At 70.6% G+C, this 55846-nt stretch carries 53 protein-coding genes (2 of these 53 only partly in view); 25 read left to right on the forward strand and 28 right to left on the reverse strand.

Going from position 1 to position 55846, the window contains the following annotated elements:
- Positions 1 to 31 carry the end of a thioredoxin-dependent thiol peroxidase gene (gene bcp / locus QM568_RS13475; protein WP_415139687.1) on the forward strand. It extends 443 nt beyond the left edge of the window, so 31 of the gene's 474 nt are visible here — the last part of the coding sequence; its start codon lies beyond the left edge, outside the window; its stop codon occupies positions 29 to 31.
- An 8-nt stretch (positions 32 to 39) separates the two neighbouring features.
- Here the strand turns inward: bcp and QM568_RS13480 are convergent, their stop codons facing one another.
- Positions 40 to 426, reverse strand: coding sequence for a hypothetical protein (locus QM568_RS13480; RefSeq protein ID WP_415139688.1), 387 nt, complete (start codon positions 424 to 426; stop codon positions 40 to 42).
- A 231-nt stretch (positions 427 to 657) separates the two neighbouring features.
- Here QM568_RS13480 and QM568_RS13485 point away from each other — a divergent pair, with 231 nt between their 5' ends.
- On the forward strand, positions 658 to 906 hold the full coding sequence (locus tag QM568_RS13485; protein ID WP_017203224.1) for a WhiB family transcriptional regulator: 249 nt from the start codon (positions 658 to 660) through the stop codon (positions 904 to 906).
- Positions 907 to 976: 70 nt separating this feature from the next.
- Here QM568_RS13485 and QM568_RS13490 read toward each other — a convergent pair whose 3' ends face one another.
- Both QM568_RS13490 and QM568_RS13495 read right to left on the reverse strand, forming a co-directional pair.
- Positions 977 to 2461, reverse strand: a complete 1485-nt coding sequence (locus QM568_RS13490) for a sensor histidine kinase (protein WP_415139689.1) — start codon at positions 2459 to 2461, stop codon at positions 977 to 979.
- Between the two features lie 25 nt (positions 2462 to 2486).
- Entirely contained in the window at positions 2487 to 2873 is a 387-nt protein-coding gene (locus QM568_RS13495) for an Rv3235 family protein (protein ID WP_415139690.1), read from the reverse strand.
- A gap of 125 nt (positions 2874 to 2998) precedes the next feature.
- On the opposite strand from QM568_RS13495, the gene QM568_RS13500 reads away from it, so the two are divergent.
- Positions 2999 to 3610 (forward strand): hypothetical protein, encoded by a 612-nt coding sequence (locus QM568_RS13500; RefSeq protein WP_415139691.1) that lies wholly within the window; start codon positions 2999 to 3001, stop codon positions 3608 to 3610.
- Here QM568_RS13500 and QM568_RS13505 read toward each other — a convergent pair.
- Positions 3598 to 3873: a helix-turn-helix domain-containing protein gene (locus tag QM568_RS13505; RefSeq protein WP_415139692.1), complete on the reverse strand. Its 276-nt coding sequence runs from the start codon at positions 3871 to 3873 to the stop codon at positions 3598 to 3600. The genes QM568_RS13500 and QM568_RS13505 overlap by 13 nt on opposite strands.
- 97 nt (positions 3874 to 3970) lie before the next feature.
- Between QM568_RS13505 and QM568_RS13510 the strand changes: the two genes are divergently transcribed.
- Positions 3971 to 4591 carry an SAF domain-containing protein gene (locus QM568_RS13510; protein ID WP_415139693.1) on the forward strand — a complete coding sequence of 207 codons (621 nt, stop codon included), beginning with the start codon at positions 3971 to 3973 and terminating at the stop codon, positions 4589 to 4591.
- The gene (locus QM568_RS13515; RefSeq protein WP_415139694.1) at positions 4588 to 5814 is read left to right on the forward strand and encodes an AAA family ATPase; all 1227 of its coding nucleotides are present in this window, start codon (positions 4588 to 4590) and stop codon (positions 5812 to 5814) included. The genes QM568_RS13510 and QM568_RS13515 overlap by 4 nt, the downstream gene beginning before the upstream one ends.
- On the opposite strand, the gene QM568_RS13520 is transcribed toward QM568_RS13515, so the two are convergent.
- Both QM568_RS13520 and secA read right to left on the reverse strand, forming a co-directional pair.
- The gene (locus QM568_RS13520) at positions 5738 to 6964 is read right to left on the reverse strand and encodes a pyridoxal phosphate-dependent aminotransferase (RefSeq protein WP_415139695.1); all 1227 of its coding nucleotides are present in this window, start codon (positions 6962 to 6964) and stop codon (positions 5738 to 5740) included. The genes QM568_RS13515 and QM568_RS13520 overlap by 77 nt on opposite strands.
- A 62-nt stretch (positions 6965 to 7026) precedes the next feature.
- A complete protein-coding gene (gene secA / locus QM568_RS13525; RefSeq protein WP_415139696.1) occupies positions 7027 to 9822 on the reverse strand; it encodes a preprotein translocase subunit SecA in 2796 nt (931 codons plus the stop codon).
- Positions 9823 to 9978: 156 nt separating this feature from the next.
- Between secA and QM568_RS13530 the strand changes: the two genes are divergently transcribed.
- From QM568_RS13530 to QM568_RS13545, 4 genes are all read left to right on the forward strand, one after another.
- Positions 9979 to 10593 (forward strand): PadR family transcriptional regulator, encoded by a 615-nt coding sequence (locus QM568_RS13530; protein ID WP_415139697.1) that lies wholly within the window; start codon positions 9979 to 9981, stop codon positions 10591 to 10593.
- Positions 10590 to 11318, forward strand: a complete 729-nt coding sequence (locus QM568_RS13535; protein WP_415139698.1) for an ABC transporter ATP-binding protein — start codon at positions 10590 to 10592, stop codon at positions 11316 to 11318. Before QM568_RS13530 ends, QM568_RS13535 begins: the two co-directional genes overlap by 4 nt.
- Entirely contained in the window at positions 11315 to 14167 is a 2853-nt protein-coding gene (locus tag QM568_RS13540) for an FtsX-like permease family protein (protein WP_415139699.1), read from the forward strand. The genes QM568_RS13535 and QM568_RS13540 overlap by 4 nt, the downstream gene beginning before the upstream one ends.
- A gap of 97 nt (positions 14168 to 14264) precedes the next feature.
- Positions 14265 to 15587 carry a hypothetical protein gene (locus tag QM568_RS13545; protein WP_415139701.1) on the forward strand — a complete coding sequence of 441 codons (1323 nt, stop codon included), beginning with the start codon at positions 14265 to 14267 and terminating at the stop codon, positions 15585 to 15587.
- Between the two features lie 58 nt (positions 15588 to 15645).
- Here QM568_RS13545 and hpf read toward each other — a convergent pair whose 3' ends face one another.
- From hpf to mtrA, 5 genes are all read right to left on the reverse strand, one after another.
- Positions 15646 to 16302 carry a ribosome hibernation-promoting factor, HPF/YfiA family gene (gene hpf, locus QM568_RS13550; protein ID WP_415139702.1) on the reverse strand — a complete coding sequence of 219 codons (657 nt, stop codon included), beginning with the start codon at positions 16300 to 16302 and terminating at the stop codon, positions 15646 to 15648.
- Between the two features lie 94 nt (positions 16303 to 16396).
- Positions 16397 to 17098, reverse strand: coding sequence for a ComF family protein (locus tag QM568_RS13555; RefSeq protein WP_415139703.1), 702 nt, complete (start codon positions 17096 to 17098; stop codon positions 16397 to 16399).
- A 79-nt stretch (positions 17099 to 17177) separates the two neighbouring features.
- Positions 17178 to 18899 carry an LpqB family beta-propeller domain-containing protein gene (locus tag QM568_RS13560; protein WP_415139704.1) on the reverse strand — a complete coding sequence of 574 codons (1722 nt, stop codon included), beginning with the start codon at positions 18897 to 18899 and terminating at the stop codon, positions 17178 to 17180.
- Complete coding sequence (mtrB, locus tag QM568_RS13565) at positions 18899 to 20590, reverse strand: MtrAB system histidine kinase MtrB (protein ID WP_415139705.1); 1692 nt, start codon at positions 20588 to 20590, stop codon at positions 18899 to 18901. Before mtrB ends, QM568_RS13560 begins: the two co-directional genes overlap by 1 nt.
- A 9-nt stretch (positions 20591 to 20599) precedes the next feature.
- Positions 20600 to 21280: an MtrAB system response regulator MtrA gene (gene mtrA, locus QM568_RS13570; protein ID WP_415139706.1), complete on the reverse strand. Its 681-nt coding sequence runs from the start codon at positions 21278 to 21280 to the stop codon at positions 20600 to 20602.
- A 95-nt stretch (positions 21281 to 21375) separates the two neighbouring features.
- Between mtrA and QM568_RS13575 the strand changes: the two genes are divergently transcribed.
- Genes QM568_RS13575 through QM568_RS13595 form a run of 5 tightly spaced genes read left to right on the forward strand, consistent with a single transcriptional unit; the run spans position 21376 to position 26949 of the window.
- Positions 21376 to 22833 (forward strand): hypothetical protein, encoded by a 1458-nt coding sequence (locus QM568_RS13575; protein ID WP_415139707.1) that lies wholly within the window; start codon positions 21376 to 21378, stop codon positions 22831 to 22833.
- The gene (locus tag QM568_RS13580; RefSeq protein ID WP_415139708.1) at positions 22830 to 23468 is read left to right on the forward strand and encodes a DUF4129 domain-containing protein; all 639 of its coding nucleotides are present in this window, start codon (positions 22830 to 22832) and stop codon (positions 23466 to 23468) included. Before QM568_RS13575 ends, QM568_RS13580 begins: the two co-directional genes overlap by 4 nt.
- Positions 23465 to 24685 (forward strand): DUF4350 domain-containing protein, encoded by a 1221-nt coding sequence (locus tag QM568_RS13585; protein ID WP_415139709.1) that lies wholly within the window; start codon positions 23465 to 23467, stop codon positions 24683 to 24685. Before QM568_RS13580 ends, QM568_RS13585 begins: the two co-directional genes overlap by 4 nt.
- A gap of 31 nt (positions 24686 to 24716) precedes the next feature.
- The gene (locus QM568_RS13590) at positions 24717 to 25640 is read left to right on the forward strand and encodes an AAA family ATPase (protein WP_415139767.1); all 924 of its coding nucleotides are present in this window, start codon (positions 24717 to 24719) and stop codon (positions 25638 to 25640) included.
- Position 25641: 1 nt separating this feature from the next.
- On the forward strand, positions 25642 to 26949 hold the full coding sequence (locus QM568_RS13595) for a DUF58 domain-containing protein (protein WP_415139710.1): 1308 nt from the start codon (positions 25642 to 25644) through the stop codon (positions 26947 to 26949).
- 197 nt (positions 26950 to 27146) lie between these two features.
- Here QM568_RS13595 and QM568_RS13600 read toward each other — a convergent pair whose 3' ends face one another.
- Complete coding sequence (locus tag QM568_RS13600; protein WP_415139768.1) at positions 27147 to 28139, reverse strand: stage II sporulation protein M; 993 nt, start codon at positions 28137 to 28139, stop codon at positions 27147 to 27149.
- Positions 28140 to 28155: 16 nt separating this feature from the next.
- On the opposite strand from QM568_RS13600, the gene QM568_RS13605 reads away from it, so the two are divergent.
- Positions 28156 to 28965 carry an RDD family protein gene (locus tag QM568_RS13605; RefSeq protein WP_415139711.1) on the forward strand — a complete coding sequence of 270 codons (810 nt, stop codon included), beginning with the start codon at positions 28156 to 28158 and terminating at the stop codon, positions 28963 to 28965.
- An 18-nt stretch (positions 28966 to 28983) separates the two neighbouring features.
- On the opposite strand, the gene ahcY is transcribed toward QM568_RS13605, so the two are convergent.
- The 5 genes from ahcY to QM568_RS13630 all read right to left on the reverse strand — a co-directional run bounded on the left by ahcY (position 28984) and on the right by QM568_RS13630 (position 33765).
- Positions 28984 to 30429, reverse strand: a complete 1446-nt coding sequence (ahcY, locus tag QM568_RS13610) for an adenosylhomocysteinase (protein ID WP_415139712.1) — start codon at positions 30427 to 30429, stop codon at positions 28984 to 28986.
- A gap of 21 nt (positions 30430 to 30450) precedes the next feature.
- Positions 30451 to 31665, reverse strand: a complete 1215-nt coding sequence (locus QM568_RS13615) for an ABC transporter permease (protein WP_415139713.1) — start codon at positions 31663 to 31665, stop codon at positions 30451 to 30453.
- Positions 31662 to 32561 (reverse strand): ABC transporter ATP-binding protein, encoded by a 900-nt coding sequence (locus QM568_RS13620; RefSeq protein ID WP_415139714.1) that lies wholly within the window; start codon positions 32559 to 32561, stop codon positions 31662 to 31664. The genes QM568_RS13615 and QM568_RS13620 overlap by 4 nt, the downstream gene beginning before the upstream one ends.
- Positions 32537 to 33496, reverse strand: coding sequence for an efflux RND transporter periplasmic adaptor subunit (locus tag QM568_RS13625; protein WP_415139715.1), 960 nt, complete (start codon positions 33494 to 33496; stop codon positions 32537 to 32539). The genes QM568_RS13620 and QM568_RS13625 overlap by 25 nt, the downstream gene beginning before the upstream one ends.
- A 62-nt stretch (positions 33497 to 33558) precedes the next feature.
- Positions 33559 to 33765, reverse strand: coding sequence for a DUF3499 family protein (locus QM568_RS13630; protein WP_415139716.1), 207 nt, complete (start codon positions 33763 to 33765; stop codon positions 33559 to 33561).
- Positions 33766 to 33827: 62 nt separating this feature from the next.
- Here QM568_RS13630 and QM568_RS13635 point away from each other — a divergent pair, with 62 nt between their 5' ends.
- Entirely contained in the window at positions 33828 to 34253 is a 426-nt protein-coding gene (locus QM568_RS13635) for a hypothetical protein (RefSeq protein WP_415139717.1), read from the forward strand.
- Here the strand turns inward: QM568_RS13635 and QM568_RS13640 are convergent.
- From QM568_RS13640 to manA, 4 genes are all read right to left on the reverse strand, one after another.
- A complete protein-coding gene (locus QM568_RS13640; RefSeq protein WP_415139718.1) occupies positions 34250 to 35632 on the reverse strand; it encodes a DUF5719 family protein in 1383 nt (460 codons plus the stop codon). The two genes, QM568_RS13635 and QM568_RS13640, sit on opposite strands and share 4 nt — an antisense overlap.
- Positions 35629 to 38601 (reverse strand): glycosyltransferase family 2 protein, encoded by a 2973-nt coding sequence (locus QM568_RS13645; RefSeq protein ID WP_415139719.1) that lies wholly within the window; start codon positions 38599 to 38601, stop codon positions 35629 to 35631. Before QM568_RS13645 ends, QM568_RS13640 begins: the two co-directional genes overlap by 4 nt.
- A 65-nt stretch (positions 38602 to 38666) precedes the next feature.
- Positions 38667 to 38984, reverse strand: a complete 318-nt coding sequence (locus tag QM568_RS13650) for a WhiB family transcriptional regulator (RefSeq protein ID WP_415139720.1) — start codon at positions 38982 to 38984, stop codon at positions 38667 to 38669.
- Positions 38985 to 39278: 294 nt separating this feature from the next.
- Positions 39279 to 40397, reverse strand: coding sequence for a mannose-6-phosphate isomerase, class I (gene manA / locus QM568_RS13655; protein WP_415139721.1), 1119 nt, complete (start codon positions 40395 to 40397; stop codon positions 39279 to 39281).
- Positions 40398 to 40454: 57 nt separating this feature from the next.
- Between manA and QM568_RS13660 the strand changes: the two genes are divergently transcribed.
- The 4 genes from QM568_RS13660 (at position 40455) to QM568_RS13675 (ending at position 44825) form a co-directional block, all read left to right on the forward strand.
- Positions 40455 to 41870, forward strand: coding sequence for an O-antigen ligase family protein (locus QM568_RS13660; RefSeq protein ID WP_415139722.1), 1416 nt, complete (start codon positions 40455 to 40457; stop codon positions 41868 to 41870).
- Between the two features lie 5 nt (positions 41871 to 41875).
- Positions 41876 to 43165, forward strand: a complete 1290-nt coding sequence (locus QM568_RS13665; protein ID WP_415139723.1) for an O-antigen ligase family protein — start codon at positions 41876 to 41878, stop codon at positions 43163 to 43165.
- Between the two features lie 89 nt (positions 43166 to 43254).
- Positions 43255 to 44211, forward strand: a complete 957-nt coding sequence (locus QM568_RS13670) for a glycosyltransferase family 2 protein (protein WP_415139724.1) — start codon at positions 43255 to 43257, stop codon at positions 44209 to 44211.
- Positions 44208 to 44825 carry a hypothetical protein gene (locus tag QM568_RS13675; protein ID WP_415139725.1) on the forward strand — a complete coding sequence of 206 codons (618 nt, stop codon included), beginning with the start codon at positions 44208 to 44210 and terminating at the stop codon, positions 44823 to 44825. Before QM568_RS13670 ends, QM568_RS13675 begins: the two co-directional genes overlap by 4 nt.
- A 43-nt stretch (positions 44826 to 44868) precedes the next feature.
- Here the strand turns inward: QM568_RS13675 and QM568_RS13680 are convergent, their stop codons facing one another.
- The 4 genes from QM568_RS13680 to glf form a co-directional block, all read right to left on the reverse strand.
- Positions 44869 to 45813 carry a hypothetical protein gene (locus tag QM568_RS13680; protein WP_415139726.1) on the reverse strand — a complete coding sequence of 315 codons (945 nt, stop codon included), beginning with the start codon at positions 45811 to 45813 and terminating at the stop codon, positions 44869 to 44871.
- A gap of 79 nt (positions 45814 to 45892) precedes the next feature.
- Positions 45893 to 46627 (reverse strand): ABC transporter ATP-binding protein, encoded by a 735-nt coding sequence (locus QM568_RS13685; RefSeq protein ID WP_415139727.1) that lies wholly within the window; start codon positions 46625 to 46627, stop codon positions 45893 to 45895.
- Positions 46627 to 47445 carry an ABC transporter permease gene (locus tag QM568_RS13690; protein ID WP_415139728.1) on the reverse strand — a complete coding sequence of 273 codons (819 nt, stop codon included), beginning with the start codon at positions 47443 to 47445 and terminating at the stop codon, positions 46627 to 46629. The genes QM568_RS13685 and QM568_RS13690 overlap by 1 nt, the downstream gene beginning before the upstream one ends.
- A gap of 10 nt (positions 47446 to 47455) precedes the next feature.
- Positions 47456 to 48592 carry a UDP-galactopyranose mutase gene (glf, locus tag QM568_RS13695; RefSeq protein ID WP_415139729.1) on the reverse strand — a complete coding sequence of 379 codons (1137 nt, stop codon included), beginning with the start codon at positions 48590 to 48592 and terminating at the stop codon, positions 47456 to 47458.
- A 48-nt stretch (positions 48593 to 48640) separates the two neighbouring features.
- Between glf and QM568_RS13700 the strand changes: the two genes are divergently transcribed.
- Positions 48641 to 49525 (forward strand): glycosyltransferase, encoded by an 885-nt coding sequence (locus QM568_RS13700; RefSeq protein ID WP_415139730.1) that lies wholly within the window; start codon positions 48641 to 48643, stop codon positions 49523 to 49525.
- 17 nt (positions 49526 to 49542) lie between these two features.
- On the opposite strand, the gene QM568_RS13705 is transcribed toward QM568_RS13700, so the two are convergent.
- From QM568_RS13705 to QM568_RS13715, 3 genes are read right to left on the reverse strand one after another with little or no spacing between them, the layout of a single operon-like run.
- Entirely contained in the window at positions 49543 to 50274 is a 732-nt protein-coding gene (locus QM568_RS13705) for a glycosyltransferase (RefSeq protein ID WP_415139731.1), read from the reverse strand.
- Complete coding sequence (locus QM568_RS13710; protein WP_415139732.1) at positions 50271 to 51521, reverse strand: lipopolysaccharide biosynthesis protein; 1251 nt, start codon at positions 51519 to 51521, stop codon at positions 50271 to 50273. The genes QM568_RS13705 and QM568_RS13710 overlap by 4 nt, the downstream gene beginning before the upstream one ends.
- On the reverse strand, positions 51518 to 52498 hold the full coding sequence (locus QM568_RS13715) for a glycosyltransferase (RefSeq protein ID WP_415139733.1): 981 nt from the start codon (positions 52496 to 52498) through the stop codon (positions 51518 to 51520). The genes QM568_RS13710 and QM568_RS13715 overlap by 4 nt, the downstream gene beginning before the upstream one ends.
- A gap of 57 nt (positions 52499 to 52555) precedes the next feature.
- Here QM568_RS13715 and QM568_RS13720 point away from each other — a divergent pair, with 57 nt between their 5' ends.
- The 4 genes in view from QM568_RS13720 to QM568_RS13735 are tightly spaced (at most 35 nt apart) and all read left to right on the forward strand, a layout consistent with a single transcriptional unit that may run on beyond the window.
- Positions 52556 to 53584: a glycosyltransferase gene (locus QM568_RS13720; RefSeq protein WP_415139734.1), complete on the forward strand. Its 1029-nt coding sequence runs from the start codon at positions 52556 to 52558 to the stop codon at positions 53582 to 53584.
- 16 nt (positions 53585 to 53600) lie between these two features.
- Positions 53601 to 54311 (forward strand): glycosyltransferase family 2 protein, encoded by a 711-nt coding sequence (locus QM568_RS13725; protein WP_415139735.1) that lies wholly within the window; start codon positions 53601 to 53603, stop codon positions 54309 to 54311.
- On the forward strand, positions 54308 to 54712 hold the full coding sequence (locus QM568_RS13730) for a DUF2304 domain-containing protein (RefSeq protein WP_415139736.1): 405 nt from the start codon (positions 54308 to 54310) through the stop codon (positions 54710 to 54712). Before QM568_RS13725 ends, QM568_RS13730 begins: the two co-directional genes overlap by 4 nt.
- Before the next feature lie 35 nt (positions 54713 to 54747).
- Positions 54748 to 55846, forward strand: partial view of a DUF2142 domain-containing protein gene (locus tag QM568_RS13735; protein ID WP_415139737.1) — the 5' portion only. 398 nt of this gene lie beyond the right edge of the window; the window shows 1099 of its 1497 coding nt (coding positions 1-1099); it begins with the start codon at positions 54748 to 54750; its stop codon lies beyond the right edge, outside the window.

The following is a 55846-nucleotide window of genomic DNA, read 5'->3' on the forward strand; positions in this document are numbered from 1 at the left end:
CCTGCGCAAGCTGCTCAGCATCGACGCCTGAGCGCCGGGTCACTCCTCGACGCGGGGCTGCCCCTCGGCGCGGGCGCTCGAGACGAGCAGCGCGAAGCCGACGATCCCCGGGATGCCGACGCCGAAGACGAACGGCCAGAGGACCGGCTGCACCGTCAGCGCGGCGAAGGCGAGCGCGACGGCGATCACCTGGAGCATCACGCCCCCTGAGCGCGCCCAGGAGCGCCCTGAGCGCGTGCCGACGGCGAACGCGATCATCGCCGCCGCGCCGATGAGGGTCAGCACGATGAGGGCGATCGCCGTCGGCACGACGATCGCCTGCCCCGCCCCCAGCCCGAACAGCTCGATCAGCGCGAACACGAGCAGTGCGACGCCTTCCAGAGCGAGGACGGCCGCCGCGGCGAGAGCGATTCGTGGTGCGCGCACGTCAACTCCTGAGAATCGTATAAGAAGGAGGAAAACCCTTGATCTCGAAGGTTTCATGTAACAGAATAGACAGAGTCATGTGCTCCCACAGCGGCGTGGGGTGAGCATCCTGCTCGCATCACGATCTTCGGGCAACCGCCCGCAACCACCAGGGTAGCTGAACCCGACCTGCCGCCCGCACGCACGGCGCCGCATCGCGGCGCCGATCGAAAATCCACACGAGGAGCCCCCATGGACTGGCGCGACAAAGCCGCCTGCCTGACTGTCGACCCCGAACTCTTCTTCCCCGTCGGGAACACGGGACCCGCCGTCGACCAGATCGAGAAGGCGAAGACGGTCTGCGCCACCTGCACGGTGACCGAGATCTGCCTGCAGTACGCCCTCGAGACCAGCCAGGACTCGGGCGTCTGGGGCGGCCTCTCCGAGGACGAGCGCCGCGCGCTCAAGCGCCGCGCCGCCCGCGCACGCCGCGCCTCCTGACACGACACCGAAGCGGCCCTGGATCCTCGGATCCCGGGCCGCTTCTGGTTGCCGGTGCGGGTCGGCGCCGCTACTTCGTCAGCCAGCGCAGGGGAATGTCGATGACGACCTCTGTCCCCTCGCCCTCGTTCCCGCGCCACTCGATCGTGCCGCCGAGCTCACCCTGGATCAGGGTGCGGATGATCTGCGTGCCCAGCCCCTGCCCGACCCGCCCCTCCGGCAGCCCGTGACCCGTGTCGCGCACGCTCACCCGCAGGTTCTCCTCGGTGCGGCTGGCATCGATGGTGACCAGCCCCTCCTGTCCAGCGAGCCCGTGCTCGACGGCGTTCGTGACGACCTCGGTGAGGGCGAGCGCGAGCGGCGTCGCGTACTCGCTGGGCAGCACCCCGAAGCGGCCCGTGTACTGCGTGCGGGCGCGGGTGCTCGGCGCGGATGCGACCTCGGCCACGAGCTTGAGCACTCGGTGGAAGACCTCGTCGAAGTCTACCTTCTGCGTGAGCCCCTGCGCGAGCGTGTCGTGCACCACGGCGATGGCGTCCACACGCCGCATCGCCTGGGTCAGCGCATCGCGCGCCTCGTCGGAGTGCGTGCGCCGCGCCTGGATGCGAAGGAGCGAAGCGACGGTCTGCAGATTGTTCTTGACCCGGTGATGGATCTCGCGGATCGTCGCGTCCTTGGTGATGAGCTCCTGCTCCTGGTGGCGCAGCTCCGACACGTCGCGGCAGAGCACGATCGCCCCGATCCGGGTCCCCCGCTCCTTCAGCGGGATCGCCCGCAACGACACCGTCACGCCGCGCGCCTCGATGTCGGTGCGCCACGGAGCGCGGCCGGTGACGACCACCGGCAGCGACTCGTCGACCTGACGCGACGGCGGCACCAGACGCGTCGTCACCTCGGCGAGCGATTCGCCCTCGAGCTCGTCATCGAAACCCATCCGGTTGAACGCGGAGAGCGCGTTGGGACTCGCGAACGTCGTGATGCCGTCGACGTCGATGCGGATCAGTCCGTCCGAGGCGCGCGGAGCGCCCCGGCGCGGCGACGTGGGCGCTGCGGGGTCGGGGAAGCTGCCGTCGGCGATCATGCGGAAGAGGTCGTTCGCGCATTCGTCGAAGGTGATCTGCTGCCGCGACGGCGTGCGGGTCTCGCCGAGGTTGGTGTGCCGGGTGACGACGCCGATCACGAAGGTGGCCGGCTCGGAGCCCCTGCGCTCGGTGACGATGGGGACGGCGCGCACGCGGGTCGGGGTCTCCTCGAACCAGTCCGGCGAGGAGGAGTCGACGATCGCGCCCGACTCGAAGGCGCCCTGCACCTGCGTGCGCCACTGCGGGCGCACGCGCTCGCCGACGATGTCGCGGTAGAAGAGCGTCGCCGCGCCGCTCGGTCGGGCGTGGGCGACGGCGACGAAGGAGGAATCCTCGGTCCGGATCCAAATGACGATGTCTGCGGAGGAGAGGTCGGCCAGCAGCTGGCCGTCGCTCGCGAGCCGGTGCAGCCATTCGACGTCGCCGTCGGTCAGGCACCCCTGGGCATGGGCGATATCGCTGAGTGTTGACACCGCTCCAGCCTACTGGCGGCACGTGTCAGAGCACGGCGAGCGAAGCCGCCCGCCAGCGGTGGTCGATGCCCTCCAGGCGGATCGCCACGGCACGGGTGCGTCCGGGACCCGCCACCACGACCACGGCCTCCACGGCGCCGTCCGCAGGCTCCGCAGTGCGGATCGAGCGGATCTCGAAGATCGGACGCGCAGGCGAGACCCCCCTCGCACTGCGCGCCCTCGCCGACAGGTTCGCCCGCGTCACCAAGGTGCGAAACGCCTCCTCGCTGAACCAGCGGGCGAGCTGATCGACTTCTCTCACCCCCGCGAGCACTTCGAGCACACCCTGGGTGAGGCTGCGCAGCAGCGGCACCGGATCCGGCAGTTCAGCGCGGGGCGTGGGCTGCGGGGCGAAGTACTCGTGAATGGTCATCGGGGGCACCCTCCATCGGACGACTGCCGCCAAGTACAGCACGCTCCGCGCCGTCGATGCGGATCCGGAACGAGCATTGTGGATAACTCGTACATGCACCCCGCGCTTCCCCTACGCTCTATCGAATGCGATGGGATCGACTGTTCGAAGACCTCGAGGGTCAGCTCGCCTCGGAGTGGGAGGCCGAGCGCGCGGCTCTCGACGCGGAGTCGGAGCGGCTGCGCATCTCACGCGTTGAGCTGCGGGGACGGTTGCGGATGCTGTGCGCGGCAGAGGCCCGCGCTGTGCTCACGATCGCCGGCGTCGGGCGACTGCCGGTGCGCATGCTCGCCCTCGGCGCCGACTGGACCGCGGCATCCGATCTGCCCCCGGAGGGCGCCCGCGCGGCGCGATCGATGCGGATCGTCCCGCTGGCCGCGATCCGCGGCATCGATCTCGATCACGGTCTGCTGCTGGACGCCCTGGCGGCGCAAGACGACGACGCAGGGAGCCTTCGCGAGCGGATGACGCTGGGGTTCGTGCTGCGCGACCTCGCCCGGCGGCGCCTGGCGGTGCGGCTGCACACGGTCGACGGGGAGGATCTGCACGGAACGATCGACCGCGCCGGCGCCGATCACCTCGACCTCGCCCAGCACGACCAGGGCGTGCCGCGGCTCGCCCGGGCCGTGTCCGCGTTCCGCATCGTGCCGTTCGGGGCGATCGCCGCCGTGCAGACGCTCGGGGATCAGCTGCCCTGACGCCGCGTGGACCCCCAGACCTCGGGGAAGCTCGCCTCGTTCGACTGCCGCCACAGGGCCATGCGCCGCGCCTCTTCAGACTGCGCCGCGAGGTATTCGCTCAGACTCGACTCCTCGATGCGCCAGCGCGGCGGCGTCCCGAGCTGCGATCCTCGCAGCCGACCCTCGAAGACGAGCTCGATCACCTCGTCGACTTCGATGCTCAGCAACTCCGCCACCTGGGCGGGCGCGAGGAAACGCGGGGTTGCAGAAGGCAGGGCCATGCCACCATTGTGCACCGCGCGCGCGGGTATAACCGCGTCGGACGCGACCTGTGGATAACTTTCGAGGCCGATTCGTGATTTCTGTGACGATGAGGCCATGACATTCCACTCGCGGTCCGGCAGGGCCTTCTGGAGCGACATCCGGTTCGTCATCGGACTCATCCTGGTCGCCGCCTCCATCGCCGGCGTATGGCTGATCGTCTCCTCCGCCGGCCGGACCACCCCGATGCTCCAGGCGACCCGCACGATCGTGCAGGGCGAGGCCGTGGCGGCGGCGGACTTCCAGGTCGTCGAGGTCGCCCTCGGCGCGCTGAGCGACGACTACCTCGCGCCGCAAGATCTGCGCACCGGTCAGATCGCCGCGAGGACCCTCGCCGACGGGGAGCTCGTGCCCGTCGCCGCCCTCGCCGACGCCGACGACAGCCGCACCACGACGATCGTGATCGAGAGCAGCACGGGGATCCCGGCGGGCGTCGAGGCGGGGACCGTCGTCGAGCTCTGGCAGGCGCCGCTGCTCGAAGACGGCCGCACGGCCGGCGCGCCGAGGATCCTCGTCGCCGACGTCTCCGTCAGTGCCGTCGTCGAGCCGGAGGGGATGCTGGCGGCGGCGGCGACCACGGTCGAGATCGTGATCCCGCGCGACGACGTCGCCGACGTGCTCGCCGCGATCACCTCGGGGGCGCTGCTCTCGGTGGTGCCGATGGGGGCGTCGTCGTGACGCACGTCGTCATCGCGATACCAGAGCCCCGGGCCACCGCCCTCGCCGAGGAGCTCGCCCTCGAGGGCGTCGACGCCGTCGCGGTGGTACCCCTCGCCGAGCTCATCCCCGTGCCGGCCCTCGCCGACGCCGTGATCGTGCCGGCGACGCGGGTCGCGCTCTCCCCCGACCTCGTCGCCGCCTGCGACCGCGTCGGGGCGCGCATCATCGCCCTCGGCGAGGCCGACGTCCGCCTCACCGAGCGCTACGGGCTGCGCCCGGCGCTGCGCGCCGATGCCAGCGGCTGGGAGGTGGCCGCGTGCCTGGCAGACGACCGCTCGGCGCCCAGGGAGACGCCGGCCACCCCGCACCGCGTGATCGCGGTCTGGGGGCCGCAGGGCGCACCGGGGCGCTCGACGCTCGCCGTGCAGCTCGCGGTGGAGCTGGCCCGCACAGGACGACGCACGGCGCTCGTCGACGCCGACACCGTCGCCCCCGCCCTCGCGCTCCTGCTCGGTCTCAGCGACGACGCCCCGGGCATCGCCGCGGCCTGCCGCCGCGGCGAACTGGGCGCGCTCGACGACGCGGAGCTGACACGGCTCGCCTCGGTCGTCGACACCAGTGCGGGGCCCCTCGAGGTGCTCGGCGGCATCAATCGGCCCTCGCGCTGGCCGGAGCTGTCCGCCGCACGGCTGGCCACGGCGCTGCAGGCCTGCCGCCACTGGGCCCAGGACACGGTCGTCGACGTCGCGGCCGCCTTCGACGCCGACGACGAGGCGACCTACGATCTGTCGGGCCCCCGGCGGCACGCCGCCACGACGACGGCCCTCGCCGAGGCCGACCGCATCATCGCGGTCACCGCGTGCGACCCGTTGAGCATCAGCCGGTTCCTCCGCGATCACGCCGAGCTGCGCCGGCTCGCCGCACCCACGCCGATCAGCGTGGTGGTCAACCGGCTGCGCCCGGGTCCGCTCGGTCTCGATGCGCGAGGGCAGGTGCGGCGCACGCTCGAGCGCTTCGCGGGCATCGCCGATCCGGTCTTCCTGCCCGACGAGCCGCGCACGGCCGACGCGGCACTGCTGCATGCCCGTCCGATGTCCGACGTCGTCCCCCGGTCGGCTCTCGTCGCCGGCATCCGGGGCCTCGCGACGGCGCTCGCCCCGGAGGCTACTGCCGATAGCTCGAGAGGAAGTTCCCGAGCCTCTCGACGGCTTCGGCGAGCACCCGCGGCTCGGCAAGCGTGACCACCCGGAAATGATCGGGCGTCGGCCAATTGAAGCCGGTCCCCTGCACGAGCAGAATGTGCTCGGCGACGAGCAGGTCATAGACGAACTTCGCGTCGTCGCGGATCTCGTGCACATCCGGGTCGAGCCGGGGGAAGGCGTACAGGGCGCCCTGAGGCTTCACGCACGAGACACCGGGAATCGACTCCAGCCCGGCCCAAGCGATGTCCCGCTGCTCGTGCAGCCGACCGGTGGGGGCGATCAGCGCATCGATCGACTGCACGCCGGACAGCGCCGCCTGCAGCGCGTGCTGCGCGGGGACGTTCGGGCACAGGCGTGTGGAGGCGAGGAGAGTGATGCCCTCGATGAAGCCCTTGGCGTGCGACTTCGGGCCTGTGACGACCATCCAACCAGAGCGGTACCCGGCCACGCGGTAGGTCTTGGACAGCCCGTTGAAAGTCAAGCACAGCAGGTCGGGAGCGAGCGTCGCCGTGGGGATGTGCACGGCGTCGTCGAAGAGGATGCGGTCGTAGATCTCGTCCGACAGCAGCAGCAGCTCGTGCTCACGAGCGATCTGCACCATGCCTTCGAGGATCTCCCTCGAGTACACGACTCCCGTCGGATTGTTCGGGTTGATGATGACCATGGCCTTGGTGCGCGGGGTGATCTTCGAGCGGATGTCCTCGAGGGACGGCTGCCACTGGTCGTCCTCGTCGCAGAGGTAGTGCACCGGCGTACCGCCGGCAAGGCTCGTCATGGCCGTCCACAACGGGTAGTCCGGCGCCGGGATCAGCACCTCGTCACCCTCGTCCAACAAGGCCTGCATCGTCATCGTGATGAGCTCGGAGACGCCGTTGCCCAGGTACACATCGTCCGGGTCGAACCGGGGGAAATCCTCGATCTCCTCGTACCGGCTGACGACCGCTCGGCGGGCCGAGATGATGCCCTTGCTGTCGCTGTAGCCGTGCGCGGTGGGGAGCGCCGCGAGCATGTCGCGGACGATCTGGTGCGGCGCCTCGAAGTCGAAGGACGCAGGATTGCCGATGTTGAGCTTGAGGATGCGGTGCCCCTCCGCCTCGAGCCGCGCCGCCTCGACGAGCGCGTTTCCGCGGATCTCGTACAGGACGTTCTTGAGCTTCGACGACTGGTCGAAGTGGCGCAAAGGAGTCATCTCGCCAGCCTACAGCGACGAAGAGAGGGCCAGTCCTTGCGGATTGGCCCTCTCTTCGGCTTTCAGCGCTTCTTCTTGGCCTGCGCCCGGCGCTCCTCGCGGTTGCCCGCAGGGGCGGCATCCGTCCTCTGCCCGAAGGCGCCGCGCGGCGCCTCGGCCTCCGGCTGTGCAGGCGCTCCCTGCTGGGCGGCGGCCCGGCGGATGCGGTCGGTGGTCGCCTGCTGCACCTGGCCGCGGTCGTTGCGCACCTCGACCTCTCCGGCGTCGTTCGCCGCGGAGTACTCCAGCTTCTGGTCTCCGGCGCCGTCGGCGAGGCCCTTCGCCTCGACCTGGGCCTGGTCGGTGTCGCCGGCACGGCGCACCTCGACCTCGAGGTTGTAGAGGTAGCCGACGGACTCCTCCTTGATCTGCCCCATCATGGACTGGAACATCGCGTAGCCCTCGCGCTGGTACTCGATGAGCGGGTCGCGCTGGGCCATCGCCCGAAGGCCGATGCCGTCCTTGAGGTAGTCCATCTCGTAGAGGTGGTCGCGCCAGCGGCGGTCGAGCACCTGCAGCACGACGCGGCGCTCGAGCTCGCGCGTCGCCGCCTCGCCGAGCGACTGCTCGCGCTTCTCGTAGGCGATCTTCGCGTCGGAGAGCAGCTCCCGGGTGAGGCCGTCCGCGGTGATGCCGCCCTTGCGGCCCTGCGCCTCGGCCACGACCTCGTCGATCGTGACGCCGACGGGGTAGAGCGTCTTCAGCTCCGTCCACAGCGCGTCGAAGTCCCAGCTCTCGTTGTGCCCCTCGCCGATGTGGTCGTTCACGACCCCGGTGATCGCGTCCTCGATGAAATGCTGCACGCGGTCGGCGATGTCGTCGCCCTGCAGGATGTGGCGGCGGTCGGCGTAGATCGCCTCGCGCTGGCGGTTGAGGACGTCGTCGTACTTGAGCACGTTCTTGCGCATCTCGGCGTTGCGCGCCTCGACCTGCGACTGGGCGCTGCGGATCGCGCGCGAGACGAGACCCGACTCGATCGGCACGTCGTCGGGGAAGTTGGTGCGGTTGAGGATCGCCTCGGCGGCACCCGCCTGGAACAGGCGCATGAGGTCGTCGGTGAGACTGAGATAGAAGCGGCTCTCGCCAGGGTCTCCCTGGCGGCCGGAGCGTCCGCGGAGCTGGTTGTCGATGCGGCGCGATTCATGCCGCTCGGTGCCGAGCACGTAGAGGCCACCGGCCTCGGCGACCTTCGCGCCCTCCTCGGCGACCGTCGCCTTCATGGCCTCGTACGTGTCTTCCCAGGCGGCCTCGTACTCCTCCGGGGTCTCCACGGGGTCGAGCCCCCTGCCCTTGAGCTCCTGGACGGCGAGGAACTCCGCGTTCCCGCCGAGCATGATGTCGGTGCCTCGCCCGGCCATGTTGGTGGCAACGGTGACGGCGCCCAGGCGCCCGGCGCGAGCGACGATCTCGGCCTCGCGCGCGTGGTTCTTCGCGTTGAGGACCTCGTGCTTGACGCCTCTCTTGGCGAGCAGGCGCGAGAGGTACTCGCTCTTCTCGACGCTCACCGTGCCCACCAGCACCGGCTGGCCCGCGGCGTGGCGCTCGGCGATGTCCTCGACGACCTGGGCGAACTTGGCGGTCTCGTTCTTGTAGACGAGGTCGGCCTGATCCTTGCGGATCATCGGCCGGTTCGTCGGGATCGGGATGACGCCGAGCTTGTAGGTCGACATGAACTCGGCCGCCTCGGTCTCGGCGGTTCCGGTCATGCCGGCGAGCTTGTCGTAGAGGCGGAAGTAGTTCTGCAGCGTGACGGTCGCGAGCGTCTGGTTCTCGGCCTTGACCGGCACGCCCTCCTTGGCCTCGATGGCCTGGTGGATGCCCTCGTTGTAGCGGCGGCCGACGAGGATGCGGCCGGTGTGCTCGTCGACGATCATGACTTCGTCGTTCATGACGACGTAGTCGGTGTCGCGCTTGAAGAGGGCGAGCGCCTTGATGGAGTTGTTGAGGAACGAGATCAGCGGCGTGTTCGCCGACTCGTAGAGGTTGTCGATGCCGAGGTAGTCCTCGACCTTCTCGATGCCGGGCTCGAGCACGCCGACGGTGCGCTTCTTCTCGTCGACCTCGTAGTCGACGCCCGCCTCGAGCGTGCGGGCGATCTTCGCGAACTCGCCGAACCAGCGGTTGGCCTCGCCGGAGGAGGGTCCGGAGATGATGAGCGGGGTGCGGGCCTCGTCGATGAGGATCGAGTCGACCTCGTCGACGATGGCGAAGAAGTGCTCGCGCTGGACGAGGTCCTCCTTGCGCCAGGCCATGTTGTCGCGCAGGTAGTCGAAGCCGAACTCGTTGTTCGTGCCGTAGGTGATGTCTGCGGCGTACTGCTCGCGGCGCACCGCCGGGGTCTGGCCGGAGACGATGATGCCGGTCGTCATGCCGAGGGCGCGGTAGACGCGGCCCATGAGCTCGGCCTGGTAGGAGGCGAGGAAGTCATTGACGGTGATGACGTGGACGCCCTTGCCGGCGATCGCGTTGAGGTAGGCGGGGAAGGTGGCGACGAGCGTCTTGCCCTCACCGGTCTTCATCTCGGCGATGTTGCCGAGGTGGAGGGCGGCGCCGCCCATGATCTGCACGTCGTAGGCTCGCATGCCGAGGGTGCGCTTGGCCGCTTCGCGGACAGCAGCGAAGGCCTCCGGCATGAGCTGGTCGAGCGTCTCGCCCTTGTCGAAGCGCGAGCGCAGCTCGGTGGTCTCGTTGCGCAGCTCCTCATCGGTGAGCTTCGAGATGTCGTCCTCGAGCGCGTTCACCGCCTTGACCACCTGATTCAGGCGACGGATGACCCGCCCTTCGCCGGCGCGCAGCAGCTTCTCAAGAGGATTGGCCACAGATGTCTCCCTGTTGGATGCGAACCGCCCGGTCGCCGTGCGACGGCGGGCATACTCGCCCATGTTACCGGCCTGTGACCTGCAGAGCGTCTGGATACGGGTTCCCCGATTGTTTCCGAGTATCTATATACTCGGAAATGACTTCGGGAGGTCATCATGTCGGTTCGTCAGAGTCTGCTCGCCATCCTCGATCAGGGCCCGTGCTACGGCTACCAGCTACGCCATGAGTTCGACCGCCGCACCGGGTCGACCTGGCCGCTGAACGTCGGCCAGATCTACAACACGCTCGAGCGCCTCGAACGCGACGGGCTCGTCGCCCGCGGAGAGGCCGACGAGCAGGGGCACGTGTACTGGGAGATCACGGATGCCGGTTCCGCCGAGGTCGCGCAATGGCTCTCCTCTCCCGTCGAGCGCACGCCCGCGACACGGGACGAGGTCGCCATCAAGCTCGCCGTCGCCGCGACCCTCCCTGGCGTCGACGTCGCCGCGGTGATCCAGACCCAGCGCACCGCGTCTCTGCGCCAGTTGCAGTCTCTCCAACGCGCCAAGTACGCCGGCGCCGACCCCGAGGGGCCGGAGGAGCTCGCCTGGGCGCTCGTCGTCGATTCGATGATCTTCGCCGCCGAGGCCGAGGTGCGCTGGCTCGATCACACCGAGCAGCGCCTGCGGCTGCATCCGCACCCGGCGATGGGTCTCGATCTGCGGACCGAGCGCCCCAAGCGCGGGCGCCCGGCGAAGACCGAAGGTCAGGAAGCGGCACTGCGAGCATGAGCATCGTCGACGCCGAGCCGATCCTGCGACTGGACGGCGTGACCCAGGAGTACGGCGAGGGGGATCTGCTGGTGCGCGCCCTGCAGGACGTCGCGTTGACCGTGCATCGACGTGAGCTCGTCGCGATCATGGGCCCATCGGGGTCCGGCAAGTCGACGCTGCTGTCGATCGCCGGCGGGCTCCAGACGCCCGCCGCGGGCGGCGTCTACATCGAGGGGCGACGGCTGGGCGGAATGAGCGCCGGAGAGCTGGCGCGGCTGCGCCGGCGCTCACTCGGATATGTCTTCCAGGACTTCAACCTCATTCCGACCCTCACCGCGCTCGAGAACGTGACTCTTCCCCTCGAGCTCGACGGCTTCCGCCAGCGGGTGGCGCGCCGGGCCGGGCGCGAGGCACTGGAGTCCGTCGAGCTCGGCGACCGACTCGACTCCTACCCGGATGACCTGTCAGGAGGCCAGCAGCAGCGCGTGGCGATCGCCCGCGCGGTCGTGGGCGGACGCTCGCTCATCCTCGCAGACGAACCCACCGGCGCTCTCGACTCGACGACGGGCGAGCACGTGCTGCGGATGCTGCGCGCCCGCGTGGATGCCGGCACCGCCGCCATCCTGGTCACCCACGAGGCGCGTCATGCCGCGTGGGCAGACCGCATCGTGTTCCTGCGGGACGGGCGCATCGTCGACGAGTCGCGCCGCGACACCGCCGATAGCCTGCTGACCCGATCATGACCTCGACACTGGAACGCAGGGGCGACGTCGCGCCGGCAGAGCGCACCCGTGCTGAGGGCGCCGCGCACTCGCGTCGCGGAGGCTGGGCACGGCGCCGGATCGAACTGCTCCTCGCCGCACGCCAGGCGCGCCGCGCCTGGCCCACCAGCCTGCTCGTGATCGCCCTCATCGCTCTCCCTATGACGCTGATCGCCGGAACGGGCACGTTCATGGCCAGCCGGACATCCACGACCGCGCAGAGGATCGCCTCGGAGCTCGGCGGCGCACAAGCCTGGCTCATGATCGTCGGCGGAGCGGACCCCTCGCGGGTCCAAGCGCCGGACGATCCCTTCTGGCACGACGTCGACCGCGACGAGGACGGCACCCCTGTGAACCCGGAGCTCCCGCCGCCCCGCGATCCGGCCGCTCTCCTGCCCGGTGTCGAGCTGCTGCAGGTGGCGCGCATCTCTGTGACGGCGAAGACACCCGGCGGCTCAGGCATCCTCGACGGGATAGCGGGAGACGCCGCCGATCCGATCCTGGACGGGCGGTACGAGCTCCTCGACGGCCGCCGTCCCACCTCCGAGGAAGAGACCGCTGTCTCTCCCGGCACGCTCTCCCGGCTCGACGCGAAGATCGGCGATACGCTGACCCTCGCCGAGCCGTCCGCGACCCTGAAGATCGTCGGCATCATGAAGGAGGCGACGCAACGCGACGCCGATCAGACGGTGTTCCTGCCGGGATCGATCGTGGCCGACGACGCGATCGATCCGCTGCAGACGCTCTGGTTCGCCCCCGGGTGGCAGCCGACCGGTCAGGAGCTCGAAACGCTCAACCGCGCAGGGGTCGTCGTCTACGCCAAGGACGCCGTCGCCGCTTCGAGCTCCGCCGACTACGTCGACGCGTCCACCGCGTGGGCGATCGCCACGGTCTGCCTGATCGCGGGCGGATTCTCCGCCTATCTCGTGATCCTGCTCGCCGGCGCCGGCTTCGCCGTGAGCGCACGACGCCAGCAGCGCTCGCTGGCCGTCGCCGCGAGCGTCGGCGCCGATCGCGGCGCGCTGTTGCGCGTCGTGCTGCTGCAGGGCACCGTGCTCGGGTTGATCGGCGGCGCGCTCGGCGGCGGCCTCGGCATCGCGCTCGCGTATCCCGCTCTCCGCATCGCCGACGACGGCGCGGTCTCGAGCTTCTGGGGCTTCCACGTCCCGTGGTGGGGCATCATCGGCGTCATCGCCTTCGCGACCGCGGTCGGCACGGCATCCGCCCTCGCCCCGGCACGCGCCGCGACGAAGGGCGACGTCCTCTCCTCGCTGCGCGGGTCGCACAAGCCGGCACGGGTGCGCGCCGACCGGCCGTTCTGGGGCACGCTGATCGGAGCCGCGGGCATCGGGCTGACGATCGCGGGCGGCGTCGGCCTCGCCGCCCTGAACGCGGCGGAGCCCGTCGACTATGCCAACCCGTTCCGCACCCTCTGCGTCATCGGGATCGTCGCCGGTCCCATCCTGTTCCAGATCGGCGCCATCGTCGCGGGACACTGGATCCTGACCAGGATCGCTCGTGCTGCGACGCATCTCGGCCTTGCGCCGCGCATCGCCGCGCGCGATGCCGCCGCGAATCCGGCGCGCATCGTCCCGGCCTTCGCGGCGATCGCCGCGTGCGTCTTCATCGCCTCCTTCGGACTCACCGCCACCGGCGTGTACAACGCGCTGTCGGCGAGGAACTGGTACTACCAGGCTCCGGTGGGCTCGATCGTGGTCGGGCTCTGGGCGGAAGACGCCGAGGGGTCGCCCGTCTTCGACATCGCGATGGCGGCCCTGGAGCAGACCGAGCCGGATGCGATCGGCATCGTCTCGCTCGACGTCGACATGCACCTCGGCGGCGACGAGCAGGGCGATCCGCTGCAGGACATGGTGTACCCCGAGCTGCGGGGATACACGGACTGCGACGACCTTGTCACCGGACCCTGCAGCACCCGCGAGATGGCGCGCTTCGGCGGATTCACTCCGGCCGTCGTCGAGCCCGCTGACCTCGATGCGGTGCTCGGGGTCAGTATCGACGCCGCCGTCCGCGCGGCGTTCGCCGACGGGGGCGCGATCGTGACGACGCCGTACGACACGGCATCCGGGGGCGGCTCCTACCTCGACGACGGCACGGTGATCCTCAATCGCTGGGATCGGGAGCAGCTCAACGCGTACTGGGTCACTAGCCAGCCCCATGACGAGCCGTCCCCGCTGGAGACGTCGCGGGTTCCCGCCATCTCGGTACGCGTGGCTCACCAGCTGCCGTGGCCCGTGATCCTCTCCCCCGCCGCCGCGGCCGACATCGGCTACCGCACAGCGCCCAGCCAGTTGATCGGCTCGTTCGCCGTGCCGCCGACGCAGCAGGCGCTGGACCGGCTGGCCCAGGTCGCGGGGCAGCCCTGGTCTGCGAAGGGCGGCTTCAGCTATTACCACGAGACGGGAGCCCCCTCACCGGAACCCTGGCTGTGGCTCATCCTCGGCGCGGCCGGGGTTCTCGTGCTCGGCGCGAGCGGGGTGGCGCTCGGCCTCGCCCGCGTCGAGCGGCGACCCGACGACGCGACGCTGACCGCGGTCGGAGCGAGCCCCGTGCTGCGTCGCGGGATCGCGTTCTGGCAGGCGATCGTGATCGTCGGGATCGGATCGGTCACCGGGACCGTCGCGGGCGTCATCCCGATGTGGGGCATCGTGATGCAGTCCCAGGGGGACCCCCACTGGGCGCCGAGCATGGCCGACACGCCCTGGCCATGGCTCGCGCTGCTCGCCCTCGGCCTCCCGCTCGCGATCGCGGCGGCGAGCTGGCTGGTGCCTCCGCGCCGGCCCGGCCTCACCCGCCGCACCGTGATCGCGTGACCACGACGACACCCTCCCCGCAAGCCCTCAGCGAACAGCGCCTGTGAGCTCGCCGATGCTCGGCAAACGCATGAACGGGGATAAGTAGGATCGACTCATGGCTGGTTTTTGGGGCAAGCGCAAGCGCGAGCAGGAGCAGTTGGCGGCACAGGACGCGGATCTCGCGCGCCGCGCGGAGCAGGCACTGGTGCAGACCGATGAGCGCATCCGCACCACCGCCGACGAGCTCGAGTTCGCCGAGGCCGAGCTCGGCGCCTCGCTGACCGCCGACCTGCGCACCGCCCTCGCCTCGGTGCGCACGCACATGCGCGAGGCCTTCCAGCTCCACCAGCTCAACCACGACGAGATCCCGGACACCCCCGAAGAGCTGCGCACGCGCAACGCGCGCATCGCCCAGCTCTGCGACTGGGCGCAGGACCTGCTCGACGAGAAGACGTCGGTGCTCGCCGCGTCGGTCGCGAAGGTCCGTCGCGCCCCCGAGGTCGTCGCGCAGGTGCGCGCGGATGCCGCGGCGCTCAGCGCCCGGATTCCGCAGACCACCGACACCATCGCCCGCCTCTCCGCGCGCTACGCCCCCTCGGCGATGCACCAGATCGAGGCCTCCGCCGCCGAGGCCGAGCAGCTCATCGCGTTCGCCATCCACGGCGCCGACGTCTCGGAGCGGCGCCGTGCGGCCAAGCAGAACGAGGAGGCGAACCTCGCCCTCGAGACGGCGACCGAGGCCACCCGCCGCGCGGCCGCCCTCCTCGATGCCGTGGAGGACTTCGAGATCGAGGCGCTGCGTGCCGAGTCCACCCTCGCCGAGGTCGTCGCCGACTCCCGCTCCGACCTCATCGCCGCACGCACCGCTCCGCAGGTGCCGGCGGTCACCGCGGCCGTCGCGGAGCTCCAGCGTGCGCTGGCCGCCCTCACCCCCAGCGGCTCCCCCAGCGACCCGTTCGCGGAGCTGTCGGTGCTGCGCACCGCGAACTCCGCCCTCGACGACGCGATCGCGAAAGCGCGGCACCGCGCAGAGAACCCGCTGCCGAGCGTCGCTCAGGTGCAGCACGCCATCGACGACGCCGATCGCCAGCTCGGCGTCGCGCGCGGCCTCATCGCCGGACATCGGGGCTGGATCGGCGCCGACGCCCGCACGCGCCTCGCGGAGGCCGAGCGTCTGCGCATCGACCTGCCGACGCTGCTCCCCGCGGAGGACACCCGCGAACAGGCCCTCGCCGGAGCCCGCCGTGTCGCCCAGCTCGCCGCGGAGGCCCTACAGCTCGCGCAGCGCGACATCGACTCGTCGCGCCCTCAGGATCCGGACTGGGGCGGCGGCTGGGGCTCCCCAGGACCCCGCCGCGGCGGCGGAGGCGGCGACATCGCCTCCGGCATCCTCGGCGGGCTCGTCATCGGCAGCATCCTCGACGGCATCTTCGACTGACGGCCCGGCATGCGCAACGGCCCGCCCCGCGAGGGGACGGGCCGTTGCGGTCACGCGGTCAGGAGGCGAGAGCCTCCGACGGCGGCGCCTGGGTCTCCAGCGCGATCACGCCGTAGTCCCAGCCCTTGCGGCGGTAGACGACGCTGGGGTGGTCGGTGCGCACGTCGACGAAGAGGAAGAAGTCGTGTCCGACCAGCTCCATCCGGTCGACGGCCTCCTCCACCGTCATCCACTCGGCGTCGAAGCTCTTGGTGCGGATGACGACGGGAGAGTAGACCTCTTCCTCGTCATTCTGCACGGGCACGCTGCCCGTCGCGACGGCGTGCAGCACGTCGACGGACGCCGGCTGCACATCGATGCCTTCGAGGGCTCCGCTGCCCTTCTCGAAGTGAGCGCCGCGCGGGTGATGACGGCCGTCGACCCTCTTCTCCTTCGCCCGGCGCAGCTGCTCGGACATCTTGTCGATGGCGAGGTCGAGGGCGACGAACTTGTCGCCGTCCGTGGCCTCGGCGCGGACGACGGGCCCCTTGCCGACCAGCGTCAGCTCGACCGTCTCGTCTGGCACGTGCCCGTTGCGGTAGACGCGATGGGTGACCTTGACATCCAGCCGCTGCGCACGTGCTGCGAGCGCCTGGATCCGGGCGATCTTCTCCTCGACAACGGTTCGGAAGCGATCGGTGATACCCACTCCGACGCCGACGATGCTCGTTTCCATTGCTGTCTCCTTGTCCCGGTCCTCCCGGCCAAGGGCGGACCGTTGTCGCCTTGTTCTGCCCCACCGTAGTCGGCTCGCCCGCGGTTGTCACCACTCATTTTCTTCGTGTCGTCGATGTATCGTCCCTCGGTTCGCTATGCCGCGCCGTCGCTGCGAGGGCGACAGCACCGACGACCTCGAATCCGTTCGCCGACAACGCACGCGCGGCCTCGTCGAAAGTCGCCCCCGTCGTCACCACATCGTCGACGAGGAGCACCCTGGCGCCTCGTCCGCGCGCGCGGACGCGCATGCTCCCTCGGGCGTTCTCGACCCGCTCTCGCACACCGAGGCCCCGCTGATCGGTGTGTCTGCCGTGGTGGCGCAGCAGCCGCCACGGCTCGGCTCCGGCGCGCGAGACCAGCAGGTCGGGCACGCGGTAGCCGCGGCGGCGGAAGGCCGAGCGCGACGTCGGGATCGGCACGGGATGCACCCGGTCGCCGAGCGCCGGGAGCAGGACCGAGGCCAGTGCCGCCCCGAGCGGCCGCGCCAGCAGGGTGTCGCCCTCGCCCTTGAGCCGGCGGAGGCAGCGCGCGGCGACGCCGTCGAACGGCAGCGCAGCCGTGACGGAGAGCCCTGCCGGGGTGCGCAGCGCGACGGGCGCCGCGACGAGCTCGCCGCGGCAGGCGTCGCACAGCAGCGTTCCTGGCAGGTCGCAGCCCGCGCAGGTCGCGGCGAGCAGGAACGCACCCGTCTCGGCGACCAGCGCCCGGAGAGCTGCGGATGCCGGCATCCGTCGATCATCGCGCAGGCGGCTCACCCGCCTGCGTCCGCTTCGGCACAAACCTTCGGATGCTGTGCACAACCCGTCTCCGCTCCCCGTTGTGGAGTACGGGTGGTCAGTGTCCGCTGCGCGTGGCCAGCAGCGTCACACCGGTGGCGATCTCGCGCCAGGCCGAACCGCTGCGCGAGAACAGCGAGCCGTTGGACGACAGCACCCGCACCGACGACGCGTTGCTCGCCCCGGCGAGGCTCACGGCGTCCACCGGGGCGACCTCGGTGCTCCCAGGGCCGCCGACGATCTGCGTCAGGAACTTCGGGCCGTCCTCCTCCACGAGCACTCCCAGCCGGTCAGGCCCCAGCCAGACGAGGTCCGTGGCGCGCGTGGAGATCTCGGCGAGCAGCCGCGGCTCCCCGAGCGCCGTGGGGGCTCCGGAGTCGTCGCGGATCACCGCGGCGACGGCCACCCAGATCTGCCCGCCGTCATCCACCACCGCGGCGACGCGGACGCCGTCGGCGGAGACCCTCATCGCCGTGATCGCGCTCATCCCCTTCCACGCATCGGCGACCTGGTGCGCAGTGGAGGCATCCTGCCAGGCGGTGGTCTGCGCCGGCGCATTCGAGGGGACCGTCCAGATGAATCCGTGGACATCGACCGACGGGCTGATGAGGCCGACGGCGGCGTCCAGCTCGTCGACCTGTCCGCTGGCCGCCCGGTAGACCCGGCCGTCGGCGAGATGCACGGCGGCGAAGGAATCGTCGACCGCGACATCCACCGCCGCTATCGGCTCGGCGATGCCCTCGATCTCCCCGCTGATATCGCCGATCGCGGTGACGGTGCTGCCGGCCAGCGTGCCGAACGCGCCCTCCTTCATGGCGATCGTCGCCGAGTCGGCCTCGTCGGCCTCGACCTTCACGACGCCGGCGTCGAGCGCACGTCCGTCGACGAGGAAGCGCACCTGGCTGACCTGCACGCCGGCAGCATCCAGGGTCTCCTGCAGCTGGGTGCGCATCCGGGCGAGCGTCACGGGGTCCAGCTGCTGCGCGGATCTGCTGAGCGCGACCTCGGCGACCTGGTCTGAATCGATCGGCACAGCATCGCGGGCGAGCGTCACATCCGAGGGGAAGGCGCTCTGCACCGCGGGATCCAGCCACGGGCTCGGGGCCCCCTCGATGAGCGACTGGGTGATCGTCGTCGCGATCGTCGCGCGGCGCGGGAGCCAGCGGACGTCGGGGATGAGGCGGGTCCAGCTCTGATCGAAGTACTGCAGCGGATAGTCGTCGTAGACGCGGGGGAAGCGCGCCTGGTCGAGCACGATGCCGTGGGGCGCCTGCGCGATGCGCCACTGTCCGTCCGTCTTCTCCACGACGAAGGGCAGGGTGACGCCGCCGATCGCCTCCGAATAGGCGCCGGTCTCGTCGATGACCGCGACCTGGTCGAAGGCGATGTCGATCTCGACGGTGTCGCCGTCAGCGGCGTCCGTCACGACGTCGTCACCCGGCGCGGTGTAGATGCGCGACTCCTTGCCCTCGTCGATCAGCACGCCGGCCGCAGGGCGCCAGAGCGAGCGGAACGCCGGCGTGAGGAAGCTCTGCGCCACCTGCCAGTTGTCGGTCGGGGTGATCGCCGCCTCGATGAAGTCCTCGACGATGCGCTGAGGGCCTGCCCCGTCGATCGGGCCGGATGCCTGCGGCAGGATGTCCGGGTCGTCGGGCGAGGTGCCCAGCGCCAGCCCGGAGCGCACATCCCCCGATGTCGGCAGGCCGCTGCAGGCGGCGAGCACGACGAGCATCGCTGCGGCGAAGAACCCGGCGAGCGCGCGGACGAGCGTACGGGCCATCACAGGCTCCCCTCGTCGATGAGGTGCGGCGGAATGTCGGCGAGCTCGATGGGCTGCGTGGCGGTATCGACCTCGAGCAGGGGCTGCACGGGCTCGAGCGCCACCGGCGATGGCCCCTCGAGCGATCCGCCCTGGCGCGGCAGGGTCAGCACGAAGTTCGTGCCGACGCCGAGCTGCGACCACACCGCCAGGGTGCCGCCGTGCAGCGCCGCGTCGCCGAGCGCGATGGAGAGCCCGAGCCCGGTGCCGCCGATCGTGCGCTGCCGCGACGGGTCGGCGCGCCAGAACCGGTCGAAGACGCGTTCGGCGTCTGCCGGCTCCATGCCGAGCCCCGAGTCGCGCACGCCGACCGCCACGGCGTTCTGGTTGCTGTCGACGGTGATGACGACCGGGCGCCCCTCGCCGTGCTCGATGGCATTGCCGATGAGGTTGCGCAGCACGCGGCGCACCCGGCGCGGGTCCATGTCAACCGGCGAGTAGCCGCCGGGGGCAACGAGGCGCAGCTCGGTGGAGTGCCCTTCAGCGAGCGGGCGCATCTGCTCGATCATGTCCTCGGCGAGATGCGCGAGGCTCGTCGCCTCGAGCTCGAGCTGCACGGACCCGGCGTCGTAGCGGCTGATCTCGAGCAGATCCGACAGCAGCGTCTCGAACCGCTGCACCTGGGCGTGCAGCAGCTCGGTGGTGCGCGCAGTGACCGGGTCGAAGTCCTCGCGCTGATCGTTGAGCATATCGGCGGCGAGCCGGATCGTCGTCAGGGGCGTTCGCAGCTCGTGCGAGACGTCGGAGACGAACCGCTGCTGCACGAGCGACAGCTCGCCGAGCTCCTTGATCTGCGCCTGGATGCTGTCGGCCATCGCGTTGAACGAGCGCCCGAGGGTGGCGAGCTCGTCCTCGCCTGTGACCTCGATGCGCACACCGAGGTCGCCGGATGCCAGTCTGGCGCTGGTCTCCGCGGCCTCGATGATCGGCGTCGAGACGGTCCGCAGCACGACGTACGAGATCGCCCCGACGATGGCGATCAACCCGATGCCTGCGATCCAGAGCGTGCGCTGCACGAAAGCGAGCGTCTGGTCCGCGTCGGCGAGGTCGTAGGAGAAGTAGATCTGGAACGGCCCGTCCTGGGGGACCTTCAGCTGCTGACCGACGATGATGCCTGGCACCGTCTGCCCGGAGATCTCCAGGGCGACGGACTGCCACGACTGCTGATCGTCGAGCTCGATGACGCGGTTGCGCAGGAACGGCGAGACGAGGTTCATGCTGAGCCCGGCAGTGAAGCCGTTGAGGCGTGCCGCCGACGCGTCGCCCTCGTCGTCGTCCAGCGCGATCGGGCCGCCGGCGAGCCCTTCGGCGGTGGAGTTGCGGGCGAGGTCCCGCTGGATGCTGTCCCAGAGCTCGGCGAGGGCCCCTGGATCGTCTCCGACCTCGGCGGAGTTCAGCGTCGCCTGAGCGTCGTCGATCGCGCGCAGCGCGTCTTCGAGGGCGATGCTCTTGCGCGACTCGAAGAGGTCGTTCTGGATCACCAGCGCCATGGTCACGCAGGTGACGAGGATGGCGAGCGCGGTCAGCAGCAGTGTGACGCTGAGCGTGCGGAAGCGCAGCGATCGCCGCCACAGCTGCGCGAGCGCCGTCGGCCAGCCGCGCCAGTCGCTGAGGACAGCGACGGCCGTGGTGGTCGTGGGCGTCGCAGCCATGTCCGCGGCCTAGACGACGCTGCCGGCGCGGTAGCCGACGCCGCGCACGGTCATCACGATCTTGGGGTTGTCGGGGTCGAGTTCGACCTTGGCGCGCAACCGCTGCACGTGCACGTTCACGAGCCGGGTGTCGGCCTTGTAGTGGTAGCCCCACACCTGCTCGAGCAGCATCTCGCGCGAGAACACCTGCTGCGGCTTCGAGGCGAGAGCGACGAGCAGCTGGAACTCCAGCGGCGTCAGGGCGATCGGCTCGGTGCCGCGACGGACCTCATGCGCGTCGACGTCGACGGTGAGGTCGCCGACACGCAACTGCTCGCTGCCGGTCTGCGGGGCGGGGCGCAGGCGCGTGCGGATGCGGGCGACGAGCTCCTTGGGATTGAACGGCTTGACGATGTAGTCGTCGGCGCCGACCTCGAGGCCGCGCACGATGTCGGCGGTGTCGCTGCGCGCGGTGAGCATGATCACCGGCACCCCGGATTCCGCCCGGATGCGCGTGCAGATCTCGATGCCGTCCATACCGGGCAGCATCAGATCGAGCAGGACGAGGTCAGGGCGCTGCGCCCGCCACTCGTCGACGGCACGCGCTCCGTCGGCGCAGAAGACCGGCTCGAAGCCCTCGGTGCGCAGGACGATGCCGATCATCTCTGCGAGCGCAGTGTCATCATCGACCACAAGAATGCGTGAGGTCATAAGAGTTACCTTATGGCACCGGGTACCACCCTTCCCGTGTCTGCGCATCTTCGCCGTGTTGTGACACGATAGGAGCGCACGACGGAGGGAGTGCTGTGAGCGGCCAGATGTGGACCCCGGCGCCGAAGCGGGGCGTGATCCCCCTGCATCCGATGACCTTCGGGATGCTGCTGGGCAAGTCCTTCGCCGCGCTCCGGCACAACCCCAAGGTGCTGTTCGGCTTCGCCGTGGTCGTGCAGCTCGTCGCGGTGCTCGTCAGCGCCACCGTGATGGGGCTGGTGTTCTTCTCGACGTTCTCACGCCTGGAGACGGTGCCGACGTCGTCGCCGGACTTCGCACCCGTCCTCGCCGGAACGATCGCGACGAACATCGTCGCGGGGATCTTCGTCGGCCTCGCCGCCGTCGCCTTCTCCTCCGTCGTGCAGGGTCTCGTGGCCGCCGAGGTCGGCTTCGCCGCGCTCGGCGTGAAGTCGTCGCTGCGGGGTCTGTGGCGCCGAATGGCCCCGGCGTTCTGGCGTCTGGCCGCGTTCTCGTCGATCTCGGTGGTCGCGGTGTTCTCCGTGATCCTCGTCGTCTTCGCCATCGTGATGTCGTTCGTGGCCACCGGTACGACCGACGGCGGGACGATCGCCCTCGTCGTGGTCCTCGCCGTGCTCGTCGTGCTCGCCAGCATCCCGCTCACGGTGTGGCTGGGCACCAAGCTCCTGCTGGTGCCCTCTGTGCTCGTGCTCGAGCGCGCGCGCCTCAAGGACGCCTTCGTCCGCTCCTGGCGGCTCACGCGCGGCCGATTCTGGATCGCCTTCGGCGTGACCTTCGTCATCGGCGTGATCATGGGGACGGCAATGCAGGTCGTGAGCCTGCCTGTCTCGATGCTCAGCGGGATCCTCGGCGGGATCCTCGCCCCCACCGGCGACCCCGAGCCATCGGCGTTCATCGGGCTGGCGCTCGCCATCGTGCTGCCGCAGATCCTCCTCCTGGTGATCGAGGCGATCGCGCTGGTCGTGCAGAGCACCGCCGGCACACTCGTCTACCTCGATGCGCGCATGCGTTACGAGGGCCTCGACCAGACGCTGATCGGCCATCTCGAGCGTCGTGAGCTCGGCTGGTCCGAGGAGCAGCTCGGCGACCCCTACGCCCTCGACCCGGCCAGGGCGGTCACGAGCGCTCCCCCGCCGAAGCCGGTGCCCGATTGGGTGCTCGCGCAGCAGGGGTACCCGGCGCAGCAGGGGTACCAGCCTGTACCGCAGGGGTACGGGGCGGCGCAGCCTGGGTACCAGCCCGCGCAGCAGGGGTACCCGGCGCAGCAGGCATACCCGCCCGCGCCGCAGGGCTACCCGACACAGCAGGCATACCAGCCCGTGCAGCAGGGGTACCCGCCCGTGCCGCAGGGGTACCAGCCCGTACCGCAGGGATACCCGGCGCCGTCCGCTCCGGCTCCTCCCGCCGCACCCGGCGCATACCCGCCGCCGGCGCCCGTACCGCCGCAGGCGCCCGCGCCACCGGCATCCGGATCGAACTGGGCTGAACCCAGGGCGGGCGAGCCATCGGCATGATCGTCCGGCTCGACGACGTGCTCGTCCCCGACGGGGACGAGGCCCGCCGCTGGGCGGAGGACGAGCTCGCGAACCCCCGGTACGCCCAGGCGAAGCCCACGTGGTTCGACCTGCTCGCGCGCGGCATCTGGGATTTCATCGTGAACCTGTTCTCCGGTGGCAACACGGCCGCCGCAGGACCCGCCGCCCTCATCATCGTCAGCGTGCTCGTCTTCGCCGCGCTGGTGACCGTGCTCATCATCTGGGGCCGTCCTCGGCGCGCAGCCGTCATCCGCCGTCCCGTGTCGCTGCTCGGCGTCGACGACGATCGCACGGCCGCGCAGCTGCGCGCAGACGCCGAGCGCGCGGCCAGGGCGCAGGACTGGGACGAGGCGACGGTGCTGCGCTATCGCGCCCTCGCCCGCGGCCTGCTAGAGCGGGACCTCATCTCCCCCGCCCCCGGTGCCACGGCGCAGGCGATCGCCCGCGAGGTCGCCACGGTCTTCGCCCTTGAAGCGGCCGCGGTGCGCGCTGCGGCCGTGTCGTTCGACGACGTGCGGTACCTGCGCCATCCCGCCACCGCCGAGGGCTACGCGCGGCTCGCCGCAACCGACGAGCGGTTGAGCGCCCTCCGCCCCGAGGCGGTGCCCGCGTGAGCGTCGCGACCGCCGAGGACCTCTCCGCCGTCGGCCTCTCCACGGTCGATCAGCCGCCGCGTGCCCGGCGAGTGCGCTCGCTCATCGGATGGCTGCTGGTCACAGCCCTCGTCATCGGCGGAGCGGCGCTCATGCTGCGCGTCGCCGTGAGCACCCCGAGCTGGCGCGAGACGCTCGACCCGGAAGGCGTCGGGGAGACGGGCGCCATGGCGCTCGCCGAGATCCTGCGCGACCAAGGCGTCGAGGTGCACGTGTACCGCTCGCGCCTCGAGACGGCGGCGGCGCTCGACGCCGACACGACGCTCGTGATGGCCAACCCCGTCTCGCTCAGCGACGAGGGGGTCGCCGCCCTCATCGAGCCCGCCGACCGGGTCGTCTTCCTCTCGACGGGAACGCATCTCGTCGAGCTTCTCGAGCTCGGCGAGAACGCCGTCGCGCCTTCGGCGCCGGTCGAGGCGCACTGCGACGCCCCCGAGTTCGCCCTGGTTGGCACCATCCGCCCCGACCGGTTCTTCGCCCCGGGCGACAGGGTGCGCGGATGCTTCGGCGACGACGGCGCGTTCGCCGTGCTCACCGCCGAGCGCGACGGCGCCGTGCACACCGTCGTCGAAGGCGCGCGCCTGTTCAGCAACGCCCGGCTCGCGGAAGACGGCAACGCCGCCCTCGCCCTGGCGCTGCTCGGTCAGACCGACAAGGTGGCGTGGTACGTCCCCTCCTTCGCCGACAGCGACTTCGAAGAGGAATCGCCGGAGACCCTCGGCTCGCTCACACCCGACTGGCTGACCCCCGCGATCATGCTCCTGCTGCTCACCGGCATCGCCGCCGCGCTCTGGCGCGGGCGCCGGTTCGGTCCTCTCGTGGCCGAGACGCTGCCGGTGACGGTGCGCGCCTCCGAGACCATGCACGGACGCGCCAGGCTCACGGCGAAGGCTGCGGATGCCGCGCACGCCGCGGCCGCGCTGCAGGAGGGCAGCCGGCGCCGGCTCGCGAAGCGCCTCGGCCTCGCTCTCACGGCGTCCGCCGACGAGATCGCAGATGCCGCCGCCGACCGGCTGCGCATCCCGCGCGGCTCCCTGCAGGATCTCCTCGGCGGCCCTGTGCCATCGCACGACGCCGCTCTCGTCCTTTTCGCCCGGCAGCTCGCGGAGCTGGAGACCTCGGTCGACTCCTCGCACGCGCTGCTCGAGAACCCATCGGAGGAACACCGTGACCGCTGAGAATTTCGACGACGCCGTCGTGCGCGAGGCGATGCACCGCGTGCGGATCGAGGTCGACAAGGCCGTGGTCGGTCAGGCCGGCACCGTGACGGGGCTGCTGGTGTCGCTGCTCGCGCGCGGCCACGTGCTGCTGGAGGGCGTGCCCGGCGTCGCGAAAACCCTCATCGTCCGCTCGTTCGCGCGGGCGCTGGGTCTGGACACCAAGCGCGTGCAGTTCACACCCGACCTCATGCCCGGCGACGTCACCGGCTCTCTCGTCTACGATGCCCGCACCGGCGAGTTCGACTTCCGGGCGGGGCCCGTCTTCACCAACATCCTTCTCGCCGACGAGATCAACCGCACCCCGCCCAAGACGCAGGCCGCCCTGCTGGAGGCGATGGAGGAGCGTCAGGTCTCCGCCGACGGCGTGAGCCGCGCGCTGCCCGACCCCTTCCTCGTCGCCGCCACCCAGAACCCGATCGAGCACGAGGGCACGTACTCGCTCCCCGAGGCGCAGCTCGACCGCTTCCTGATGAAGCTCGTCGTCGGCATGCCAGAGCGCGCCGCCGAGGTCTCGGTGCTGCGCAAGCACGCGTCTGGCTTCTCGCCGCGGGAACTCACCGGCGTCGAGGCCGCAGTGAGCGCCGAGGAGATCAGGGCGGCGCAGAACGCCGCCGCCCGGGTCGAAGTGACCGACGACGTCCTCGGCTACGTCGTCGACCTCGCCAGAGCCACGAGGCAGTCGCCTTCCGTCGAGCTCGGCGCGAGCCCGCGTGCCTCGACGGGGCTGCTCGCCGCGGCGAAGGCGTGGGCGTGGCTGAACGCGTCGACGGCGGTGACCCCGGATCACATCCAGACCATGCTCGTGCCCGTGTGGCGGCACCGGCTGCAACTGCGCCCGGACGCGCAGATGGAAGGGGTCTCGGCCGACGCCGTCCTCACCTCGGTCGTCCAGCAGACCCGGGTCCCGATCTAAGGTGTTCGTCACCGGTCGCCTGCCGATCGCGCTCGGCGTCGGCATCGTCCCGCTGGTCCTGGCCGGGCTCGCAGGCTTCTCGGGCTATGCGGCGCTGGGGATCTGGGTGCTCCTGTGCGCTGTGCTCGTCGCCATCGACGTGCTGCTGGCGGCGAGTCCTGCCCGTGTCGTCGTGACCCGGCGGGTTCCCGCACGCACGCGCCTCGGCGAGCCGGTGCCGGTGAGCGTCGCGGTGCAGAACCTCGGCGAGCGGATGCTCCGCGCCGTCATCCGCGACGCCTGGCAGCCGACGGCGGGGGCGCCCGCGGAGCGCCAGCGGCTCAGCATCCCTCCCGGCGAACGCCGGCGCGTCGACATCCCGCTGCTCCCCCGGCGCCGCGGCGAGCTCGTCAGCGAGTTCGTGATGATCCGCTCCTGCGGGCCGCTCGGCCTCGCCGGACGTCAGGCGCGGCACCGCGTGCGGGGCGCGATCCGGGTGCTGCCCGCGTTCCGTTCGCGCAAGCACCTGCCCTCGCGGCTCGCCCGGCTGCGCGAGCTCGACGGCAACACGAGCATCCAGGTGCGCGGACAGGGCACCGAGTTCGATTCGCTGCGCGAATACGTGCGCGGCGACGACGTGCGCTCGATCGACTGGCGGGCGACGGCGCGCGCCGGCACGACGATGCTGCGCACCTGGCGACCAGAGCGCGACCGGCACGTCGTGATCATCATCGATACGGGACGCACCGCCGCAGCGCGCGTGGGCGACGGCACCCGGGTGGACGCCGCGCTCGAGGCGACGCTGCTGCTCGCTGCCCTCGCCACGCGCGCCGGCGACCACGTGCACCTGCTCATGTACGACCGCGTGGTGCGGGCGCGGGTCACCGGAGTCGACGGCGCCGCCCTCCTGCCCGCGCTCACCGACGCGATGGCCCCGGTGCACGCGCGACTCGTCGACACCGACTGGACGGGCGCCTTCGGCGCCGTGCGCACCTTGACCACGCGCCCATCGCTGATCGTCGTCCTCACCGCGCAGGATGCCGCCGAATCCGCTCGCGGCTTCCTCGGCGCCTTCCCCGACGCCTCCAGGGCGACGACGATCCTCGTCGGCTCCGTCACCGACGAGCGCATCGCCGATCTCGCCACCCGCCGCGGATCCCGTGAGGAGATCTACCTCGCCGCGGCCGCCGAGCGGACGCTCCGCGATGCGGAGAACGTGGCGGATGCTGTGCGCCGGGCCGGCGGTGAGGCCCTCTCGGCCGACCCGGAGACGCTGCCCCCGCGCATCGCCGACCGCTACCTCGAGCTCAAGTCCGCCGGCCGCCTCTAACCCCCTCTCCCCCCTCTCCCCGCCCCCGCTCCCCCCTCTCCCCTCTCCCCGCCCCCGCTCCCCCCGCGCCCCTCGCGCACTTCCGCCGACGCCCCATCTGCGCCGCCACGCCCCACCTGAGACACGTCGCTCAGAGGGGGCGTAGCGGCGCAGATGGGGCGTCGGCGGAGGGAGAAGCGGGGAGGAGGAGGCCGGGGTCAGCCGGCGACGAGACGCGGGGTGCCCGCTTCGTACTCGACGAGGTCTCCGGTCTCGCCGCGGCGCGCGGCACGTCCGCCGATGACCACCATGTAGACGAGGAATGCGGCGAGCGCCGCCGCGCCGATGCCGATCTTCACCGGCCAGGGCAGCGACCAGCCGGTGACGAAGCCCTCGATGAGCCCGGCGACGAAGAGCGCGAACACCAGTCCGATCGACACCGTCGCCAGCGACCGGCCCTCGGCGGCGAGCGCCTCACCCCGCGACCGGGCCCCAGGCGCCACCCACGACCAGAACAGGTGCAGCCCTCCAGCCGCTGCGACGAAGATACAGGTCAGCTCCAGCATCCCGTGCGGCAGCAAGTAGAGCACGAGGATGTCGGTCCGGTCGTGCGCAGCCATGATCGCGCCGATGAAGCCGACGTTCTGCGCGTTGATGACGATCTGGTAGATCGGCCAGATACCGGTGATGCCGAACAGCACGCACTGCATCGCGATCCACGCGTTGTTCGTCCACACCATGCCCGCGAACACAGCCGCCGGGTTCTCGGTGTAGTAGCCGGTGATGTCCTCCTCGGCCATCTGCTCGAGGAACGCGGGCGTTCCCAGCTGCGCGAGCAGCGCCGGGTCGCCGGATATCCAGGCCGCGAAACCGACGGCGATCGCAACGAAGGCCACGGCAATGACGAGCGTCGTCCATCGCAGGCGGTACAGCGCTGCGGGCAACTGGCGGGAGAAGTAGCGCCCCGCGAGCGTGAGGATGTTGTCGGATGCACCGGTGAGCCGCAGCCGGGCGCGCACCAGGATCGTCGACAGGTAGGCGCCCTGCGGCGACTCCCCCACCGACGTCTTCAGATCCGCGAGATCAGCGGATGCCGCCCGATAGCGGACGATGAGCTCATCGACCCCTGCGCCGTCGAGCGAGGCACGGCTGAGCTGGTCGAGTCGTTCCCACTCGGCGCGGCGTGCATCGGTCAGCGCATCGGCATCCACCTGATTTACTGTACTCATGTCCGCGCCGCTCGATTCGTCCGATGAGGTGCTCTCCGGCGAAGCCGTCGCGATCGACGTGCAGCCGATCGGGTTCCTGCTGCGGGCGCTGGGCGCCTTCATCGACATGCTCCTCGGCTTCGCCGTGCTGATCGCGTGGATCTTCCTCCGGCTCTGGCTGCTCAGCATCGGCATCCTCGACGAGTCGACGGATCGCATCGCCTCCGTGCTCGCGACTGTCTTCGCCTTCCTCGTCCTCCCGGTGACCGTCGAGGTCGTGACGCGAGGGCGGAGCCTCGGCAAGCTCGCCGTCGGCGGTCGCATCGTGCGCATCGACGGCGGGGCGATCGGGTTCCGGCACGCGTTCATCCGCGGCATCCTCGGCGTGCTGGAGATCTACATGACCTTCGGCGGGCTCGCGGTGCTCGTCGGCGCGTTCACCCCTCGCTCGCAGCGGCTCGGCGATCTCGTCGCCGGCGCCTACAGCCAGCGCGTGCGCACCCCGCGATTGGTTCCTCTCCAGCCCGTGCTGCCGCCGGTGCTCGCCGGATGGGCGCAGGTCGCGGACGTGGTGCGGATGCCGGATCGGCTCGCCCGGCGCATCTCGCAGTTCCTGCAGACCGCACCCAACATGGTCCCCGCCGCCCGCGTGCGCGTCGCCCAGAACCTGCTGGCCGAGGCGACCCCGTTCGTCTCCCCGGTGCCGGCAGCGCCGGCTGAACTGGTGCTCGTCGGCATCACGGTGCTGCGCCGCGAACGCGAGCGCCGCGCCCTCGAGAACGCGAACGCCCGCACGGAGAAGCTCACCGGCCGTCGCGTCGCGCTCTGAGGCGCGGGCTCCCCGCGCTCAGTACCGGTAGTGGTCGAGCTTGTACGGTCCATCCACGGGAACGCCGATGTAGGCGGCCTGGTCGTCGGTGAGCGTCGTCAGTTGCACGCCGAGAGCGTCGAGGTGCAGGCGCGCGACCTTCTCGTCGAGCGCCTTCGGCAGCACGTGCACACCGGTCGGGTACGCCTCGATGTTCGTGAAGAGCTCGAGCTGCGCGAGCACCTGGTTCGTGAACGACGCGCTCATCACGAACGAGGGGTGCCCGGTCGCGTTGCCGAGGTTCATCAGGCGTCCCTCGCTGAGCACGAGCACGCTGCGTCCGTTCGGCAGACGCCACTCGTGCACCTGCGGCTTGATCTCGATCTTCTCGGCGCCCTCGAGCGCCTCCAGCCCCGCCATGTCGATCTCATTGTCGAAGTGGCCGACGTTCGCGACGATCGCGAGGTGCTTGAGCGCGAGCACATGCTCGGTGGTCACGACGTCGCGGTTGCCCGTGCCCGTGACGACGATGTCGACCTCCCCCGCCACGTCGATGAGGCGCGCGACCTGGAAGCCGTCCATCGCGGCCTGCAGCGCGCAGATCGGGTCGACCTCGCTGACGATCACGCGGGCACCCTGACCGCGCAGCGCCTCGGCCGCCCCCTTGCCCACGTCTCCGTAGCCGCAGACGAAAGCGACCTTGCCGCCGATCAGGACATCGGTGGCGCGGTTGAGCCCGTCCGGCAGGGAGTGGCGGATGCCGTACTTGTTGTCGAACTTGCTCTTGGTGACCGAGTCGTTGACGTTGATCGCCGGGAACAGCAGCTCACCGGATGCGGCGAGCTCGTACAGGCGGTGGACGCCGGTGGTGGTCTCCTCGGTGACGCCGATGAGTCCGGCTGCGACCTTGGTCCAGCGGTCGGCGGAGGAGTCCAGCGAGCGGCGCAGCACGTCGAGGATGATCGCGTGCTCCTGCGAATCGGCATCCGTCGCCTCGGGAACGGCGCCCGCCTTCTCGAACTCGGCTCCCTTGTGCACGAGGAGCGTGGCGTCGCCGCCGTCATCGAGGATGAGGTTGGGGCCGTCGAAGCCGGTTCCCGACCAGTCGAAGATGCGCTCGGTGCAGGCCCAGTACTCCTCGAGGGTCTCGCCCTTCCACGCGAACACCGGCACGCCAGCCGGCGCCTCGACGCTGCCCGTCGGCCCGACGACGACGGCAGCGGCCGCCTCGTCCTGCGTGGAGAAGATGTTGCAGCTCGCCCAGCGCACCTCGGCGCCCAGCGCCGTGAGCGTCTCGATGAGCACGGCGGTCTGCACCGTCATGTGCAGTGAGCCCGCGATGCGCGCGCCCTTCAGCGGCTGTGAGGGGCCGAACTCGGCGCGCAGCGCCATGAGCCCTGGCATCTCGTTCTCGGCCAGCCGCAGCTGATGACGGCCGGATTCGGCGAGGGACAGATCGGCGACGCGGTACTCGAGCTCAGGCATCCACCCATTCTCCCATCCCTTTCAGAAGCGGATGGCGTCGATGACCTTCACACGCAGCGCCACGAGCGCGGGGATGAACCCGGCCACCGCTCCCACCACGACCGAGGCGATCAGGCCGATGATCGCCGCGCGCACCGGGAACGGCGGCACATCCTGCATCCCCTGGAACATCGTCGTCAGCACCCATCCCGACCGCAGCACCGCCACCGTGATGGCGATGCCGACGACGCCGGCGACCGTGGTCGCGACCAGGCTCTCCAGCAGCACCGAGACGAACACCCGTCCAGCGCTCGCCCCGAACGCGCGGCGCACGCCGATCTCGCGCACCCGCTGGCGCATCGCGACGAGCTGGATGTTGATCAGGCTCAACGCGCCCAGCGCCAGCACGAGCACGCCGATGCCGCCGGTCACCATCTCGAATGTCGCCATCGCGTCCACCGCTCCCGGCTGCGCCGCCCAGTCGGACCGGTTGACGTAGATGCTCTGCCCTTTGGGCAGGCCAGCGCGCAGATCCATCGCCAGCACCGGCGCGATCTCATCGACCGCCGCGGCGTCGACCCACACCTCGTACTGGACCTGCACGCCCTCGGGGAGGGCGTCGACGCGAGCGCGATAGGCGTCGAAGAGCAGGTCGACGCGCAGTTCCTCGTCGCCCATGTAGGAGCGCGGCACGACCCCGACGACCTGATAGGTGCCGCCGGCCGGGCCGGAGAGCTCGAGAAGCGGATGCTGGAACAGCGGCGTGCGTCCGAGCCGATCCCACAGGGCCTCGGTGATGACGGCGGGCGGCGCGAGCGCCTCGGCGTCGGTATCCGTGAACCAGCGCCCCTCGAGCAGGCTCTCGCGGTGGATCTTCGGGTACACCGGATCGACCAGGCGCGTGTTGATGTCGACGATGCCGTCGGGAAGCGCCACCGGCACCATGAGGTTCATCGCGATGCGGCTGGTGTGGCTGAACCCGAAGCGCTCCGCGGCCGCCTGGAAGCGGGCGTCGAACGCGTCGATGTCGACCGTGGTGCCGTCATCGTTCGACTGGCTGACGACGAGGGTCGCCGCCCGTCCGCCCCACTTGTCGGACTGCTCGACCTGGAACTGGCGCTGGTAGTCGGAGAACGCGAAGACCGCGGTGAGGGCTCCGACCGACACCGCGATGCCGACGAGGCTGAGCAGCACCCGGAGCTTGTGCACGCGGATCTCGCCCCAGGCGTCGGCGAGGGCTCCCAGAAGCGAGGTCATGACGCCGTCCTCTCGCTCCGTCGCGTCGCCGGCGCTCGGTCGGAAGGAACGGCAGGCTCGGGTGCGCTCGCGGGTGCGGAGTCGGATGCCGCCTCGGGAGCGGGCAGGGATGCCGGCGCGGGAGCGCTGCCCGATGCGGCGAGATCCGATGGCACCGATGTCGCGAGCGTCGACGCCTCGAAGGCGCGGCTGAGATCCGCGGTCCCGAGCACTCCGGCGTCGAGGCGGTAGTGGCGGCGGGCGCGCGCTGCGACGTGCAGGTCGTGCGTGATCGTCACGAGTGCGGCATCCGTTTCGGTGGCCACCTCGTCGAGCAGCGCCATCACCGCGGCTCCCGTGTCGATGTCGAGCGCCCCGGTCGGCTCGTCGGCGAGGATGAGCACCGGTCGGCGCACGAGCGCCCTGGCGATCGCGACGCGCTGCTGCTCGCCGCCGGAGAGGCGGTCGGCGATCTGCTCGATGCGGTGCCCGAGGCCCACGCGCTCGAGCATGTCGGCCGCGATCTGACGGCGGTTCCAGAACAGACGGCCCTTGGCGTGCCCGAGGGGCATCATGACGTTGTCGAGAGCGGTCCGCCCCGGCAGCAGGTTGAACTGCTGGAACACGAAGCCGACGTTGTCGCCGCGCAGTCTGTCCAGTCGGCCGGAGCGCATCCGCCTGACCTCGGCGCCCTCGAAGGAGACGGAGCCCGTGGTCGGGGCGTCCAGCATCCCGAGGATGTTGAGGAGGGTCGACTTGCCCGAGCCCGAGCGCCCCACGATCGAGACGTGATCGCCGGCACCGACCTCAAGACTCACGCCGCGGAGGATCTCCAGCATCGAGTCGTCGGGCAGCCGGACGCTCTTGGTGACCTCGTCGAGCCGGACGAGACTCACCAGCTCATCCCGCTGTCGCACTGCTCGACCCCCGGGGCGATCTCGTAGCAGAACTCCTCGACCGGCGCCACGAATCCGGGGACGAACTGCCGGATCGACTCCCCCTCCGACAGACCCGAGATCACCTCGACCATCGTGCCGTCGTTGACGCCGAGCGTGACCGCCCGTTCCTCGGGCTCGGCCCCATCGCCGGCATCCACCCACACGTTGCCGGTGCCCGCTCCGCCCTGCACGGCCGTGACCGGAACCACCAGCGCGTCCTCGACCTGGCCGAGGGCGAGGTCGAGAGTGGCCGGGAGCCCCGCGAACACCACCTGGTCGGCGGGGATCGCGCAGCGCACGCTGGCCGTCCCCTCCGCGCTGACCTCGACCCGCACACCGGTGCAGGTGAAGGGAGCGGGGCCGCCGGTGATGGTCACCGAGGCCTCGGTGGGCGCGTTCACGAGGCGGTAGAGCTGCACGGGCTCGACGGTGGCGAGCAGGTGGTAGCGGGCGGGGGTGATCTTGTAGATCTCCGTGCCGATGCTCGTCGCCTGCCCCTTCACGAGTGCAATCTCGGACACCTCGCCGGCCTCGGGGGCGAGCACGTCGATGTCCTTCTTCGGATCGTCCTGCTTGACGGTGAACAGCACCTGGCCCGCGGCCACCGTCGCACCATCGGCGACGTGCACGGCGGAGACCGTTCCGTTGATCTCGCTGCGCACCGCATAGGACTCGTCGCGGGCGATATTGCCGTTGAGCGAGAGCTCGTTGACGATCGAGCCGCGCTCGACCGCGATCACGGGGTCGGTGATCGTCGCCTCCGGCGCGATCTGGGCCGTGCTCTCATCGGGGAAGAACGCGATCTTGACCAGTGCGGCGGCGGCCGCGCCGAGCACGATGACGAGAAGGATAGGGAAGATCCAGCGACGCCAGACGATCACGGCTGCCTTTCCGGGGGCGCCGCCCTGGCGCATCCGAGGACAGCTTATCCAGAAAATGCTTTCTGGGTATAGAGCGCGCCTCAGGCGTGTCGCCGTCAGGCCCGCAGTGCCTCGTGGCGAACCACCAGCCACCCCGACGGGACCGAGAGACGGTCGGCATGCGGCCCGCACAGGTCGTGCGCCGTCGGGTCGCCGGCGAGGCCGAGTGGGCCGAGCGCCGCCATCTGATCGCCGTAGTCGTAGGTGAGCGTCGCCACCGCTTCGCGCGCGCAGCCGACCTTCGAGCAGAGTCTGGATTCCATCCAGGCCAGGCTATGGCCGACGCCTGCAGGAAGAGCGGATGCCGCGCCGTAGACTTCTGCACATGCCCCGTCGCCGCGCCGCACGCCCTGCTCCCGTACGCCGTGGCGCCCGGCATGGCAGGCACGGCCGGCTCGGCCGCAGCGAGGTCGTGCGCCCGCCGCTCGCCCCGCTGGACGGACGCATCGACCGGTTCGACCTCGTCGTCGGCACAGCGGTGGAGTTCCTCCGCGGCAGCTGGAGCGAGCTCGAGGAGGTGCGCTTCGAGATCGGGGCGATGCCGCTGCGCGAGGTCGACGGCGAGGTGCCGCGGTGGTACATCGACCGCGAGCATCGGCGCATCGTGCTGTTCCGGCTGCCGATCGAGCGGCTGCTGCCACCTGGGCACGACGACGCCGCTCATCGGCGCATGGCGATCGAGGGCGCGGTCTTCCGCGCCGCGGCCGAGTACGTCGGCCGCGAGCCCTGGGACCTCGGCCACGACCACTAGGGGTAGACGGTGATGGCGCCCTGCGCACCGGCGGCGGGCCAGAGCGGCCAGAAGGCGAGGGCGCCCTTCGCCGTCATCGCGACGGAGGCCCGCACCGCCGCCGACGTGGTCAGGGCGTACACCGTGCGCGCATCCACATCGACGGAGGTCGACGACCCCGCCTCCACGACGATCGACGATGCTCCCCCGCCCCGCTGCGGCGTCAGCTCGACCTGCGCGTCGACGTCGCCGTCGTTGACGAGGAACAGCCGCGCCGCGGGGCCTGCGGGAACGGCGAAGAGCAGGTCGTCGGCCACCTCGGGCGCTGGCATCGCCCAGGCGAAGTCGCTTCCCGGGGCGACGCCGTCCTGCATCCGGACGCCGGCCAGCAGCGCGGCATCCGCCTCGACGGAGACCGTGTAATCCCCGGGATCGAGGCTCGACAACCCGACCTGCGCCGGCATGTCGGCTGCGAGCTCGACGTCGAACGAGCTCTCCACAGTCGATGACCCGACGGCGCGGACGCTCACGCGGGCCGTGGTGTCGTGACCGGGCGACATCAGCCTCAGGATCGCCGCGGCCGCGTCGTCGCTCTCGTCCGGGTAGACGCTCACGCCGGCGACGACCGGGTTGCGCTGCGGTGCCGCGATGGCGTCCTGCAGGTCGATGCCCACCGGATCCAGCGTCTGCGTCAGCGAGGACTGCAGCACGGCGCGCACGGGCGATCCCTCGGCGGAGACCTCGACCACGGGGACGTCGGACCCGCTGGCGATCGACGACAGCGGCACGGCGAGCTGCGTGCCCGCGGCCACGATCGTGGTGCTCGCGGCCCGCACGGTGCCGTAGACGGTCAGCGTGACGGTCGAGGGGACGGCACCGGGGTTCGACAGCACGATCAGGTCCTCCGCACCCGTCGCCACGGTGCCCCCGAGGATCCACGAGCTGCTCGCTGGGGCACGGCACGGGGCGGCCGCGAAACCGGCGAGGTCGTCCTCGTGGGCGGTGACGGATTCCGCTGCTCCGATCAGCGCCGTACCGGATTCGTCGGCGGTGGCGGTGAGCCTGCGCACCTCACCGGCGCCCGGGAGATCCTCCACCTCCAAAGCGCTCGTCTCGTAGTCCCCGTCGGATGACCCGGCGGTCAACGCGGCGTCGGCGGCGGACTGCATGGCGAGCGGATCGGATGCGTCGCGCCCCAGCGCCCGCAGATCGCCGGTGCACACCACGACCGTGTCGCCGGCCTGCGGGGCGACCTCGGTGCGAGCGGGCGCGGCGACGACCGCGGGCCAGGGCGCGCTCACGCCCACCACGACGCCCGCCGCACACGCCACGGCGACGACGGCTCCGGTGACGAGCCTGGCTCCGGTCGCCGCGACCCTGACGGCACGGTTCGCGCTCATCGCTGCTCCTCCTGCGGTGCTCCGGTTCGGGGGAGCGCGCCGGCTCCCAGAGCCTCGGCGTGCTGCGCGGACCGGGCGTCTTCCGCATCCAGCGCATCCTGCGCGGCCTCGGCGTGCTGCGCGAGCGCATCGTCGTCCTCCACGTGCTTCGGCAGCACGATCGGCTCCTCCGGAGCCCGTCCAACGACCCGGGACCTGGAGCGGGCGGCGCGGCGCGATGCCCTGGTGGGGACGGCGAGCAGGAGCGCGGCGAGCACGAGCACGAGCTGCACCGTCGTCACCGTGCGGGCCGTCGCCTGCTCGCCCGCGCTGAGTCCTGGGCGCTCATCGGCGTCGGCGCGCACGCTCCACAGCTCCCCCCGGCCGGTCGTCCCGGCCGCGGCGAAACCGTCGCGCTGGTTCATCGCGGCCACCGCCTCGGTGCTCAACGCGACCGCGCGGTCGCCGGCTCCGGGGGTGCTGGCGACCAGGACGAAGCTGATGCCGTGGGCGGCGAGGGCGCCTGCGGCGTCGAACTCGCGCGTGGAGAGGAGATCGACGGCGAGCGGGGCGATGTCGACGCCCTGCACCTCGGTCGCTGTGGACAGCATGGTCGTCTGCGCGCCGAGGGTGTCGCTGGCGCCCCACACGACGTCGGCGGCGAGACCGCCGTCGTCCTGCGCGGTGAGCACCAGCGTGCCAACCGACCGGTCATCGCCTGCTTGAGCCGCCACGAACGCCGGCAGCGTGGACGTCGGCCCGTCGGTGAGCACGCGCTCGCCGGCGAACTGGAAGGCTCCCAGCGCCGGGGCGGCAGCGACGACGACCGCGAGGGTCGCGACCGTCGCGCTCAGCGCGCGGACGCGCTCGTGGGTGAGCATGGTCTCGAGGGCCACGAGCGCCGCCGCCGTCACGCCGATCCACGCGAGACTCAGCCCCGCTCCGGGCCAGATGGCGACGGGAGACCCCTGGGCCGACGAGACGCTGATGCCGACGGCGGCGAAGGCGGTGGCGAATCCGGTCACCGCGACGACGAGCATCGTCACGCCCGCACGCCAGCGCGGCGCGAGTGCCGACAGCAGCGCGAGCAGTGCGAGCGGGGCGAACAGCACCCCCGCCCAGCTCCCGGTCGGAGAGCCTGCGATGCCGACCCAGCCGCCGAAGTCCTCGGTCGGGAACCCCGTCGCGAGCGCCAGCCGGCCGGCAGCGTCCGCTCCTGCCTGCGGCCCCGCCCAGATGAGACCGGGGTCGGCGAGCACGGCGAGCAGACTGCCGTGGACCTGCTGCCACACGATCAGCGGCGCGAACAATGCGGCAGCCGGCACCGGGAGCCACAGCAGACGCACAGAACCCCGCACGCGCCGTCCTCCCAGCGCGATAGCCAGGGCGATCAGCCAGAGCAGCAGCAGGGCGGGAAGCAGCGAGGGCGCGCAGGCCGCGACCGCGGCGAAGACGACGGATGCCGCTCCCGCGGCGCCCCATGAGCGGTGCGCGACCACGGCGGTGTGGAAGAGCCAGGGCAGCAGCAGGTGCACGAGCACGCCGGTGGGACGTCCGTCGACGAGAGCGGTCGCGAACGGCGGAGCGCAGGCCCAGATGACGCCGGCGGCGATGCGCAGGCCGGAACGGTCCGTGATCCGCGTCGCGGCGAACCAGCCGCCCAGCACGGCCAGCGGCAGGGCGAGGATCCATAGCAGCACCATCGAGAACGATGGCCCGGCCGGCCACAGCGAGCCGAGCACCGCGACCACGGCGGCGAAGGGGTCGGCGGGGCCGACCACGTCGACCCCGAGCCCGCGCACGCCCCACGCGGCATCCGACCAGAGCGCGACGACCGTCTCGCGCAACGGCAGCAGGCCGCCCCCGCCGAGTGCCGGCCAGGCGAGCAGTGCGGTGAACAGCGCGATGCTCGCGACGAGCGCTGCGAGAACCGCCCAGGCGCCGCCGCCGGAGAAGAAGTGCAGCTCGTTGTGGCGTCCTCCTTCGCTGCCGTGCCCGTCGTCGAGGCGGCGGCGCAGCTCTGCCCGCCTGACCCGGAGCGCGGCCACGCTCGACCAGCTCTGCGTGCGGAAGGCGCGGATGCGGCGACGAGAGCGCCCGATCGCGCCGAGGCGGAACATGGCGGTCAGCGCCGCCCCCCACTCCGGGGCGACCGCCTCCGGCCTCTTGGCGATGAGGTGGGTGATCGAGCGCCAGAGCGCCAGCGGGAGCAGCGTCAGCCAGTGCAGCGGCACCGCGACCGCCGGCGCATACGACAGGCGCCGGTGCAGTTGCGCCACGCGGGTCACGTATGCCCGCCGCGAGCGGCCAGCCGGCAGAGCCGCCGGGCCGTCGTCGGAGGCGGCGACCCGTGCGGAGGGCGTCAGCACGACGCGTCCGCCGCCGAGACGCGCGCGCACCCCGAGATCCAGGCCCTCATCGGCGCCGGCGAGCGCGGGGTCGGGCCGAAGGTGGTCGCGCACCTCGCCGCGGATCAGCAGGCCGCGGACATCGGCGCCCAACGCCTCGTCCTGGCCGTCGTGCTGCCCCTGGTCGAGCTCGCCGGCGGCCAGCTCGACCGAGCGTCCGAGCGAAGTCATGCTCACGCCCAGCGAGACGATCTCGCGATCGTTGTCGAGGCGCACCAGTTTGGGCGCGATGATCGCCGCCGACGGCGCACGCTCGAGACTGCCGACGAGCCGCTCCAGAGCCCTGGGGTGCGCCACCGAGTCGTGGGCGAGCAGCCAGAGGGCGCTGCCAGCGGCCACGCGGGGCCGGGCGAGCTCCACCGCATCGGCGAACGACGTCCCAGGACGGGCCTCGATGATCCCCTCCACGACGCCGGCGACCGCTTCGCTCTCGCGCACCGTCGTGGCGTCGCCGCACATCACGAGCGTGACGGCGTTGGGCGGGATGGTCTGAGACCGCACGGCGTCGAGCGTGCGCAGCAGCTGCGAGCGCGCGTCGGATCCGGGGCGCGCGACGATGATGGCATGAACTCGGGCTGGCATGGCGTGGTCAGCCTAAGCGCGCGAGAGAGTCGGCGGGGGCATCGGGCTCGGCGCGCCCGAAAGGCTCAGCTCGCGCGGCGCTTGAGTTTGCGTCGCTCGCGCTCGGACAGGCCGCCCCAGATGCCGAAGCGCTCGTCGTTCTGCAGCGCGTACTCCAGGCACTCGCCGCGCACGTCGCACGAGGTGCAGATGCGCTTGGCGTCACGGGTCGATCCGCCCTTCTCGGGGAAGAACGCCTCGGGATCGGTCTGCGCGCACAGCGCATCGCTCTGCCAGGCGAGAGCGTTGTCGTCGTCGGAGTCGGCTCTGCGCACTCCCGGCACACCGAGGTTGATTGGATCGACGAACCAGTTCTCGGGCACATCGGAGCGGTAACCCGTCATCTCAATCCTCCAACCTGCTTCTCCGCCCCCCGGCGGGTGGATGCACCACTAATTACACCCGTGTGATTCGCTGCGGTCAAGTCGCGGATAGTAAACCCTCAATATGGTCTTGAAGGTTCTTGACGATCCCCCGGCGTGTCGCGCGATCCTCCGTCGGTCCTTCCTCCGACCTGACGACCCGTCCGCATGTCGAGATCCCGTCCGCATGCCGGGATCGGCCGGCTCGGCATGCGGGACGGATCCGGGCATGCAGACGGCACACCGGAGCAGCCCGACCGGAGCGGATGCCGGCCCTCACCGTCCGGGTTCGGCGATGAAGACCTCTCCGGATCCCGTGAGCGTGAGCGTGAGCGACGATTCGTCCTCCGAGGCGAAGACCGCGGTGCCGACGGCGACGGGGATGGCGGCGGCATGCGCCGCGCTCACAGCGACCTCGCCGACGGTCGCCAGCACCATCGCGGGACCGGTGACGGCGACCTCGACCGGAGCCCCGGAGAGCTCGATGCGCCGCAGTGCGAAATCGGGCACGTCGACGGGATACGCGCCAGCGGCGTCGGCGTGCAGAACCCGCACCGGGGTGGGCGTCGTGTCGAGCACCGACAGCAGCTCGGCGACGTCGATGCGCTTGGACGTGAGCCCGCCGCGCAGGACGTTGTCGCTGGCGGCCATGATCTCGACGCCGAGACCCGACAGATAGGCATGCAGGAGGCCGGCGCGCAGGAACACGCCCTCGCCGCGCCGCAGCACGACGTGGTTCATGAGCAGCGCCACCGCGACGCCAGGGTCCGCGGGGTACGCCTCGGCGATACCGGAGACCGCGCGCAGCGTCTGGGCCCATTCCCCCTCGACGGATGCCGCAGCGGCACGCACCGCGGCGATCAGCGCGTCCACGTCGTCCTGCGCCCCGCCGGTGAGGAGCCAGCCGATCGTGTCGCCGAGGACGTCGCCCTCGGCCGTCAGCCGTGCGCGCAGCGGCGCGCCCGCCGGCCCCAGCTCCTCCAGCAGCCGCAGCGTGTCGGCGACCGGACGCAGTCCGCTCAGCGCCTCGAACCGGTCGCTGAGTGCGACGATGAGCTCGGGCTTGTGGTTGTCGTCGCGATAGTTGCGCTCCGGGTCGTCCATCGCCAGTGCCGCCTCGCGCTCCCACCCCGCGCGCGCCTGCGCGATCGTCGGATGCACCTGGATCGACAGCGGCGAGGCGGCGGCGAGGAGCTTGAGCAGATAGGGCAGCCCTCCCCCGGTGACCGCGTCGAGCGTGCCGCCTCCGGCGACGTCAGCGGGGTCGCCCGGATGGTCCCCGAACCAGACCTCGGCCTCGGGCGCGCTCGATGCGGCGCGCCCCTCCAGATCGGCGAGGAGGCGGTGCGATCCCCAGGCGTAGTCACGGGGCACGTTCGACAGGCGCAGCAGCATGCCTCACAGCCTATGACCGCGGGCGCGAGCACAGCCCGGCGCGGTAGCCTGAACCCGATGGCGCAGTACACCAAGCATCCGGTCTCCGCCCCGCCCACCGCGCCAGAGCGCGAGTCGACGGGGCATCTGCTGCTGCGCGGTTACGTCATCCTCGTGCTCGTGGTGACCTTCGCGCACGCCGCGGTGTTCAACCTGATCGGCGAGATCGGCGCGGCCGTCGTCATCGTGGCGTTCCTGCTGGCCACGGCCGCCATCGCCGTCCCGATGATCGCCCGGCAGCATCCGCAGCGCTTCGCCTGGCGGCGTCTGCCGTGGGCGGCACTCGGCTATGCCGCGCTCGCGCTCGTCTCGGTCGCCTGGTCGCAGTGGCGCGGTGCGACCCTGCTGACCTGGCTGCTGCTGGCCACCGTCACCGCCACGGGCCTCTTCATCGCCCACGTGCTCACGTGGCGGGAGATCATCCGCGCGCTGTCGTCGGCGTTCAAATGGGTCATCGGCCTCTCCCTCGCGCTCGAGCTGTGGGTGTCGCTCGTGCTGCACGGCCCGCTGCTGCCCAACTTCGTCGACCTGCCGCCGGGGCGGATCGACCCGCAGTGGTACTGGGTGCGCGACAACCTCTTCGACGGCGGGCGCCTCCAGGGCATCGTCGGCAACGCGAATCTCCTCGGACTCCTCAGCCTCTTCGCGGTGATCGTCTTCGTCGCGCTGTTCGCCGCGCGCTCCCGACGGCGCCCGATGCTCGTGATGTGGACCGTGCTGGCCGCGTACCTCTTCGTGCGCGCGGGCTCGATGACCGCGCTCGCCTGCGCCGGCGCGGCCGTGATCGTCGTCGTCGTCGCCCTGGTCATGCGCCGCCAGCGCACGCCAGGGGGACGCACGCGGGTGTATGCCGTGGCCCTCGTCGGGACCGCCGCCGCCGTGCTCGTCGTGTGGATGCTGCGCGAGCCGCTGCTGGGCCTGCTCGGGCGCAGCAGCGACCTGACCGGCCGCACCGGCACGATCTGGTCGGAGGTCATCGCGCGCTGGCAGCAGCATCCGCTCGTCGGCAACGGCTTCTCCTCCCCCTGGCTGCCCGATGACCCGGCCTTCGCCGGCTGGATCGAGGATCACGGCATCACCGTCTTCCACGCGCACAACATGTGGCTCGACGCGCTCATGCAGCTCGGCGTGCTCGGTGCCGCACTGGTGGCGATCGCCTACCTCAGCCTGCTGTGGCGGGCGTGGTTCTTCGCCGTCGACCGGCCGCGATGGGATCTCGCCGCCGACCGCGCCTACTCGCCGCTCACCCTCGTGCCGGCCCTGCTCACCGTCGTCCTGCTGGTGCAGGGCCTGTCGGAGTCGACCCCGATCATGCTGTGGGGGTGGATGCTGCTGATCCTGCTCTCCTTCAAGCTGAAGACGACGCCGCTGATGGGCGTCGGCGAGGTGGAACGGGTGATCGAGCACGGCGAGCCCCGTCGGCGGGTGCCGTGACGGCGATGAGCCGCATCGACGAGCTGCTGAACTCCGCGGAAATGGCGCGCGCCTTCACGATCGCGGTGCTGGCGTCGGTGTTCTCCTCGCTGGCGATCGCGCGCATGACGTCGCCGGTCACCCTCGGCACCATCGTCACCGTGCTGTGCGTGCTGGGCGCCGCGATCCTGTGGGTTCGTCGCGCAGAGCTGTCGCTGCTGCGGATCGCGCCGACGTCGCTGCTCTTCTTCATGGTGTGGGCGCTGATCAGCCTGGTCTGGACCACCGACAAGGGCGACACGCTCTCGGGCTGGCTCCTCCTGTTCGGCTACGCCTTCCTCGCCGTCGCCGTCGGGCATCTGCGCGACACCCTGCAGACGGTGCGCGCGCTCGGAGACACCCTGCGGGTGCTGCTGCTGATCTCGCTGGGGCTGGAGATCATGTCGGGGGTGCTGCTGGACGTGCCCTTCGCCTTCCTCGGCATCGAGGGCGACCTCGCCCTCGGCGGACCGATCCAGGGGATCTTCGGCAGCCGCAACATGCTCGGCTTCGTCGCCGTCGTCGCCATCATCACGTTCGCGATCGAGTGGCGATCGCAGTCCCTCGAGGCCCGGATCGCCGTCCCCTCCATCGCCCTGGCCGGCATGCTCGCGGTCCTGTCGGCCTCGCCGACCGTGCTCGTGCTCGCCTTCGTCGTCGGCGTCGTCACCCTCGCCCTGACGATCGTGCGCCACACCCCTGCGCACCGCAGGGTCGCCGTGCAGTGGGCGCTCGGGGTGCTGGTGACGATCGCGCTGGCGACAGCGCTCCTGCTGCGCCACCGCATCATCGCCCTCATGGACGCCGGCTCCGACTTCTCGATCCGCGCGGACCTGTGGAACACGATCCTCGACATCGTGGCGATCCGGCCGCTGACGGGGTGGGGCTGGTTCGGCTCGTGGGCCGCGGGCGAGTACCCGTTCACCTACATCAACTTCCTGCTCAGCGACAGCCATCGCAGCGCGCTGAACGCATACTTCGACACGTTGCTGCAGCTGGGAGCCGCGGGGCTGGTGCTGATCCTGCTCCTGGGCGGCATCGCGGCCGTGCGCTCCTGGCTGGTCGCGAGCGTGCGCCGTTCGGTCGTGTACGCGTGGACGCCGCTCATGCTCGTCACCCTCGCGGTGGAGTCGATGTTCGAGAGCTTCGCCCTCGTCGGGCCAGGGTGGTTCCTGCTCGTGCTGTGCGCGCTGCGCGCCGGGCAGTCCCGGTCGTGGCGCGAGAACATCGACGCCGCCCAGACCGGATTCGTCCCTACGCTGCGCACCGAGCCGTGAGCGCGCTCGGCGGATTCCACGGGTGCGCCGGGTAGGCTGGTCGTAGCTCGCGGCGTCCTGCGGGCCGAACGCTTCCGGAGATCCCACTCGTGACCAACGTCCCCTTCGACCCGGCATCCGCGACGATCGTCATCGTCACCTTCAATCGTTCGCACCTTCTCACCGGCCTGCTGGAGAGCATCGTCGCGATGGATCCGAAGCCCGGCCACGTCGTGATCATCGACAACGCCTCCTCCGACGACACCACCGAGGTGGTCGAGTCGTTCCGCCCTCGTCTGGGCACCGAGATCGTCTACCGCCGGCTCGAGACCAATACCGGCGGCTCCGGCGGGTTCAGCGAGGGCATGCGCACCGCGTACGAACTCGGCAGCGAGTGGATCTGGATGATGGACGACGACGTCGAGGTCGTCCCCGACGGTCTCGCCAAGATGGGCAAGTGGGCCCCTCGGTTCAAGAGCATCCAGGGCCGCCGCTACGACTACGACGGCAGCGAGTTCTACTGGCAGTACCGCATCGCCGAGCGCATGGGCATCCCGATCCCGTTCGCCCCCTCCGGTTTCGACGAGTCCGGGTTCAAGGAGATGAACAGCGGATGCTTCGAGGGCATGTTCATCCACCGCTCGATCGTGCAGCAGATCGGGCTGCCGGACCCGCGGTTCTTCATCTACTGGGACGACCAGATGTACGGCTGGCTCGCCTCCCGGCTCACGACCGCCGTGATCGTGAACGAATTCGTGCTTCGGCGCACGCGTGAGATCAAGCAGTGGGACATGGGAATCCGTCACATGAACGCCTCGAGCAACGCCTACCGCTTCTACATCATGCGCAACCGGGCATATATCAAGCAGTACTACCGCGTCCACGACAACTACAACCCCGTGCTGTTCGGCCTGGGCACGGCGATGACCTTCGCGAAGGAGATCATCCGCCTGTTCTTCGTCGAGCGCACGGTGCGGGGAACGAGCAACCTGTTCCGCGGCCTCAAGGAGGGCGGCAGGATCGGCCGCGACCGCTCCTGGCAGCCGATGGCTGCGCTGGAGGCATGATGACGGTGAACGACGGCCCCCAGCCCGAGCTGCGCTGGGCTCCGATCCCCCCGAGGCCAAAGCGCACGGGGCGCGTGTGGCTGGTGATCGGCCTCGTCATCGCCGTGCTGCTGATCGCCGGCGTCCTGCTCTTCTTCCTGATCCCACGGGGAGGCGGCGTCGACCCGACGCCCTCGCCGTCGGCATCCGTCTCCCCTTCGGCGACGCCGACCCGCACGGCGACGCCCACCCCGACACCGACTCCCACGCCGACCCCGACGCCGACGGACACTCCGGCGCCGACCGCGCCCCCTGTCGTCGATCCCTCCGTCGCGGAGTTCGCCGGCCGGGTCGGCGGCTGGCTCAGCGACGCCGGCCGCGGCCTCGACATGGTCGCCGCCTTGACCGGCACCGACGCCGTCACCGTGCTCGACACCCTGCAGGACGATGCCCAGCGCCTCTCCGATGCTCAGCCCCCCTCCTCGATCCACCAGCAGTGGAGCGACGGCGTGCTGCTGTACAGCCAGCGCCTGGCCGATCTGCGCTCGGCGATCGAGCATGCGGCTGACCCGGCGGGCCCCCTCGCCGACGCCCGCGCGTCGCTGGCGGCGCTGAACGCGCTGGTCGGGCTCTGACCGCGGCTCACCCGGAGAACGGCACGACGGGTTTCCCCGCGCCCTACGGCGCCGCCTTCTCGAGGGAGGAGGAGATGCGCACGGCCCCGGGGCCGTAGCGCGCATCGACCTCGCGCTGCAGCGCGCCGTCACCGTCGTACACGACGCCCAGCGACACGATGCCCGTCAGCCCGTCCGCATGGGCGGTCAGCCAGCGGATGCCGGAGTCGGTGAGCTCCGCCACGCGCGCGTCGAGCTCCGCCTGAGTGTACTCGACCTCGAAGACGCACAGCGCACCTCCCCACGTCTGCCGCAGCACCTCCTCGGCGGCAGCGATGTCGCCGCGCACCCCCACGTTGAGGATCGAGAGCCCTGCAGTGCGCAGGCCATGCTCTTCGAGGCCATCGCTCCCCTCGGGCGGCGGGATCAGCGACCGGTCGATGAAACTCGTCGCATACCCGTCCAGCGCCGCTGCGATATCGCCCGTCGTCTGCAGCGCCACCTGGTTCGCCTTCGCCTCGTCGAGGATGCGCCATCCGCCCTCCGGCGCGGGGCAGCGCGACGGAAGGATCGGCCCCTCCGCGTCATCACCGGGAGCCACGGTCTCGGTGCGCGGCGTTGCCGCTGTCACGGTCAGCGCGTTCGCCGCGGCGTCGTACACCCCGGTGACGGTGAAGTCTCCCCAGAAGACGCCCTGGGACTGCTCGTACGCCCCCTCGTGCTCCTGCCAGTCCCAGCCGTCGAGCAGCACTCCCCCTCCGCACCGTGGAGGCAATGATTCGAGCACGCTACCAAGACAGAGCTGCGTCTCGCCGTCGCGCGTGATCACCGTGGTGGGATTCCCCGTGGTGAGGAGCTCGTCCTCGACGGGGGCCGTTGCCGCGCTCGCCGCCGGATCGCCGCTCGCGGCGTCGATGCGCCCACTCGCGCACCCCGTGAGCAGCATCGCTGCGGTCAGTGCGACAACCGCTCCCTCGCGCACCCGGCGGTTGCCCCCTCTAGCGACCATGACGACTCCCTCCATCGGGGCGGACGCCCCTCACCGGATATGTGTCGGCTGCGCAGGAATCGTTGCACGCGATCCGGGATCAGGCGTTGTAGTCGGCGTTGTAGCGGTCGAGCACCTCGGCAATGGGCGCATCGAGCACCAGAGCGCCCTTGTCGAGATAGAGCCCGCGGGTGCAGAAGCGCCGGAGGTCGCGCTCGTTGTGGCTGACGAAGAAGAGCGTGCGCCCCTCCGCGAGCAGTTCGTCGATGCGCGCGTAGCACTTCTCGCGGAACGCCTTGTCTCCGACGGCGAGCACCTCGTCGACGAGCAGGATCGGCTCGTCGAGCTGCGAGACCACCGAGAACGCCAGACGCACCTTCATGCCGTTGGAGAGATGCTTGTAAGGGGTGTCCTCGAAGCCTGAGAGCTCCGCGAACGCGATGATCGTGTCGTAGCGCCGGGCGATCTCCTCGCGCGACATGCCGTGCAGACCCGCGGTGAGCTTCACGTTCTCGCGCACAGTGAGGTCGCCGACGAAGCCGCCGGTGATCTCAATGAGCGGCGCCACGCCGCCGTTGACGTCGACGGTGCCCTCATCGGCCAGCAGCACGCCGGCGACGAGCCGCAGCAGCGTCGACTTGCCCTGGCCGTTGCGGCCGACGACCCCGATCGACTCGCCGGGAAGCACGGTGAACGAGACATCGCGCAGCGCCCAGAACTCGTCTGGTCGCGAACGGCGCCGGGATCCGGCGAAGAGGTCCTTGAAGGTGCGCCGACCGCGCCGGTTCCGCCGGAAACGGACGCCGAGTCCGCGCACCTCGATCGCCGCACCCATCACAGCTCCTTGAGGATCGTGCGCTCGAGTCGCCGGAACACCCAGACGCCGAGCCCGAAGATCGCCAGGGTCACCAGCACGCCGATGACGAGGGTGAAGGGGTTCCACTGCTCCGGGAAGAACGGCATCCGGTAGAGCATGAAGATGCCGGCGAGCGGGTTGAATGCTCCCAGCGTCTGGAAGATGCCTGGGAGATCGCGGATGTCGTAGATGATCGGCGTCGCGTAGAACATCGCGCGCAGGATCAGCGCCGTGGTGCGCTCGAGATCCACGTACAGCACGCACAGCGGCGCGATGAGCAGCCCGAGACCCACGAGCAGGATCGTCTGCAGGATGATCGCCACCGGCATCCACAGCAGCCCCCAGCCGACGTGCACGCCGTCGGACGAATCCGCCGAGAGGATCATGCTGACGATGACGAAGATCGCAAGCACCGGCAAAGAACACAGGTACTCCGCACCCTTGCTCAGCACGATCCGGTTCACCCAGATCGACCGCGGGATGGCCGCGGACCGCACGAGCCGCGCGTCCTTCTTGAACGCCCGCGTGAAATCGGAGACCGAGACGTTGAACCACACCCACGGCAGCAGCGCGCAGATGAGGAACACGATGTACGGCTCCTCGCCGACGTCGCGGTGGAAGATCTGCGTGAAGACGAACCAGTAGATCGCGCTCATCACCAGCGGGTCGAGCACCGACCACAGATAGCCGAGCATGCTCGTGGCGTAGCGCACCTTGAGGTCGCGGCCGGACAACAGCCATAGCGAATGCAGATAACGCCGGGGGGTCCCCGGCGCTCCGACGGCGGCACGACTCACGGTGTCGAGTCTACGAGAGGGTGTTGTTCCACATGGACAACGCCGAGCCGATGGCCATGTGCATGTCGAGGTACTGGTAGGTGCCGAGGCGTCCGCCGAAGTGCACGTCGCGCTCTCCCTTCGCGAGCTCGCGGTACGCGAGCAGCCCGTCGCGGTCGGCGGGGGTGTTCACGGGGTAGTACGGCTCGTCCTCCCGCGTCGCGAACCGCGAGAACTCCCGCATGATGACCGTCTTCTCGGCCTCGTACACGTCCTTGCGCTCCGGGTGGAAGTGCTTGAACTCGTGGATCCGCGTGTACGGGACGTCCATGTCCGGGTAGTTCATCACGCTCGTGCCCTGGAAGTCCGCCACCGGCAGCACCTCCTGCTCGAAGTCCAGGGTCCGCCAGCCCAACGCCCCCTCGGCGTAGTCGAAGTACCGGTCGACCGGACCCGTGTACACCACCGGGAGCTGTCCGACCGTGGCCTTCTTGCTCAGCGGCTGCGACTCGTCGAAGTAGTCGACCCCCAGCTTCACCTCGATGTTCGGATGATCCGCCATCCGCTCCAGCCACGCCGTGTACCCATCGGTGGGAAGGCCCTCCCACGTGTCGTTGAAGTACCGGTTGTCGTACGTGTACCGCACCGGCAGCCGGCTGATGATGTCGCCGGACAGCTTCTGCGGATCGGTCTGCCACTGCTTCGCCGTGTAGTCCCGGAAGAAGGCCTCGAACAGCGGCCGCCCGACCAGGGCGATCCCCTTCTCCTCGAAGTTCGCAGCCGTCTTCGCATCGAACTCGCCCGCCTGCTCCCGCACCAGCGCCCGCGCCTGATCCGGCGTGTACGCCGCTTGGAAGAACTGGTTGATCGTGCCCAGGTTCACCGGCATCGGGAACACCGTTCCGTTATGGGTCGTGTACACCCTGTGCACATAGTTCGTGAAGCTCGTGAACCGGTTCACGTACTCCCACACCGTCGCGTTCGACGTGTGGAACAGGTGCGCCCCGTAGCGGTGCACCTCGATCCCCGTCTCCGGCTCCGCCTCACTGTAGGCGTTCCCGCCGATGTGGGAACGGCGATCGATGACGGTCACCTTACGGCCGGCATCCGCAGCGCGCTCAGCGATGGTGAGGCCGAAGAAACCCGAGCCGACGACCAGAAGATCCATTCCCTCATCGTATCGGCGCACGGCCGAGCGCTTCGTATGCTGGAGGCGATGACCATCGACATCTCGTTGCCGTTCTGGGGCGATCCCCGGATGCTGTTCCAGACCGTGGCCTCCGTGCAGGCGCAGACCGACCGCGACTGGCGGCTGCGGGTGATCGACGACGCCTATCCGGATGAGGCGGTGCCTGCGTGGTTTGCCGGGCTGGACGACGAGCGGATCAGCTACGTGCGCAACGAGCGCAACGTCGGGATCATCGAGAACTTCCGCACGAGCATCCGGCTCGCCGAAGCCGATCATGTCGTCGTGCTGGGCAGCGACGATCTGCTGCATCCCGATTTCGTCGCGGTGGCGCACCGGGCCATCGCCGCGCACCCGGACGCCGACATCATCCAGCCCGGTGTGCGAGTGATCGACGAGCACGACGACCCGGTGCTCCCCCTGGCCGACCGGGTCAAGCGGATGCTGGCACCGGACACGCGCGCGGGTGCCGTGCGCCTGCACGGCGAGCAGTTGGCGACGAGCCTGGTGACCGGCGACTGGCTGTACTGGCCTTCGCTGATCCTGCGCACCGACACCGTCAAGGCGCACGACTTCCGCGATGACCTGCCCATCGCCCTCGACCTCGCGATCCTGCTCGATATCGTGTTCGACGGCGGCGTCCTCGTCGCGGTGCCCGATGTCGTCTTCGACTATCGTCGGCACACGGCGAGCGCCTCGCAGCAGTCCCTCCTCGACGGCCGCCGCTTCAACGACGACCGCCGCTTCCACGGCGAGATCGCCGCGCGGGCGAAAGCCCTCGGTTGGCGTTCGACCGAGCGCGCGGCGCGCTGGCGCCTCATCGGCCGCCTGCACGCTCTCGCGGAATCCCCTCATGTGCTGCGCCACGGCACGCTCGATGGTCGGCGCGCGCTCTGGCGGAGCATTCTGCGCTGATGACGCGATCGGGGACCTCAGCGCCTGGCGGCCTCAACCCACAGTCGCAGCAGCAGCCATCGGGCACGCAGCACCTGCGCGATCCCCCGCGGCTTCGACGGGGAGGCGTTCTCGTCATGGATGCGCCGCCGGATCGTCGGCTGCTCGATGTGCCGCATCATGCGGTTCCGGGTGGCGAACGTCGCGATCCAGAGGTCGTGCGACTCGTCGAGGTACTCCGGGAACGGGAGCAGACGGTCGGCGACGTCACGGCGGAACGCCATGGCGCAACCGAAGTAGGGGGCGATGCCGGCGAGGATGCGCAGCTCGTTGCGCCATCGATGTCGGGACTGCCCTGCGCGCAGGCGCCACGAGGCCCCGGGTACCGGCGGAGGCAGGGGCCGGTCACTGCCGAGCAGCACGAGGTTCGATGCGGCGACAGCCGCCGACTCCAGCGCGTCGAGGAACAGGGCGCGCCGTCCAGGGATCCACACGTCGTCCTGATCGGACAGCATGAGCACGTCTCCGGTCGCAAGGCCCAGCGCCTCTTCGAACGTGCGCACGTAGCCGCGGTTCTCCGCACGCGCATGCACCCGCAGCCGCGGGTCGTCGATCGACCGCAGCAGCGCGACGGTTCCGTCGGAGGAGGCGTCGTCGACGACGACGACCTCGTCCTGCGGTTCGAGCTCGGCGAAGATCGAGTCGAGCTGCTCGCGCAGATACGCCTCGCCGTTCCAGGTGGCCATGCACACGCTCACGCGTTCGGTCATGCGGATGCTTCCCGGCTCGAGTCCCGCTGCGCCGGCGCGCGCAGCTCCGCACGCAGCACCAGCACGAGGTAGCCTCCGACGCAGAGCTCGGAGACCGCAACGGCCCATGCGATCGCCGGCACCGAGCCGAGCACCGCGAACAGGATGATCAGCGGTGCCCCCACCGCCGCGCCGATGATGGTCGAGACGGCGAGCGCGCGCACGCGACCGAGGCTGACGAGACAGGCGTAGCCGACCACGGCCGCCGTCGCGATGCCGACGAACGCGACCCCCAGCGGCACCGAGACCGCCAGCGGCACCGTCTCCTCGCCCACCGAGAGCAGCGTCGACGCCCAGGGGCTCAACACCGCGATGAGGATGCCGGCGATGATGCCGATCCCGGCGGCGGCGAGCGTCGCGATGCGCATCCGGCGGGGGCGCCCCTCGTCGTCCACCGGCACCCAGCTCTGGAAGAACTGCTGGATGGGCAGGAACGCGATCGAGGCGTACTTGAACAGGCGGTCGGCGTAGGCGTACATCGGCTGAAGCGCGGGGATGAACACCTGCACCGCGACCATCGGGAGCGTGACGTAGAGCCCGCTGACGAGGGTCGCCGACACGGCGTGCCGCTGCGAGGCGAGGAGGGAGCGCAGCGGGGTGCGATCGGCGTAGCCCGGCTCCTGCGGCGAGCGCCGGATGACGTCGGCCGACACCGCGACCGCCGCGACGTAACCGAGCCCCTGGCAGAGCAGGTACGCCCAGAGCTGCCCGGTCAGCCACGTGCCGACGAGGCCGATCACACCTCCGACCAGCACCGGCAGCGTGTCCAGCAGCAGGAGTCGCCCCGGACGCCCCTCGCCGGTGAAGTACCAGCTCGCGCCGAGATACGGCAGCAGGTACACCGCCGCTCCCAGCACCGAGACGAGGACGTCGCCCCGCGTGAGCACGATGAGCAGCACCGCGAGCGGGGGGAACGTGCAGGCGTAGAGCAGTGCCCTCGCCTGCAGCGAGCGTCGGAAGAAAGCCGGACGCCGGTCGACCTCGATGCCGGCGACCGTCGCCGCCCCCACCGCGCCCCACCCGAAGGCGACGATGATGCCGGCGAACTGGGCGACGACCTGGATCAGCGCGAGCGTGCCCCACCCGCCCAGGCCCACAGACGCGGTCAGCAGGGGGATGCAGGCGACGCCGAAGAGCGTGACGAGCAGCACCGAGACGGTGAACCCGCTGAGGCGCCCTGCCGTGCGGCGAATCCCCGAGCCGCTCACCGCTGCGCCTCGGCGGCGGGCTCGTGCACCGGCGCGGCCCAGGCGATGCGCGCGGCCACCGGGACGAGCGGGGCCGGCATCCGTCCCATGCGTCCGCGCAGGGCCGCGGTGATGGCGGCGCGGTAGAGCCGCCAGAGGGCGCGGCGCGGGCGCGCCACCCAGAGGGCGTTGACGAAGTGGACGCCGTCGAACAGCGTGTCGCAGAGGATCTGCCTTGGCGCGGCGAAGAGGTACTCGCGGTCGAGCACGATGCGGTTGCGCACCCGGTAGAAGTAGCGGAACGGGGTGCTCAGCGTGATCTCCGGCGGGATGCCGGGCAGGCGCACCTGGCGCCCGAAGACCTCACGGCGGTACGGGGTGCCGAGCGCGTGGCCGAGACGGATGCCGAGAGCGGCGAGCACCGCGAACCCCTCCCGCCGCAGCCGCAGCTCGTATTCGGTGTCGACGAGGTCGATGAAGAAGTCGGCCCGAAGCTCGCCAACGGCGTCGAGGACTTCAGCGGGGATGAGCATGCCGGACTGGATGACGTTCGCCGCGTCGGTGTACGACGCCGACGCCGCGCCGCGCGCCTGGCGGACGGCGGCGAAGCGCTCCGGCACGACGACGCCGACACGGACGCCGTCGGCGGCGGCAGCGGCCGCGGCGCGCTGCAGCGTCTCGACGAAGCCCTCCGGCACCTCGGAGTCCTGGTCGAACGTCACGACCTGCGCCGCCCCGTGCTCACGGGCGATGCGGATGCCGTCGTTCAGCGCCGCGGCGATGCCGACGTTCTCTGTTTCGCGGTGCACGAGGGCGCCGAGCCCCACGAGCGCCGCGAGCGCCTCGTCGGCCGCCTCGCCGCTGCCGTCGTCGACGACGACGACGCCGGCGACCTGGTCGATCACGGAGGAGACCGCCCGCACGGCGCCGGGTCCAGGGCGGAAGGTCGAGAACACCGCCCAGACGACGGGGGCATCGGTCAGAGGATTCGGGTTCATCGCGCACCTAGACTAGCCTCAATCGCTGACGCGAACCTCAGACCAGGAAGGCGCTCGATGACCTCCGGACGCCGCCGTGGCGCGATCGTGCTGGCCGCCTACTCCCCCGACCCTGAGCTCTTCGGCGTGCAGCTGCGGTCGTTGCAGGCGCAGACGGTGCGGGAGTGGGAGTGCATCGTCTCCGTCGACGGCGAGCGCGAGCCGGTGGCGCGGCTGGTGGCAGAGATCGTCGGCGACGACGACCGCTTCCGCGTGATCGGCGACGACGCCAGGCGCGGCTTCTACCTGAACTTCGAGCACGGTCTCGCAGCGGTCGACGCCGACGCCTGCTGGGTCGCGCTGTGCGACCAGGACGACCGCTGGAACCCCGACAAGCTCGAGCGCCTGCTCGGCGAGCTCGACGACGTGTCGCTCGTCTCAGGGCAGGCACGGCTCGTCGAGCATCCGGCCGGCGCCGTCCTCGGCGTCACCGACCGCGTCGACCGCGGTCCGATCCTCACGATGCTGTCGAACCAGTTCACCGGCTCGCTGTGCGTCTTCGAACGCGCCGTTCTCGACACCGCGCTGCCGTTCCCGCGGGTGTCCGCCCGCATCGCGACGCACGACCACTGGCTCGCCGTCGTCGCCGGCGCCCACCGCGGCACCCGCATCGTCGACGAGGTCGTGCAGGATTACGTGCAGCACGCGGCGAACGTCTACGGAGACCCCAGCCGCCTGCGCGCCGGTGGCATCGCCGCCACGATCGGCAACGTCCTCGCACAGGCCGAGCGCTACGAGGGCTCGCGGTCGCCGCGGGCGCTCGCGCGCGTGACCTTCTGGACCTACGTCGGCTGGCGGCAGGTGATGGCCGATGCGCTGCGCCTGCGACGGGGACCGGATGCCGGTCGCGATGAGCTCTTCGGCTCCGGGCGGCGCTGGCGCGCGCTGAACGGCCTGCTGCGGCGCAGCGCCGCCGACGGCGTGCTGCCGGCGCGGTTCGTGATCGAGTACCGGGCGAGCTGGCTCGCCGGGATGCTCAGCGGCGGGCGCCGCGCGGCCGTGCGGCTGGCCGCCTCCCGGCTCGCCTCCGATCCGTCGCTAGACTAAAGAGGTGCCGATCACGATGGATAAGTTGCTCGTCATCGTTCCCGCGTGGAACGAGGAGCGCAACGTCGGCACCACCGTCGAAGAGATCCGCGCCACGCTCCCCGAGTCGGACATCCTCGTCGTCGACGACGGCTCGACGGATGCCACCGGTGACGAAGCACGGGCGGCCGGCGCCCTGGTGCTGACGCTCCCCTTCAACCTCGGGGTCGGCGGTGCCATGCGGGCCGGATATTCTTTCGCCGCACGCAATGACTACGATGCGACCATCCAGGTCGACGCAGACGGTCAGCATGACCCCGCCGACATCGTCCGCATCGTCACGGCTCTGGACGAGGCCGACATCGCGATCGGCGCGCGCTTCGCCGACGTCGGCGACTATCGCGCTCGGGGGCCGCGGCGCTGGGCGATGACCTTTCTCGCATCGACAGTGTCCCGCGTGGCGCATACGCGCCTCACCGACGTGACCAGCGGGTTCCGCGCTGGCAACCGACGTGCGATCGCGCAGTACGTCAACTACTACCCGGCCGAGTATCTGGGCGACACGATCGACAGCCTCGTCGCGGCTGTGCATGCCGGACTGTCGGTCACGCAGGTGCCTGTCGCCATGCGTCCTCGCAGGCACGGCACTCCGAGCCAGGGCTTCGCGGGATCGATGCTCTACCTCATGCGCTCGCTCCTCGCGTTGGGTCTCGCCATCGCTCGTCGTCCTCTGAGGAACCGCGCATGATCGCCATCGGCGCGCTCCTGCTCGGGGGGTTCATCCTCGTCGTGATCGTCACGATGCTCCTGCGGCGCCAGCTCAGGGAGAAGTACGCGGTGCTCTGGCTGGTCATCGGCATCGCGATCCTCGCCCTCGGCGTCTTCCCGTTCGCGCTGGACTGGCTGACCGTCGCGCTCGGATTCCAGCTCCCCGCCAACCTGCTCTTCACGCTCGCGATCGGGCTGCTGCTCGCCGTCAGCATCCATCTGTCCTGGGAGCTCTCGCGAGCCGAAGAAGAAGTGCGTCGGCTGGCCGAGGAGTCGGCGATCTCGCGCGTGGAACGCGAGCAGATGCGCAGGGACATCTCGACCATGCAGCAGCAGCTGCACGAGATCTCGCAGAAGGAACCGACGAACGGCGACGGCTGAGGTCGCTGATTCGCGCTGGGCTACGATTCTCAGTGATGAGTTATCTTCGCTCCCTCCGACTTCGCCGCCTGGCTCCGATCCTCGCCCCACTCCTCCTGTTCGCGACGCTGACGGCATGGTCGCTGAGTTCTGCGGTGGCATCCAGCCCGGATGACGACTTCCACGTCGCCTCGATCTGGTGCGGGCTCGGCGACCGCGCCGATCTCTGCGAGGACCCGGAGGACGGCAGCACGGCCCGGCTCATCCCGACGCCCCTGACGACGGCGACCTGCTTCGCGCGCGACTACGAGCTGAGCGCCGCATGCTGGGATCCGACCGTCACCGGGTTGTCGCGCGCAGAGCGCGCGAACGTCGACGGCCTGTACCCCCGCCTCTTCTATGCCGCGATGGCGACGATGGCAACGACCGACATCCCGACCTCTGTTCTGACGATGCGCATCGTGAACTCCGCGTTCGCGACCGCGTTGCTGACCCTCGTGTTCTTCGCGCTTCCTCGGCGGCTGCGCACCCCCTACGTGATCGGCGCCGGCGTCGCCGTTGTGCCGCTCGGACTGTTCGTGCTGGCATCCACGAATCCCTCATCGTGGGCGTACCTGTCGGCCGCGACCGTGTGGATCACCCTGTACGGCGCGATCCAGACCACTGGCAAGCAGCGCCTCCTCCTCGCCTCTCTCGCCGTCTTCGGCGCGGTGATCGGCGCCGGCGCCCGCGCCGATTCGGCCGCCTACGCCGTGTTCGGCGCCGGCATCGCGATCGTGCTCTCCTTGCGCAGGTCCTGGCGCGAACTGATCTTCCCGGCCATCGTCGCCGCGGTGATCACCGCTGTCGCTGCGGCCTTCTATCTCGGTGCGAAGCAGGGTGATGCGGTCGTGACCGGATTGTCGAGAGAGAGAGCAGCGCTCTCCCCCGCGAAGCACGTCTCGAACCTGCTCAACATCCCGGAGCTGTGGCGCGGCGCCTTCGGCGGATGGCCGCTGGGCTGGATCGACACGCCGATGCCCGGCATCGTCCCGTTCCTCGCCTTCGGAGTCTTCTGCGGAACCCTGTTCCTCGGACTGCGCAAGACCGACTGGCGGAAGGGATTCGCCCTTGCGCTCGCATTCCTCGCGCTCGTGATGGTGCCCTTCATCCTGC

The organism is Microbacterium sp., from assembly GCF_047607465.1.
In the GTDB taxonomy this organism is placed as follows: domain Bacteria; phylum Actinomycetota; class Actinomycetes; order Actinomycetales; family Microbacteriaceae; genus Microbacterium.

What these genes read in the sequence shown, in the direction of transcription:
- QM568_RS13625 (WP_415139715.1), bottom strand. Translation starts at nt 33,496, where the DNA reads ATGCGCCAGGGCGGCGCCCCCGGAAAGGCAGCCGTGATCGTCTGGCGT.
- QM568_RS13645 (WP_415139719.1), bottom strand. Translation starts at nt 38,601, where the DNA reads ATGCCAGCCCGAGTTCATGCCATCATCGTCGCGCGCCCCGGATCCGAC.
- QM568_RS13545 (WP_415139701.1), top strand. Translation starts at nt 14,265, where the DNA reads ATGGCTGGTTTTTGGGGCAAGCGCAAGCGCGAGCAGGAGCAGTTGGCG.
- QM568_RS13500 (WP_415139691.1), top strand. Translation starts at nt 2,999, where the DNA reads ATGCGATGGGATCGACTGTTCGAAGACCTCGAGGGTCAGCTCGCCTCG.
- QM568_RS13720 (WP_415139734.1), top strand. Translation starts at nt 52,556, where the DNA reads ATGACCTCCGGACGCCGCCGTGGCGCGATCGTGCTGGCCGCCTACTCC.
- QM568_RS13535 (WP_415139698.1), top strand. Translation starts at nt 10,590, where the DNA reads ATGAGCATCGTCGACGCCGAGCCGATCCTGCGACTGGACGGCGTGACC.
- QM568_RS13685 (WP_415139727.1), bottom strand. Translation starts at nt 46,627, where the DNA reads ATGGGTGCGGCGATCGAGGTGCGCGGACTCGGCGTCCGTTTCCGGCGG.
- QM568_RS13640 (WP_415139718.1), bottom strand. Translation starts at nt 35,632, where the DNA reads ATGAGCGCGAACCGTGCCGTCAGGGTCGCGGCGACCGGAGCCAGGCTC.
- QM568_RS13485 (WP_017203224.1), top strand. Translation starts at nt 658, where the DNA reads ATGGACTGGCGCGACAAAGCCGCCTGCCTGACTGTCGACCCCGAACTC.
- QM568_RS13530 (WP_415139697.1), top strand. Translation starts at nt 9,979, where the DNA reads ATGTCGGTTCGTCAGAGTCTGCTCGCCATCCTCGATCAGGGCCCGTGC.
- manA (WP_415139721.1), bottom strand. Translation starts at nt 40,397, where the DNA reads ATGCTGCTGCGCCTGTCGAACGTGCCCCGTGACTACGCCTGGGGATCG.
- QM568_RS13505 (WP_415139692.1), bottom strand. Translation starts at nt 3,873, where the DNA reads ATGGCCCTGCCTTCTGCAACCCCGCGTTTCCTCGCGCCCGCCCAGGTG.
- QM568_RS13660 (WP_415139722.1), top strand. Translation starts at nt 40,455, where the DNA reads ATGGCGCAGTACACCAAGCATCCGGTCTCCGCCCCGCCCACCGCGCCA.
- QM568_RS13675 (WP_415139725.1), top strand. Translation starts at nt 44,208, where the DNA reads ATGATGACGGTGAACGACGGCCCCCAGCCCGAGCTGCGCTGGGCTCCG.
- QM568_RS13680 (WP_415139726.1), bottom strand. Translation starts at nt 45,813, where the DNA reads ATGGTCGCTAGAGGGGGCAACCGCCGGGTGCGCGAGGGAGCGGTTGTC.
- QM568_RS13540 (WP_415139699.1), top strand. Translation starts at nt 11,315, where the DNA reads ATGACCTCGACACTGGAACGCAGGGGCGACGTCGCGCCGGCAGAGCGC.
- QM568_RS13510 (WP_415139693.1), top strand. Translation starts at nt 3,971, where the DNA reads ATGACATTCCACTCGCGGTCCGGCAGGGCCTTCTGGAGCGACATCCGG.
- QM568_RS13590 (WP_415139767.1), top strand. Translation starts at nt 24,717, where the DNA reads ATGCACCGCGTGCGGATCGAGGTCGACAAGGCCGTGGTCGGTCAGGCC.
- glf (WP_415139729.1), bottom strand. Translation starts at nt 48,592, where the DNA reads ATGGATCTTCTGGTCGTCGGCTCGGGTTTCTTCGGCCTCACCATCGCT.
- mtrB (WP_415139705.1), bottom strand. Translation starts at nt 20,590, where the DNA reads ATGGCTGCGACGCCCACGACCACCACGGCCGTCGCTGTCCTCAGCGAC.
- QM568_RS13615 (WP_415139713.1), bottom strand. Translation starts at nt 31,665, where the DNA reads ATGACCTCGCTTCTGGGAGCCCTCGCCGACGCCTGGGGCGAGATCCGC.
- QM568_RS13715 (WP_415139733.1), bottom strand. Translation starts at nt 52,498, where the DNA reads ATGAACCCGAATCCTCTGACCGATGCCCCCGTCGTCTGGGCGGTGTTC.
- QM568_RS13560 (WP_415139704.1), bottom strand. Translation starts at nt 18,899, where the DNA reads ATGGCCCGTACGCTCGTCCGCGCGCTCGCCGGGTTCTTCGCCGCAGCG.
- QM568_RS13650 (WP_415139720.1), bottom strand. Translation starts at nt 38,984, where the DNA reads ATGACGGGTTACCGCTCCGATGTGCCCGAGAACTGGTTCGTCGATCCA.
- QM568_RS13630 (WP_415139716.1), bottom strand. Translation starts at nt 33,765, where the DNA reads ATGGAATCCAGACTCTGCTCGAAGGTCGGCTGCGCGCGCGAAGCGGTG.
- QM568_RS13700 (WP_415139730.1), top strand. Translation starts at nt 48,641, where the DNA reads ATGACCATCGACATCTCGTTGCCGTTCTGGGGCGATCCCCGGATGCTG.
- QM568_RS13495 (WP_415139690.1), bottom strand. Translation starts at nt 2,873, where the DNA reads ATGACCATTCACGAGTACTTCGCCCCGCAGCCCACGCCCCGCGCTGAA.
- QM568_RS13635 (WP_415139717.1), top strand. Translation starts at nt 33,828, where the DNA reads ATGCCCCGTCGCCGCGCCGCACGCCCTGCTCCCGTACGCCGTGGCGCC.
- QM568_RS13730 (WP_415139736.1), top strand. Translation starts at nt 54,308, where the DNA reads ATGATCGCCATCGGCGCGCTCCTGCTCGGGGGGTTCATCCTCGTCGTG.
- QM568_RS13520 (WP_415139695.1), bottom strand. Translation starts at nt 6,964, where the DNA reads ATGACTCCTTTGCGCCACTTCGACCAGTCGTCGAAGCTCAAGAACGTC.
- hpf (WP_415139702.1), bottom strand. Translation starts at nt 16,302, where the DNA reads ATGGAAACGAGCATCGTCGGCGTCGGAGTGGGTATCACCGATCGCTTC.
- ahcY (WP_415139712.1), bottom strand. Translation starts at nt 30,429, where the DNA reads ATGCCTGAGCTCGAGTACCGCGTCGCCGATCTGTCCCTCGCCGAATCC.
- QM568_RS13605 (WP_415139711.1), top strand. Translation starts at nt 28,156, where the DNA reads ATGTCCGCGCCGCTCGATTCGTCCGATGAGGTGCTCTCCGGCGAAGCC.
- QM568_RS13665 (WP_415139723.1), top strand. Translation starts at nt 41,876, where the DNA reads ATGAGCCGCATCGACGAGCTGCTGAACTCCGCGGAAATGGCGCGCGCC.
- QM568_RS13725 (WP_415139735.1), top strand. Translation starts at nt 53,601, where the DNA reads ATGGATAAGTTGCTCGTCATCGTTCCCGCGTGGAACGAGGAGCGCAAC.
- QM568_RS13580 (WP_415139708.1), top strand. Translation starts at nt 22,830, where the DNA reads ATGATCGTCCGGCTCGACGACGTGCTCGTCCCCGACGGGGACGAGGCC.
- mtrA (WP_415139706.1), bottom strand. Translation starts at nt 21,280, where the DNA reads ATGACCTCACGCATTCTTGTGGTCGATGATGACACTGCGCTCGCAGAG.
- QM568_RS13705 (WP_415139731.1), bottom strand. Translation starts at nt 50,274, where the DNA reads ATGACCGAACGCGTGAGCGTGTGCATGGCCACCTGGAACGGCGAGGCG.